We start from the raw sequence: 41,166 nt of genomic DNA, 5'->3' as shown, positions 1-41,166 counted from the left end.
GCTTTCAATATTCTGTTGAAAGCTTTGAGGGATACCTCCATGTCTGGTAAGCTGCAAGCTTTCCAGATTATGCCATACACAGTAGATTTGGGTGGATTCCTAGATTTACCGGGTTAAATGTATCTGTACTTATCTGTTAAATATTTTGCAATATAGCCTTTTTCAGTAACATGAGGTGCTCTTATGGGCATAGGGCATAGGGCATAGGGCATAGGGCATAGGGCATGGGGTTCCGCGGGCATAAGCCATTGGATTGGAACCTGCGTACCTCACCACGCTTGAGAACCGCTATAGTTTAGCCGTCAAATTTATGGAAGATTGGTCTAAAGATTTTTTTGAAGTCATGGAAAATGCTGTTTCTGAAGTAGAGCATTTTTTCACCGACATCGGCGAAGAGTTTGTCGAAATGCTGGACGTTTTGGTAAAAATTTCGGAAGAGTTTACTGAACAAGTACAAAATAACCTGATTGTTGAAGTTGATGGTTATTTAAATGAATTTGATGGTTATTTAAATGAATTTCTCGAACCAATAATTGAAATTTGCCGGGACTTTGAGCCGGATTTTGATGAGATAGATTCGTCGTTTGTGACTTATGTAGACCCTTCGCCGACGCAGCATCCGGTTTGTCGCGGTTGCATGAACTATCACGGTCAAGTTTACGGCGGAAATTTGTTGGTTTGTGCGATGCACCCTACTGGTGTGGAATCGGACAGTTGTCCTGATTGGGAAACTGACGGCGATGTGAATTTTTAAGAGTTTTTGAGGGTTGAATCGCTTATGCTAACGTCAATTCAGTCTCCGTCCAAGATTTCTCTGGAAGAGTTTTTGCTGATTCCAGAAACTAAGCCTGCTAGCGAGTATGTTGACGGTCAAATTTATCAAAAATCTATGCCGCAAGGAAAACACAGCACGTTGCAAACCCGTTTTGGGAATAGAATTAATCAGGTGGGAGAACCGCAAAAGTTAGCTTTTGCTTTTTCAGAATTGCGCTGCACTTTTGGAGGACGTTCTATTGTTCCAGATATCGCCGTGTTTGAGTGGTCGCGCATTCTTCTCAATGCTAATGGAGAAATAGAAAATAGGTTTAAAATTGTGCCGGATTGGACAATTGAGATTTTATTGCCGGATCAAAATCCAACTCGGGTTATTAATAATATTTTGTTTTGCTTAAATCACGGTGCTAAATTAGGTTGGTTGATTGACCCGGAAGAAAAATTAGTTCTGGTTTTTAAGCCGCAGCAGCAACCAGAGGGGAAGGAGGGTGAGGATATTTTACCTGTACTCGATGTGCTGTCTGATTTGCAACTGTCCGCGGATGACTTGTTTGGGTTGTTAAGTTTTAATTAGAAATGAGTTACAGTTGAATCAGGGAAGTTTGCATCTAACTACATTTTACAGTGAATCGATCGACCTTTAATCATTCGGAATTTGGGTTCCCGAGGATGCCGCCATCGCTGCAATTGCGACAGTATCAGCAACAGGCGGTTGATAATTGGTTTGCAAATCGGGGACGCGGTACGCTGAAGATGGCGACAGGTAGCGGCAAGACGATTACTGCGCTGGCGATCGCCACTGAATTATACAATAAAATTAACCTTCAAGTCCTGCTCGTAATTTGCCCGTACTGCCATCTGGTGAATCAGTGGGCGCGCGAATCGGAGAAATTTGGTTTAAAACCTATTTTAGCGTTTGATAACGCCCGCACTTGGCAAAAAAAGCTGGCTTCTGGTTTGTATGAAGTGCGATCTGGCGATTCCCTAGGGGATAGCTGCGCTTCACGGCTATTTCTGACAATCATCACAACTAACGCTACATTAATGTTGGATAGCTTGCGATCGCAAATCCGGTATTTCCCCGAAAAAACCCTAATTATTGGAGACGAAGTACACAACCTAGGCGCGCCCCGTTTAGGAGAAAGTTTACCCCGCAACATTGGACTCCGCCTCGCCCTTTCCGCCACTCCAGAAAGACACTTCGACGAACAGGGAACCGAAACTATCTTAGATTATTTCGGCCCAGTGTTGCAACCGGAACTCACCTTAGCCGACGCCATCCGTCAAAAAGCATTAGTACATTATTTATACTATCCGATTTTAGTTGAATTGACCGAATCGGAAACCCGCAAATATTCCTACTTAACTAAAAAAATTGGTTGGGCGCTGTCGGGCGAGGAAAAAATAGAACCAAATGATGCTTTAACAACCTTATTAATGCAGCGGGCTAGATTGATTGGGGCGGCGGCTAATAAATTAACAGCGTTGCGAGAACTAATGATGCACCGTCTCGACACATCCCATACATTATTTTACTGCGGCGACGGTGCGATCGAAGCAGGTGCGCGCCGCAGCAACCACCGCCAACTCACAGAAACCGCCAAATTATTAGGTTCAGAATTAGGTTATCGGATTAACACCTATACGGCGGCGACTCCCTTAGCAGAAAGAGAAAGATTGCGCCAACAATTTGAGAGTGGAGAATTGCAAGGTTTAGTCGCGATTCGCTGTTTGGATGAAGGCGTTGATATTCCAGCAATTCGCCATGCTGTAATTTTAGCAAGCAGCAGCAATCCGCGCCAGTTTGTTCAGCGCCGGGGACGAATCTTGCGGCCGCATCCAGGGAAAGAAAGGGCAACTTTATTTGATATGATAGTTTTGCCTCCAGATTTGGGTCGAGAAAGTTTAGAAGTCGAGCGTAACTTGCTGCGAAAAGAGTTAAAGCGCTTCCTGGAATTTGCCGATTTAGCTGACAATGCTGGGGAAGCTAGGGTCAAATTGGTGCAAATTCAAAAACGTTACGGATTGTTGGATATTTGACATTTATTCAGGTTCGGTTTATCTTAAAAAGATATAATTATTCGATCGCAGTTTGACCAGTTAGTTTAGTTTGGTGGCACGCACAGACCTCAGAAACCTGCTTTTTTCCTAAATTTCTCGTTTCTCGTCAAAATCGTAGAAACCGGGTTTCTTTGCAGATTTCTCGTGACACGACAGCAAAACTCGTAGAAACCCGGTTTCTCACCCCACGCGTCACTCTGAATGTTTTGATTTTGGCAACAAAACAACTAAGTTAACTTAATTAAATATCCAATAAACATGACTCAAAAGCAAGCTGCCATAAGCCTTATTCCTTCTTCCTTATTTTTACCCCCTAGCCTGGCCTTATAGCCTTCTTCCATCGGACTGAATCCGTTACATCCGTTACATCGGTTGAGCGAATCCGTTGCCCAACTTCCTTCTTCCATCGGACTGAATCCGTTACATCCGTTACATCCGTTACATCCGTTACAGAATCCGTTGCCGAACTTCCTTCTTCTACTTATGACTGAAAATCTGGTTAGGGCTTTTAGATATGGAGATAGTGCGATCGCACCCGTACCGATCGCTATTTTAGCAGAAAAGCGTTCCAGCTATCATACTGACAAAGACTTGAGCGACGTACAGCAACCAATTACCACCGCGCCGCCGGAAGTCAGACAAATTATCGAGCGCGTATTGGAACTGGAAAAAGATAAACTATATATGAGAGTTCCCCGCTATATTAGCGATGACATTTTGAAAATAATTAAGGAAGCGGTTCTATGAAATTAATGTCAATTGTTCTGTGCAATTTTCGGCAATTTTACGGCCAAACTCCCGAAATCAAGCTAGCTTGGGGCGAACAAAACATCACGGTAATTCATGGCAATAACGGCGCCGGAAAAACAGCTTTAATGAACGGCTTTACTTGGGTGCTGTATGAAAAATTCAGCGCAGCTTTTGCGGTGGGAGAACAATTAGTCAATAAACGCGCCCTTGCGGAAGCCAAATCTGGCAAAAAAGTAGATTGTTGGGTAGAGATTATTTTTGAACATGACACAAGTCACTATAAAGTAAGACGTGCTTGCCGCGTTTATAAAGGTGAAAATAATGTAGAACATGGCAAGAACGAATTATTCTTGCAAATATCAAAAGATGACGGGCGCTGGATGCCGTCGGCGCAGCATCCAGACGATATTATCGGGCGGATTTTGCCGGAAAGTCTGCATCAATATTTCTTTTTTGATGGAGAACGAATCGAGCAAATTGTCCGTCACGACAAGAAAGAAGAAATTGCTGAAGCTACAAAGGAATTGCTGGGAGTAGAGGTATTGAGTCGATCTATCCGACATTTGGGAGAAGCCAAAAAGTCTCTAGAAAATGATTTAAAAACGATTGGCGGTTCCGAAATCAAGAAACTTTTAAAAGAAAAGCAAAAGCTTCAAGAAGAAAAAGATAAACTTTTACAAAAGCAAGTAGAAGTTGAGAAAGAATTGACCAACCAAGGTGAATTAAAAAAAGTAGTAAATGCTAGTTTGCTGGAACTCAGTGGTTCTGCTGAGTTGCAAAAATTGCGGAATGAATTAGAAATGCAGCAAACTTTGCTTAAACAACAAAATGCTACCCATTTAGATGCTATAAAAAGAGAAATCTCTGTGCGCGGTTATACGATATTTATGTCGGATGTGGCGGCTGAATTTGAAACGCTGATCGCTGATTTGCGGGAAAAAGGCGAGTTGCTTTCGGGGATTCAACGGCCATTTTTGGAACAGTTATTAGTACAGCAGCGGTGTATCTGCGGTGCCCAATTGGTGGAGGGTTCAGAAGCTTGCAAAAATGTCACGGGTTGGATGAATAAAGCCGGTGCTGGGGATGTGGAAGAAACTACGATCCGAATTAGCGATCGCATAAATGAGATCGATCGCCAAATAGCTGATTTTTGGGACGAAATCGATCGCCAACAAAGCAATATCAGTCGCGGTAGATCCGAACTTTCTCGCGTGGAAAGCCAGTTAGACGACATTCACACCAAGCTAAAAAACTTCCCTAACGGCGATGTCAGCCGCTTGCAAAAGCGCTTGGATGAGATTGAGGCAAAAATTGGCGATTTGCAGCGAGAAACAGGCTCTAACCAGCAGCAGATTGAGAGTTTGACTGCCCAGATAGCGGTTTTGGACAAGCAAATCGACAAGCAGCAACTGAACGAGGAAAGGCAAGTCTTGGCCCAGCGCCGGATTGCTGCGTCTCAGGATGCGATCGATCGCCTGACAGAAGTGCGATCGCGTTTAGAAAAACAGTTTTGTTCTCATTTAGAAAAGCGAGTTCAAGATATTTTCAGTCAAATTTCTTTTACTCCTTACATCCCCAAATTGAGCGACAAATACGAACTAAGCCTAGTAGAAAACACCTCAGGCAAAGAATCTCTAGTCGCCGCTTCGACGGGAGAAAATCAAATCCTCAGTTTGTCATTTATCGGCGGGATTATTGAGGGAGTGCGCGAGTGGAGTCAAAAAAATACTTTGATGGGCCCGGATAGCAGTACGTTTCCCATTGTCATGGATTCTCCATTTGGCAGTTTGGACGAGATTTATCGCAAACAAATTGCAAACAAACTGCCAAAGTTAGCAAATCAACTCATAGTTTTGGTAACGAAAACTCAGTGGCGCGGAGAAGTAGCCCAAGAGATGGAAAGTGCGATCGGTAAAGAATACGTACTGGAGTACAATTCTCCTAAAGCTGATTGTCAAGAAGATTCGATCTACCTGGGAGGGACGCGCTATGCTTTAGTTAAGCGCAGTCCCGACGAATTTGAATATACAAAAATTGTAGAGGTGGATTATGGCTTCTAATTCGGCAATTAAGCAGATTTTGGAAACAGATACTTGGGTGAAAGCAACATGGGAAGAGTTTCTAGCCTTCGCTGATGATTCTACCTGGGAAAAAGGCAAGTTTTATTACGATCGAGAACAAATGAGGGTAGAAATGTCACCAGTAGGGCCATTGCACGCGCGTCATAATTCAATTATCCCGTATGTAGTTATTCTGTTTGCTGCATTGAGAAATATCCGAGTAGTTCAATTTGCTAATGCCAGTTTCCGCAAAACAGGTATTCGTGAGTTTCAACCCGATCTAGCTTACTACATCGGTTCGGATTTGAGGGTTCCTCCTAATGACAGCAATTCACCTGTTAATTTGAATGAATACGATCCGCCTAATTTGGTAATAGAAATTGGCGCATCTTCTTTTAGTGATGATTTGGGTAACAAGCGGTTGCTTTATGAAGACGCAGGAATTAGCGAATATTGGGTTGAACGTGCAAACACGCGGGAAGTTTTTGCCTTTGCAATTAATGGCGGAAGTAGTGGCAGAATTCAACATTCGCGGGTTTTACCTGGGCTAGAAATCGCGTTAGTTGAGGAAGCCTTAAATCGCAGTCAAACTCAAGATGATGGAGAAATCAATCGCTGGTTGATTCAAAATTTTAGTCAAAGTTAAAGGAAGCCTGAGATGGAAAAAGAGTACAATAAGTTGGTGCGCGATCGCATTCCTGAAATTATTCGACAAAGCGGCAACGAATGCGAAACTGCTGTTTTGTCAGATGAAGAATACCGTCAAGCTTTGCGGCAAAAATTAATTGAAGAAGCGACAGAAGTCGCCGAGGCTGACGGGGAGAATTTGATAGAGGAATTGGCTGATTTGTATGAAGTGATAGATGCGCTGATGGCGAGTTATGGTATTTCGGAAAATTGCATTTTAAACGCGCAAGCCAAGCGCCGGGAAAACAGAGGTGGTTTTGCACAAAAAATCATGCTATTGCGGACATTGTAAACAGTTGACAGTTGACAGTTGACAGTTGACAGTTGACAGTTGACAATTGACAGTTGACAGTTACCAATTCCAATTACCAAATGGCTGCCAACAGAATTAGAATTGCTAAAGACAAAGCCGATTTAGTTAAATCCTTAACTTTATCCGACAACAAAACCGGGCCTTTCCAGACATACGCCGATGTCATCGCCTTCGCCGCCTCCTTAGGAAATAAGCGGAAAAAACGATCGCCCTTAGGGGAAATTTCCAAACGCGAACCCGGTTCAATCGATGTTGATATTTTTGTATCGAGGGGCTACGATATGGCAATCAAGCTAATTGCGATCGGCGAAACCAAAAATCCGCAAATTCTCTCCCATCTCGACGAAAAATCAGAGGCAGAACGCTTGCAAATTTTTGAAGAATATGCTAATGGCGGCCTGGAAATTTTGCGAGAAGAATTTCGGGGTGCCGCCGATTATACCGATCGCCTTTTGTTGTTCTTAATTTCTGAAAGGGACAATAAACATCGGTCAAATGAAGAATTCGATTTAAGCAAGTTCTTATTCTGAATTAACTATAATTATGATTCATAGATACTTCAAACAAGCTGTAATTTTTTTCGCTTACAGCTACTCAGCCTTCATTATCGGCTACTTCATTCTCAGACTAATCTTTTGGGATCGGCTGTGGATTGTTGCTTTTATTGGCACTTTCAGTCCCTTAATTTTATTGCCAATTTTATTTTTACCCATACTAGCATTTTCAATTATCAAAAACCGCTGGTTCTCTATTATTTCATCAATTGCCTGCATTCTACTCCTAAGCTGGCTGCATCTCAAATACTTTTCCCCCGAATCAACCAGCCTCACAGATTCCCATCCCAGCCTGAAAATATTATCGCATAACGTCGGTTGGTATACAACTAAGTCGCCAACTCTAGTTAAACTTATCGAGCGAGAACAACCGGATATTGTATTTTTACAAGAAACTGTTCGCCCGCATAGGAAAAGAGTTTTTAATGTGTTAAAAACAAACTATCCCTATCAAGTAGACACTCCGCCTGTAGGAATTCTCAGTAAGTATCCGATTTCATCCAGCGAAATATTGCACTTAGCCGATCATCCAGAAACGCAGCAGCGGGCAATTGTTAATTTCAAGCAGCAAGAGATAGTCATTTACAATATGCAAGCAACCGGCCCGTGGGTTAAAATCTATAAAATATGGCCTTTTCTAAAAATTCCTGTTTACAAATACAAACAACGCTTTCCCGAAATTCAAGATTTAGTAGAGCGAATTCAGCAAGAAACTTTGCCAGTAATTGTCGCGGGCGATTTTAACATGACAGACGAATCTCAAGACTACTACAGCGTGCAGAAAGTTTTGCAAGATGCTTTCCTCAAATCTGGGTTTGGGTTTGGTTTTACCTGGCCTCGCGGTTTCTTTGCGAAAAGAATTAACTTGCACTTAACTTATCCGGTTTGCCGCATTGATTATATTTGGCATTCAAAGCATTGGGGTGCTAAATCGAGTTCTGTTTTAGAAGCAACGGAATCGGATCATTTGCCCGTAGCAGCGGAACTAATTTTGTTACAATGAATTAGTATGCAGAACTTTGGCGTGGTATTGACACCTGAACTACCGATTATCATAGTTTAGCTCAGCACGGGCGGCAATCCCACCTCTTTTGGATGCACAAACCTGCTATTAAAACTAACAGCTTTATCCTCAAAAGTCCTCGCTTGGGCCACCGCTTGCCGCAAATGAGCCCGATCCATATCGTCCTCAATTCCCGCAACCAAATATACAATTAACTTCGTGGCTAAATCCCTTCCAGAAACTAGCATTCGCTTTTTATTCGGATCGTACAAAATCCCGTACCACGCAGACTCAGGATTCTCCATGTAGCTAAATCCTTCATCCACATCATACCTGCGGAGTTTGTCGAAAACAGATGTCAGCGACAATTTCTTTCTAAATACTAGAATTCCCAAAGCATTAGCTAAAGCAATTTGACCGACTGGACGAAACAAAATATTGCCCTCGCCACCAGGCTTCTCAAAACTAAATCGGCGCAATTCTGCTGTTTCTTCGCTGCTTTCAATTCTTTGATAGCTGGGCAAAGTTGCTAAATGATCGAACAATTTATGAAACTCTTCTATTCCCTCTTTCAGTTCCTCATCTTCCGGACGCATGGGAATTAAACCTTTTCTTTCCGGCTTCCAATGGGGGAATTTATGTTCTAAATACCGCCCGGCCATATCTTGCAGCGCTTGCAATGTGGTTAACACTGTTGATTTGGCTGCGACTGTCGCACTATCCCAATTAACGCGGGGGTTTCTATCATCTTGTTCTTTTAATAAGGGATGGGTGACGGCAATTTTGCGGGCGCAGATGGCAAATCCATTATCTTCGTTCAATAATGCTAGCTGTCCCTGACTCAGAGTTACCGCCATCAGGTTAACGTGCACAAAGATCGATCGCACTCGCCGCTGTGCTTGTTGCCGCGTTTCCCCCGCCACAGCCGCCGGGATAAACTCAATTCCGATTTTTTCGTGAGCTAATTTATACACTGTTTCGGGGTCAATTTGATACTCTTGGGCTAAATCTTCGAGAGTAATTGCATCGCCGACAGGTTTTTTGTTTTTGTTGTATCTTTGCAGAATTCCGGTTTTAATTAAACTCATTAAACCTTGAACTCCCATCAGCCGGTGCTGACCGTCTAAGGCAAAAATCGAGACTTTTTGAGAGACATCCAACAGCCCTAAATTCCCATTTTTATCAAAGGATATGAATTCAGCAGCGGATGTAGTCGCGACGCCATTTTCATCCCATTCTTGGGCGTGAGGATTGTCTATCCACGGGGGACTGACGACGACTAAAACGGCGGGGAATTTGTGCGATTTTCGGGCTGCTAAATATTGAGTGAGGGCTGCTTGGCGCGACCAATCTAAGGGGCGCTGGATAATTTCGTCAATGGTTTCGTCGTCGCGGACGATGTTGTTAGTTTGGAGGTCGAACTTTTGCCGGAAAAGCGGCATTTGCGAGGCGAAGCGGACGCGGGAGTCCAACCATTCTAGGGTGACTGAACCGATGTAGGCTTCGCTGTTTCCCATCTGGGTTTTTTGGACGAAAATGCGATCGTCCTTTCCTAAATAATTATCTAATAACAGTGCGATTTGTTGTCTTTCGCGATTTTCTTTTTCCAAAAATTGGTTAGCGAGGTCATCCGCTGGCTTGGTAGTCATTGGTAGTTTTTATATTATTTGGGTATTTTTTCAAAAATATCATGAGTTAAATTTTATGTCAACAGTTGTTTTTTAAAAATATTTGTGAAATACTTAACTTATCTTGCGATAGCCCGGACACATACCACAAGCCAGACAAAAAGTCAATAAATGTTAATTCCCATTCCCGATGCCCAATTCCCAATTCTAAATTATGTCTACTCCTTCTTTTGAATACATTTTGCCGGTAATTCGGGGCATTCAAGCGGGCCGTGAATATTACGTGTCGATGTGTCCTGTGCGTTTTTTACCGAAATTGTTCCCCTTAGAATCAGAAGATTTGCCACCGGAAATGCGGGCAAAACGCACGCTGAATCAAACTCGGATTCCTGAAATTGCTGATTATTTTGTCAAAAATTCTGGGAATTATACTTGTGGGGCGATCGCTGCTTCAATCGATGCGGATATTACTTTTGAAGCGGTGGGAAACGAAGCCGAAGAACGAAAAATCGGTCGTTTGCGAGTGCCGATGGATGCTAAGTTTACTATTAATGACGGACAGCACCGGCGCGCGGCTTTTGAGATGGCTTTGAGGGAAAATCCGCAGTTGGGATACGAGACGGTGGCGCTGATTTTGTTTCTTGATATTGGGTTGGAAAAATCGCAGCAAAAGTTTGCCGATTTGAACAATTTTCAAGTTCCTTTGGAGTCGTCGCTAAGTGTACTTTACAACCACCGGGGCGATCGCGCAAGGTTGGTGAAGGCGGTTGTTAAGCAGGTTGAGGTTTTCCGGTGTTTGACGGAGATGGAGAGGGGGAGTTTGAATGGGCGATCGCCCAAATTGTTTGCGCTAAGTGCGATCGACCGTGCTATCATGGCTTTGCTGTCTGATATGGAGGTCAGCAAACACGCGAAACCCTCTCGTTACCGCGCCACAAAACAGGAAAAAGAGGAAGAACTCGCTCAAAAAATAGAACTGGCGGTTAGTTATTGGAATGCGGTTTGCAGTTTTATTCCAGATTGGCAATTAGTGCTGCACAAGCAAGTGGCGGCGGGGGAAATCCGCCGGAATTGCGTGCACTGTCACAGTGTTGTGCTGGAGAGTTTGGGCGAAGTTGGGGCGAGTTTGCGATCGGTTTTTCCCGATCGTTGGGAGGAACGTTTAACTGCTTTGCGCGAGGTTGATTGGTCGTTTTCTAATCCTGATTGGGAGGGTGGGATTTTGGCGAAAGGGGGGATTTCGCGATCGAGGGCGAGTGTTACTTGGATGACTGATTATTTGAGAAAGCGCCTGGGTTTGGAAACCGCAGATGGATCGCGGGCGGGGCGCGCGTGCCACAATCCAGGCGGATAATATGGCTTAAATCCATTCTAGATGGGCTTTTACTTTGTTGACTGCCATTTTTACAGCATTAACACTAGCTGTTATTCTATAGTTACGGACAAGATTATTTGGCTTATTGTCCGACAAAACCACATTTCCCTCCCAAAGATGGCTTTTTCTTGACCAATCAAGCTGAGCAAGTTCTGATACTCGTTCTGGATCGAAGCAATAGCTATCAGCATCATAAGTGCAGTAGAGTAACTTTCCTAATATTTCTATTCCCACACTTCTGCCCAGTAAACAATTTTCTTTAAAGTCATCAATTTCATCAACTGTCAAATCATCAGATTCTGTCTCATAAATGTATTGAGTTAGACTGCATTCAGTAAATAATTGATTGAGGCAACTAATTATAGCTGCCGAGCATTCTGATAGATCGTAATCTTTCAGCTCGTTATTGGGATCGTTAGCAAAAGCGCAACTGACAGCCTTGGCTACATAATTCATTGTATATATTCGCTTTTCTTTAGAGGATGGAGAACCTTTAACTTTCTCTGTTTTGCCCTTAAAAATTGGCACTTGTTCAATTAACTGTTTGGAAATACCTATTCTACCTTCCATTTCGCCAAAGGACAAGAGTAACGATTTATCCAGCGCTTTTGTTTGCGCCATATCTCTAAAGTCTCTTTGACACTGATTAAAGTTGCCTTCTAAAACAAGCGTAATTGGGAAATCATTATCTCCTATTAACTCGCCGTTAGCACTCTCAATCAATTCGTGAATCGCTCGCTTGCGGTGCTGTCCATCGGTAATATCTAACTTAACACCACGAGGGATAACTACTAAGCAAATTCCCCGACTTAGTTCGATAATTTCAATCTTTTCTGGATCGACATTTGCAGTGAGTGTACCCACAATCCAGGGTTGGTCTTTTTTAACGCGCTTGAGAATGTACTCCTTGACTTCCTCAGCATGGCCCTTAATCTCTGGACGATTTTTGCCAGACTCAGGCTCGTTATTTGTAGAAGGTTTTGCTTGAAGGAGAGTAGGCAAATCATCAGCAGGCACGTTGAATTGTACCATTTTTCGCTTTCCATGCTGAAAGATTAAGCCCGGATAGCACTTCTGACGGTGGTATCTGGCGAAGTACGGCTCAAGGAATTCATCTAGTCGCGGGTTGAGTTCTGGCTGATTCGAGCTGTCATTAGCCATAGCTTGTAAATTAATTTAAAGGTTAATATTTAATTGTAAATCATCACGGGTTATAGTAGTCAAGCAGACTATTATGCTCAAAGCTCAACGATCGAGGGCAAACAATTATGTTGCGTCACCGGGTGGAATTCACAGCACAACTGTTGCTCCTTGGCAAGGGGAGATTAGTAAAATGACACAAGCTCAACAGATTCAACTATTCCCACCGCGCAGCGTTAAGCAGTTAGTGGATGATGTAGAAAAGTTAACTCAAGAAATTCAGGATTTGTATTGTAGCGATGAAATTCCCTGGGTTTTAGGCGTATCTTTTGGAAAAGATTCGAGCGCAGTATTGCAGTTAATATGGAATGCGATCGCAGCACTGCCACTAGAAAAACGCACAAAAACAATTCATTTAATTTCAACAGATACGCTGGTAGAAAATCCGATTATTTCTACCTGGGTTCGCAATTGCATTAAACAGGTCAAGCTAGCAGCTAACCAGCAAAAAATGCCTGTAGAACCCCATCTGCTTCATCCTTCCGTTCAAGAAACATTCTGGGTATGCTTAATTGGCAAAGGCTATCCAGCACCTCGAAATGGATTTCGGTGGTGTACCGATCGCATGAAAATTCAACCTGTCAATGATTTTATCCGTGAAATGGTAAGATCCCACGGTGAAACTATTGTTGTCTTAGGTACTCGCAAGGCTGAAAGCAGCAAACGCGCTGCAACAATGAAAAAGCATGAAGTAGGTAGATTGCGCGATCGATTGAGTCCTAATTCTCGTTTGATTAACTCTCTAATCTACACTCCTGTTGAAGATTGGCGTGATGATGAAGTTTGGCTTTATCTAATGCAGTATCCTAACCCTTGGGGAGGTGACAATAAAGACTTGTTTACCATGTATCGTGGTGCAACAGCAGATAATGAATGCCCTCTAGTTGTTGATACTTCTACCCCAAGTTGTGGAGACTCTCGATTTGGCTGCTGGGTTTGTACAATGGTAGACCAAGATAAGTCTATGCAGGCAATGATCTTGAATGATGAAGAGAAAGAATGGATGCAGCCTCTACTCGATATTCGCAACGAATTAGACATTAAAGACGATCGCCCAAAAAGAGACTTCCGTCGCATCTACGGTAGAGTAGAACTGTTTGAACGCAACATGGGCGACGACACAACCTCCGTCGAACCCATCCCAGGGCCCTACACCAAATTCTGGCGAGAACACTGGCTGAGACGAGTCTTGGAAGCACAAACCCACATCCGCAAAACCGCCCCCTTAGAAATGCGCGACATCACCTTAATTACCCCGGAAGAACTTAGCGAAATCCGCCGCATTTGGCTGGAACAAAAGCACGAATTTGATGATAGTTTGCCCCGAATTTACGAAGAAGTCACCGGCGAACGTTTTGAAGACAGCCGCCCCGCCGCCGAAAGAAAACTTTTGGGTAGCGATGAATGGACTGTACTCGAAGAAATGTGCGAGGACAAAATGCACTTGGAATTGATGGCAAAACTTCTGGATACAGAACGCCAATATTATACCAAACCCCGCCGTACAGGGATTTACGGAGATTTGGACAAATGCTTTGAAACCAGTTCGCGATCGCAGGAAGAAGCCATTAGCAACGCCCACTATCAACGGAATCTCAAAAAAGCGGTGGAAGATGTCAAGGCAAATCCGGCCCTGAATATTCAGCAAGTCAAAAATGCGATCGCCCAAACTAACACTTCCGCAAAATCCGATACCGTCGATATTGCCAAACTCAAAGAAGAACTTGAAAGCAGCAGCAACGAAGACAAGCAGTTATCTTGGGCGGATATCAAATATTCAACTCCAGATATCGGAGGGGGAAAAGAGGAAAAATTAGGATAATGTCGATAATTGGCGATCGGGCTTATCCACAAACCCGCCGGGAATTGAAATCCCCGTCTCATAGCGAAAGTCGGTTAAAACCGACTGAATAGCTCAATTCGATAATTGGCGATCGGGCTTACTTACAAGTCCGCCGGGGATTGAAATCCCCGTCTCATAGCGAAAGTCGGTTAAAACCGACTGAAGGGCCAAATTCCACAATTACCGACTTCAGTCCTCTTTAAGAGGACTTTCGCTATGAGACAGGGATTTCAATCCCTGTCGGACTGTCGGACTGACAAAAAGCGCGATTGACCCCGATCGCCCCCGATCGAACTTTGAGTATTCGCTGATATCTACCTAAAAAAAGGAAAAATGCTTATGGCAATGTGGCGGCTGTACTATCATTTAGTTTGGGCAACAAAAGAGCGACAGCCTCTCATATCTCCCGCAAAAGAAACAGAACTTTACTCTTATATCATCGGCAAAGCAGACACTCTCAATTGCATCCTCCATGCGATCGGCGGCACAGAAAATCACATCCATTTAATAGTTTCTATTCCTCCGACACAATCGATCGCTGAATTCGTTAAAAATATTAAAGGTAGTAGCAGCCGTTATCTCAATCAAACTTTACAAAATTCCAATAAATTTGCGTGGCAAGAGGGATACGGAGTATTTTCTTTAGGACAAAGACAACTCGAACAAGCAGTCGCTTATGTTATTAATCAAAAGGAACATCACTTGCAAAAAACCACAAACTCACATCTCGAACAAATGACTCATCAAGACGATTCACCCACCCGGTGGCACCCAAATTCACCAGAGAATTAATTGAAAAATATTGGCAGACTCCCCGATTTTTGGCATCTCCTGCTATCCGGACTCTTACGGGCGATCGGTTTTACCCGCAGTCCGCCGGGGATTGAAATCCCCGTCTCATAGCGAAAGTCGGTTAAAACCGACTGAAGAACCAAATCAAACGATCGCCGACTTCAGTCCTCTTTAAGAGGACTTTCGCTATGAGACAGGGATTTCAATCCCTGTCGGATTATGAGACTCACCGATCGACCCCGATCGCACCCACCAACTCTCATCCCACCAACCAACAACATCTACATCTACATCTACAATGCAATTCCTCGAACTCGTCCTCAAAAACTTCGGCCCCTACGCAGGCATCCAAACCATCAATCTCCGCCCCGAAAAAGACGGAAATCCCTGCCCGATCGTCCTATTTGGCGGCATGAATGGCGGCGGCAAAACCACCCTCATAGACGGCATTCGCCTCGCCCTTTACGGCGGCAGAGCCCAATGTTCCACCAGAGGAAATTTAAGCTACAGCGACTTTCTGAATCAATCAGTCAACCGCCACACTCCACCATTAGACGATACCCGCGTCGAATTAATATTTGAACAAGTCCAAGACGACAAATTAACCCAATACAAAATAGTCAGATACTGGACAAAAAATGACACCAAAGATAACTTAAGCATTCTCATATATAGTGAAGTAGTCAATGATTGGTGGTCAGATAAAGCCATTACTAAAACCTGGGATGAATATATCGAAACCCTTTTACCAGTCGGCATATCCAACCTATTTCTGTTTGATGGCGAACAAGTCAAAGAATTAGCAGAACTTGAAACCCCCCCCGAGTTTGTCGTTGGGGCAATTAAATCTCTTTTAGGTTTAGAATTAGCAGAACGCCTCGCCGTTGATTTAGAAATATTAGCTAGTCGAAAACGCAAAGCAATTGCGGACAAAAAAGACTTGGCCGCTTTAGAAAAAATCGAACAAACTTTTCAGGATATTACTCAAAAAACCGCCGATGCAAAAGAAAAACAAGCCAGCTTTAAAACCAAATTAGAGAAAGCTCAAAAAAATCAGCAACAAGCATCCGAGAAATTTATTTATCAAGGTGGTAAAATAGCAGCCGATCGCAGTCAACTAGACAGACAACTAGATGACTACAAAAATCAGGCAGAAAAAACCCGTAAAACCATGATGGAATTAGCCTCAAATACGCTACCACTAGCGCTAATTCCTTCCCTACTAACCGCAGCCAAAACCCAAGCAGAAACAGAAGCCAGCCAGCAGCAAGCAAAAATCGCTCAAAATGTAATCAAACAAAGAAGCGATCGCCTGCTGAACTATATCGCCGAAATCTCATTAAATGCCCAACAACTAGATAAAATTCAAGACTTTATCCGCCAAGAAGACCAAGAACTCGAACAGCAAGCAGGAACAGACATTCCGCCCTGGATGAACGCCGATGAAAATAGCATCCAGCAACTAGAAAACCTGCTTAGCTACCAAATCCCAGCCCAGCAAACCGCCACCGCCGAACAAATAGCAGAAATCAAAAACATCGAAGCAGAAATCGACTTCACAGATAGACAAATCGCAGGTGCAGCTTCCCCCGAAGCCTACGAGAAACTAGAATTGGCAGTGAAAAATGCTCAACAAGTAGTTGCTGATGCAGCCGCCGACTTGGAATCAGCCAACCGCCGCATCGATGAATTAGAGAAAGAATTAGCCAAAACCCAAAAAGAACTGGAAACCTACAGCAGCGAATATATCACCATCAGAAACAGCCAACACGTCATCGCCTCCATCGCCAAAGCCCAAGCTACCCTGAAACAGTTCAAAGAAAAACTCACCCTCAAAAAACTCAACAAACTCGAAGTAGAAATTACCGACTGTTTCCGCTATTTGCTGCACAAAACCGATTTAGTGCACAGAGTTGCGATCGACACTGACACATTTAGCCTGTCAATTTACGATCCAGAAGGCAAACCAGTACCCAAACACAGACTTTCGGCTGGGGAAAAACAACTGCTGGCGATCGCCTTTTTGTGGGGATTGGCCAGAGTATCGGGTAGATTGTTACCAGTGGCGATCGACACTCCCCTGGGCCGCCTCGACTCATCTCACAGAAACCACCTAGTTGAAAAGTATTTCCCCTCAGCCAGCCACCAAGTTATCCTGCTTTCTACGGACACAGAGATTACCAAATTAGAATATGATAAGCTGCAAGAATTGGAGGCGATCGCCCACAGCTACATCCTGAAATACGACTCTGCCAAACGCCAAACCACTGTGGAAGAAGGTTATTTTTGGTAAAATCTATGGTAAATATCCTACAAGCACAAGCCGTAAACCTCCGCGATCTAATCGATCAATTTGGCATTCAGTTAGTCGAAGATGAGCAATTTTTTCGCGAATGGCAAGACAACCTCCCCGAACTGACTGACTTAGACAAGCAACTTCTAGACAAAGTAAAAGCAGGTTATATTAACTTGCTCAATTACCCGCCTTTGCTAGAAAATGTGATTCGGATGTCTGTACTAGATCCGATGCTTTTTATCGGAGATTTTTACTTGACCCCATTTTATGTAAAAGCGGAAACATCTGTAGAAATTGTTAGCGAAGATGAGGGAACTATCATCCGAGGAAAGATGGATACTTTAGTATTAAGAGACCAATTCTGGGTGATGGTGATCGAATCCAAAAAAGCAGGATTTTCTATTGAAGAAGGACTTGCACAAATCCTTGCTTATATGCTATGTAACCCTTACCCAGATAAACCCAGCTACGGTCTGATTAATGCTGGAGGAAGTTTCATATTTGTTAAATTGGTGAAGGCAGAAGTACCTCTATATGCTTTGTCTGACCCTTTTGATATTCGCAGACGGGGTAATGATTTGTACACTGTTCTCAGAATTATGAAGCGTTTGAGTCAATTAGTAGTCTTATCAACCTAGGGTTAAAAATATGGAACCACCAGTCGATCGCATCTGCCTCTCTCAAACAGCCAAAGACCAGCTATCTAAACTCAAACGATCGACTAAAATCGATCGGTGGAACGTCCTGTGCAGGTGGGGATTTTGCCGATCGCTCGCCGAACCCAGCATACCATCGCCAGTACCGATTAAGAGCGACAGCAACGTAGAGTTAAGCTGGGATGTTTTTGGCGGCGATATGGCTGATATTCTGATAATTGCTCTCAAGCAGCGGTGTCATCAAGATAATTTGGGTACGTCCAAGGAAACTCTCGCCCAACAGTTTCGCCTGCACTTGCATCGAGGTATTGGCTATTTAGCTGGCGATCCGAATATTAAGAAGATTGAAGATTTGGTGGCGATCGCTCTAGAGCCTGAGAAATTGAGAAATTAAACGAACCGCGAAGGCGCAAAGAACGCGAAGGAAGAAAGAGAAGGGAAGAGTTTACAATTTATTTGGGAGTGCTATCAGTGCCAATGTTTGGCTGTCGCGGTGGAGGATTTTATACCAAATTACAAATTTTACCTGATAGAATAAGGGTTGGAAGGAAGTAGATGTTTGAAAGTAGTAGTTGAGGAGTTCCATGGGGCTATTGTTAAATTCGATGATTTAACAATAGGGAATTCCTGGCGATCGCAGTTACAGCAAACTGTCACTTCCTGCGCTGACTCGCTCGCCTTCACTGCCCAAAACCCCCAAACCCTCACCAAATCAAACTTTCTTGCGATCGACATCCTGCATTCCCCAGCCTAAAAGCAGACAATTCAACAACTGTACCAGTAATAACAACGGTTCGTAGTGAGGACTTTAGTCCTTCTTCTTGCGGACTGAAGTCCTCACTACGAACCTATTTGATTGCGATCTTTCTTTTGGGTAATGAGATGACTAATGACTACTGACTATTGACTTCTTCCTTCCGCAAAAGCGGGAAAAAATGCCCCACAGGCCCTTGCCCTTCCCCAATATCCAAAGCATATTTGAGGGCAGTAGTAACATAATTCTTGGCTAATGTCACTGCTGTAAACAAATCTTTACCTAATGCTAGATTAGCAGCGATCGCAGCACTCAACGTGCAACCAGTCCCGTGAGTATTCCTAGTATCAACCGTTTCAGTTTTCAACACATCCAGCCGCGTACCGTCAAACCAAACATCAATTCCCCGCAAATCTCCCGCCATCCCGCCACCTTTGACTAAAACAGCTTTCGCGCCCGATCGATAAATCTCCTGCGCTGCCGATCGCATATCATCTAAAGAAACAATCTCTCTTGAGCTCAAAATCTCAGCCTCAAAGCGATTCGGAGTTACGACAGCCGCCAAAGGAATCAAATTATCGCGCAAAAATGCGATCGCACCCTCGTCAATCAACTTAACTCCCGCCCGCGAAACCATCACCGGATCGACAACCAAATTCCCTATATTTAAATTCTGTACCTGCGCAGCCACCGCCACCATAATCTCCCGGTTTAGCAGCATCCCAGTCTTCGCAGCCTGCACCCCAATATCCCCAACTACCGCCTGGATTTGAGCAGCTACAGCCTCAGGAGACAAAGCATCCACCCGCGTCACCCCTAAAGTATTTTGGGCTGTCACGCAAGTCAGAGCACTCGTACCGTGCACGCAGTGAAATGCAAACGTTCGCAAATCTGCCTGGATCCCCGCCCCGCCGCCGCTATCAGATCCGGCCACAGTCAAAGCCACAGGAATCCTCGATTTTATCATCTTTTTTCAACCGCAGATAAACGCCAAATTTCCCCAGACACATCCCATCTTATCTGCGTTCATCAGCGCTCATCCGCCCCCATCTGCGGTTAAAAAAAACCCAACCAAATTAGCTATCATTAAAATAAATGTAAATAATTATTGCAAACACTTATGAAACTCACCCGTATCGACCTCAACTCCTGGATCTTCCACATCGCAGGCCAAACCATCTTAGTCGATCCCTGGCTAGTCGATCCCCTGGTATTTTACGGTCAACCCTGGCTGTTCACCGCCTACCACAATACCCCTGTCGCCTTTACGCCCAGTACCTTACCGCCGATCGATCTTATCCTCATTTCCCAAGGCTTAGACGACCACTGTCACAGACCAACACTCGAAAAGCTCGATCGGACAATTCCCGCGATCGCCTCACCCACCGCCACCAAAGTCCTCAACAGTTTAGGCTACACCAATATCACATCTTTAGCAAATTGGCAAGAGTCTAAATTTAAAGAAATATTACAAATCACCGCCGTACCCGGAGCCGAAATCCAGCCCGGACAAGAAGAAAACGGCTATTTACTCAAAGATTTAAACAGCGGCGAAACACTTTATTACGAACCGCATCTGCCGCCCTTAGAAAAAGTTAAACAGAAAATAGACACCGTAGACGTAGCCATCGCCCCCGTCATCGGTCAAATCTTCCCCTTCCTCGGACAAATCATCATCGGCCCTGCTGAGGCCCTGAAACTTGCCCAAACCCTAAAACCTCGGTTTTTTGTACCTACAACCACAGGAGATATCCGAGCCACGGGTATTTTACCAATGTTAGTGAAGTCGATCGGCAGCATCCCCGAATTTCGCGATTTACTTGCCAATTCGGGACTATCCACCCAGCTACTCGAACCCGAACCCGGACAAACCCTAGAGATTTGAGATTTGAGATTTGAGATTTGAGATTTTTTAGATTGGAGATTGCTGATTGTAGATTTTAGATCTAATCAGCCATCCCCAATCCCTAATCTCTAATATATCTACATAGATTAGAGATTTTTTAGATGGGAGATTTTAGAGCGAATCCGCCTTCCTAATCCCCAATCCAAAATCCAAAATCATTTTGGGCGACGGTTTCGCAAAAACTCAGGAATATCCAATCCGAAATCCTGCGGTTTTGCTTTCGCATCCTGCGGCTGTTGAGCAGGAGTCACCGGCACAGTCGCAGCCCGCCAAGGAGCATTAACATTTTGCGTGCGCGAAGCCTGAGACGATGAGATCATTTCCCCCGAAAAACCAGTAGCGATCACAGTAATCTTAATTTCGCCCTGAAGCCGCTCATCAATCACCGCTCCAAAAATAATATTGGCATTCGGATCGACAACTTCGTAAATCGTCTCAGCCGCCGCATTAACTTCATGCAGCGTCATATCTGTACCGCCAGTGATGTTAAACACTACACCTCTAGCGCCCTCGATCGAGGAAGCTTCCAGCAAAGGCGAAGAAATCGCCTGCATTGCAGCTTCCCTAGCCCGCGACTTGCCCGATCCCACACCGATACCCATCAAAGCCGAACCCGCATCCGCCATTACAGCGCGCACGTCAGCAAAGTCAACATTCACCAAACCGGGAATGGTAATAATGTCAGAAATACCCTGAACCCCTTGGCGCAGGATATCGTCAGCCACTCGGAAAGCCTCTTGTACGGGCATTTGTTCCGAAATCACCGACAGCAGCTTGTCGTTGGGAATCACGATCAGCGTATCCACCCGGCTTTGCAAAGCGGCGATTCCTTCTTCAGCTTGGCTGGTGCGCCGCCGTCCCTCAAACGTGAAAGGCCGGGTTACGATGCCCACAGTCAAAGCGCCCATTTCTTTAGCCACTTCCGCGACAATCGGAGCCGCGCCCGTGCCCGTACCGCCACCCATGCCGGCCGTGATAAACACCAAATCGGCGTGATTCAAAGCATTAGCAACTTCGTCGCGAGACTCTTCAGCAGCCTTTTGTCCGATCGCCGGATTGCCGCCCGCGCCCAAACCGCGCGTCAACTTTTGTCCGACTTGCAAGCGTTTCGGAGCATTAGAGAGCACCAGAGCTTGGGAATCCGTATTCACGCACCAAAACTCGACACCAGAAACCTCGCTAGCAATCATCCGGTTAACGGCATTGCCGCCACCACCGCCAACGCCAATTACTTTGATTTTGGCGGCACTGCTGGGCATTATGTCTTTGGGATTGACCATAGGATCGATATCAATACTATCTACATTTACATAACCAGACTTGCGTCTAAACGGATTGGCGGAATCTAAGGCCACCGGAAAATTTTTTACTTCTTCCGAAGGGGGACTGTCTTGGTCAGACCCCTGACTATTATTAAGGTTCATGAGAGTCTGGGATAGTAGATTACAGCTTTTTAACTAAACTAAACGCCAATTCACCATCAACTATATGCTAATGTTGCGCGAAAAACTAACACTGGTCGAGGCTCAATGTTAGCAATCTCGGATTTGGCCGCTGTTGCTCGCCCATAGCTTGCATACCCCATCTAGGTGCTTGTGCACAAGGCACTTCTACGCAAGGCAAAATGAAAAAAATGGATACCAGCCCTTAACGCATCGGATCGAACCCAAAGTTATGAATTTTTTTTCCGATGCGGATCGGTATCAAAAAAGTGTCCCTATTTCCAGTCTTGCGTATTGATACCCAGAGCTAAAAATTCTGATTGTCGATCGACGACGATACCTTTTACCTTTGGCAGACACAGGCTCAATTCTGAGCCGGAGTTGGTGCGGGAGTTGAACTCTCCAAACTAGGAGGGGGTTCTGGCAAGTGGACGATCGGGGCAGCAGGATTTCTCAAGTCAATGTAGGCTATTTTGCTTGAATCTAGCTGTTTTGGCAATTGTCGCATTCGGTCTAAAACTTTAAGCTGCTCGATAGTCTTGGAACTGTACGGCCCTAAGTGTACCGTACCGATCTCTGTTTTCAAGATCAAGTTATTTGGGTTTTGCCAGTCTATCTCAGACACTTTCACAGTCAAGCCGCTGAGTCCTTGGTAAAACTTCGGCCACGAGGCTCGATACTGTTCCAAAGGCCCGATGACTTTTAAAGTTGGCAAAGAATGCTGGGGCCCGGTTCCCTGAGGGCTGACCGGTGCGATCGAACTATTGTCCGATCGCACAGCAGTATAACTCTCCGACGGCATCCAACCTCCGCGAGCATCCAGCCACCCCACCTTGTCCTTGTCGCTAGATTTCAACACCGCAGTCGGCTGCGCCACCGCCACCGGCAGCCTTTCTGAGACTTCTATTGTCAAAGAAGGTGGAAACAAGTTGCGAGTCACCTTCGCTTTGGCGATCGGCCCCGTTGATTCCAGCTTTTCGGCCAGGGCCTGCGGTTGAATTCCCCACAGCGACTGCGGGTAAGACAGCGGCACCAAAGAGCGCACCGCCTTGTCCGACAGCCACTGATTGCCCTCCACCTTCACTTGTTCCGATCGAGCAATCAACCAAGCCGGCTGTGCAATCCACCACAGCAAACCCCCGGCCATCGCGCTCGCTGCCAGCATTTGCCACAGCAGGGCTGCCGATCGAGCGCGACGCTGCCGCCGCAACTCTTCGCGCCTGCGCCCTAACTCTTTTTGAGAAACCACTCCAAAACTAGCCATCTACCTCTTGACAATTTAACTAGACAGACGGGAATTCCCCCACTATACCGTAGTCAGTTAATAGGGGATGAAAGGCGCGTGAGTTGTACCCAGCGAAACCTTCGGCGGAGTTTATCTGCTTGCCCTTCGACTAGGCGAGCGGATAAACGCAGTCGTTGGGTTCAGGGTATCGCAAATTTCTTGTATTTTCCTAGCATCTCTGATATATTAGCAGAGATGTGGATTGCCGATAATGTATCAAAACTATAAATTCCGAATCTACCCAACAGCCGAGCAGCAGACGTATTTTGCGGGTGCTTTCGGTTGTTGTCGTTGGTTCTGGAATTACAGCTTGAATCTATGCCAGCAAACCTATAAAGATACTGGCAAAGGACTGAGTAGAGGTGCAATACAAGGATTGCTTCCAAGCCTCAAAAAAGAATATACTTGGTTAAAGTCAGCTTATTCTCAATCACTTCAAGTAGTGGCGCTAAATCTATCTACTGCCTACAAAAACTTCTTTGATAAGCGAGCAGGTTTTCCGAGCTTCAAATCTAAGCATGGAAGACAGTCTGTTAGTTACCCTCAGAATGTTAAAGTAGGCGATAGTTTCATCAAGCTGCCGATCGTCGGTGAGGTACATTGTCGGATTCATCGACCGCTAGAGGGCACCATCAAAACCGTTACTATTTCTCAAAATACTGATGGTAAATACTATGCCTCAATCTCAGTAGATCGTGGACAAGAAACCCCTGAAAGTGATGCGTCGGGCAAGGCCATAGGTTTAGACGTTGGGCTGAACGATTTCTGTGTTACCAGTGATGGCAGCAAGTATGTCAACCCCAAACATCTCAAGAAGCATAGCCGGAATCTGAAGCGTAAACAACAGAAACTAAATCAAAAACAAAAGGGGAGTAACACCAGACAAAAGGCTAAAAAATTAGTAGCCAAAGTTCATTCAAAAATCAAAAGAGTGCGCGAAGATTTTCTGCACAAGCTGTCCCGCAAGATAGTAGACGAAAACCAAGTTATTGCAGTAGAAAATCTCAACATCAAAGGTATGGTATGCAATCACTGTCTAGCAAAAGCTATTAGCGATGCTGGATGGGGAATGTTTGGAACAATGTTAAAGTACAAGGCCCAGATACTAGGTAAGGTCTACATCGAGGTAGACCGCTTTTTTCCTAGCTCTAAGACTTGCAATAATTGTCTCCACAAGGTATCATCCATGCCTTTGAATGTTCGTCATTGGGATTGTCCTAAGTGTCATAGCCGTAACGATAGAGACGTGAACGCGGCGAAGAATATTAGAGATGAAGCCTTGCGGATTTTGGCATTGGGAACCAGTGCTACTGCCAATGGACGGAATGTAAGTCAACCTGGTAAGATTTCGGTCTTGCTGGATGCTGTTCCGCTTGAAGTTGGAAGCTCCCGTCATAGCGGTATCCCGCCTGACGATGAGTAGTTCACCCAGATCCCCGCGAAATTACCCATAAGCAGGGCAAATATCCGTAAATTCACTGGTTCAGTTAGATAATTAAAATTTCTTAATTAAAAATTCCAAATTCCCGCGCCGTCCGGTTCATTAGCAGATAGAGGTTGTTTAGGTATTTAGGGCATTACCCCACACGGCAAAGTGTGATAAATCAAACTAAACTCAACGAAAGAAAGTTTAGACTTTCGATTAACTCTTTTAACTTTTAGCCGGCTTCAATTGTGATCGCACTCGAATTAGACAGATTTTATAAAGCCTGCAACCCGAGCAAGACCCTTGTCGCGGGAGACCCAGGAGATTATCAATACTACATCGATTTTGGTTCTGTGCGGGGTGGCAAAATCATTGAATCTTTACAGCGAACCATCACCCGCATCTCCCCCGACGAGCCAACCTGTCAGCTATTTACAGGGCATATCGGCTGTGGCAAATCTACCGAATTGTTTCGACTCAAAGCTGAGCTAGAGCAAGATGGTTTTTGCGTCGTCTACTTCGAGTCTTCCCAAGACTTAGACATGGGCGATGTAGACATCAGCGATATTTTGCTGAGCATTGCCCGCCAAGTCAGCGAAACGATGGAATCCGCCAAAATTAAACTCAGACCGAGCTACTTTACCAATCTGTTTGCAGAAGTGGCAGAATTTTTGCAGACTCCCATAGATTTGTCAGCGGAAGCGGAGTTATCTATAGGCATTGCTCGAGTTACTGCTAAAACTAAAGATTCTCCCAAACTGCGATCGCAACTCAGGCAATATCTCGAACCCCGCACCAACAGTATCTTGCAGTCGATCAACGAAGAACTCCTCGACAGAGCTAATGCCGAACTCAAGCAACAAGGCAAAAAAGGCCTCGCAGTCATCGTTGACAATCTCGATCGCCTCGACGCCTCCCTCAAACCCAGCGGACGCACCCAGCCAGAATACCTGTTTTTAGACCGCGGCGAACAGTTGAAAAAACTCAATTGCCACGTCGTCTACACCATTCCCCTGACTTTGATTTTTTCTAACGACTTTGGCCGTCTCGCCAGTCGATTTGGAGTCAAACCCAAGGTGATGCCGATGGTACCCGTGCTGAGGCGATCGGGCGACGATCATATCGAAGGAATGGCACTGCTGCGCCAGCTCGTATTGGCTAGAGCTTTCCCCACAGTCGCTCCCGCCCAACGCATCGATTTGATTTCCAAAGTCTTTGACTCTCCCGAAACTTTAGACAGGCTTTGCCGGATTAGCGGTGGCCATGTTCGCAATCTACTGATGCTTTTGTATAGCTGTTTGCAACATGAAGATCCCCCCTTCTCTCGCGAATGCCTCGAAAGCGTCATTCAAGAATATCGCGATGACCTTTTGGGAGCCATCAATGACACGGAATGGGAATTGTTGTTTCAAGTCGTCAACCGACAAAGTGTAACCGGCGAAGAAGAATCTCAAATCTTGTTGCGAAGTATGTTTGTCTTTGAATACCGGGATCAAGAAGGTCGCTGGTTTGGCATCAATCCAGCCCTAGCAGAAACCAGAAAATATCAGGAGTGGCAGCAACGAAATCACCAAGAATAGTTGGGATTTTTGAGATCGCATTCTTCGACTCTAAGATCCGTTAGCGGCGAGTAAATTGGAAACTATTTAACTTAAAATTTACCGTTCAAAACTCCCAATTTCTACAATCCAATAAGCACGCAGTCAGCGGTTTTTCCCACTGGCTGATTTCTCTTAAATGCGGTCTTTACGCCGCGCATATAATTGCCCCATAAATATTTGTCACCACACAATACATTTCCCCAACCTCAACTGTCATATCTCCCATGCCAGACCATGTAGGTAGGTATGTATTGATCCGTTGCTCCTAGTCTGGAGCGAGCATCCATGACGAGTTTTTTTCTTTTTTCCAAATATATGCTACAGATATACCTATTGTTTACTAATAGCTAGTCGCTGGTATTATCGATACATTTAGCTGTCTGATATTTATGAATGGAGGATTTTATCTGTAGCTGACTAAAAAATATTTGATCTAGGTTTAATTTTTATTGTCAAGTTTCCCATTCTCTGAGATTGGGAGCTATGATGTTTTTAGATTAAACCTGATGACTATGTAAGTATTCATAGGAGAAGTACGAAAAACTACGTATTCCTACAGATATAAAGCGCCAGACAGATACGGGCATCTCTAGGTAGATACTGTTTCCGTCACGATCGGCAATCGTTAGGTAATTGATTTCTGCAAAAGGGGTGCACGCATGACCGATCTACTTAAACAACAAGAAACCGCCAGCTACAACGAGCGATCGCTCAAAACTCTGGTAAGATCCATCGCCATGTCTCAGCAGCAATTTTCGCTAATTTTGGTGCGCTGCAACTACGAGCAGTTGCGGCAGCACATAGCGCAGCGGCTGCGAGAAATGTCCGCAGTTCCAATTCAAGATCTCGTCCTGCCAGCATCCGTCAAAACCCTTTACACTACCCTCCAGGCAAACACGCTTCAGAACGGGGCTTCGGCTGTAGGTTCTGCCTCAGCTTTGATGGTATTTGGTTTAGAAACAGTAGTAGCGATCGACGAATTGATGGCCTCTACCAATCAAGTGCGAGATGAATTTCGCAAAAATTTTTCCTGTCCGGTGATTTTGTGGGTAACAGATGACATTGTGACCAAAATGATTCGTCTGGCCCCGGATTTCAAAAGTTGGGCCGCCGCCACCATTAAATTTGAAATGGCTGTTGACGAATTAATTAATTTCTTGGCACAGCAAGCCGATACTATATTTAAAGTAGGCGAAATAAATCAAGAACTCGGCAGCAGTACAGCAGGCACCCGACCAGGTTTTTGCACCTGCGAAACCGACTGGGAAAAACCAGCCCAGGAGCATCAAATTAGCTCCGGAGAACGCTTTCTCACCTTTAACTCTCAACTCCAAAACGGACGACAATTAGATGTCCACTCGTATTCGCCTTTGAGTCCGGGCAATACCCTCGATTTGGCGATCGGCTCTTTGTCGCGCCGAGAACTAGAATTAGCTTTAAGAGATTTACACAATCGCGGTCAAGAATTAGAACCCGCCCTGAAAGCCAGCCTGCAATTCGTTCTGGGTCGAGATTACTATGTCAGCGACCAAACCGAAACAGCATTAATTCATTACCAAGAAAGCTTAATATTTTGGCAGCAGCAAACCGGCAACTGGGAACTGGCAAACTGGGAATATGCCGAAAATCGATCGACCCTCTGCTCATCATTGTCGAATCCTGTCCCCAACATCCTATTTTTAGAGAGAGAAGGCATAGTGCTATTTCACATAGCCCTGTGTCACAGATTGCAAGCAGCCAGAAATCCGGTAGCCAACCGCCACCACTGGGAACAAGCTTGGATTAGCCTGGAACAATCTAGAAACGCTTTCTCCCTTGCCGATCGCCCAGAATTGGTAGCTGAGGTGACAGCACACCTCGGAGAGGTACTGCAACGCCTCAAAGCTTGGGGAGAGTTGCAAGCATTAGCTGAAAATTCTTTGCAGTTGCACTTCACCTACGGTACTCCCAGCCAATTAGCTCAAGATTACGGGTTTTTGGCTGAAGTTGCCCTGCAAGAGTCCAGGTGGACTCAAGCCCGCCAGCTAGCCGAGTTGGCTTTGGCGATTTTGGATCAAACACCTAACGATTTAAGATTGTTGATTGAAGATTTGAGATTGGGATTTGCGGGAAATTATCCAGAATTCGTGGGTACTAACGAGTTCAGTAACGATCCCAAATCTAAAATCCAACATCCCAAATCCGATCGCAGTTCGTATCTTTTACTGTTAGCTCGCAGTTTGCGGGAGCTAGGCCAGTGGGAAGCGGCGGTTCATTCTTTGGAGTTAGCTCAAAATCAAAGCGAACCCAAGTACGATCCCCGACTTTACATCGATATTTTGACAGAACTCCAAGCGGTTTATTTCGAGCAGGGAGAGTATCTCAAAGCTTTCCGGATTAAAAAAACCCAGCGATCGATCGAGTATCAATACGGATTTAGAGCTTTTATCGGAGCCAGCCAATTGCAACAGCAGCGTCAAGCTGTCAATCCTTCGAGCCCCTCAGCTCAAAATCAAGCTGCGATCGCAGCGGAAATGACAGCTTATTCCCGCCAAAAAGATATCAATAAATTGCTCGAAAGAATTAGCAGGGACGATCATAAATTAACTATTATTCACGGGCCCAGCGGAGTCGGAAAAAGTTCTCTAGTCAACGCCGGCTTAGTACCTGCTTTGAAAAATATTACTCCGGGCGCACGCGATGCCTTGCCAGTAGTTATCAAAGTTTACACCGACTGGCTGGTGGAATTAGAAAACGCTTTGAACGGAGCGCTGTACGACAAACAAGCCGAAGATGAAACGCAATTAATCGCTCAAGGACTAAAGGAAATCCACAAAAGCAGTTGCTCTATTTCTCCAGAACGCGGCTCGGAAACTTCTTCTTTTATTATAGAGCAGTTACGCGAAAATGCCACAAATAATTTGTTAACTGTGCTGATTTTCGACCAATTTGAAGAATTTTTCTTTGTTTCGACTTCGGTGGCACAAAGACAACTTTTTTATAACTTTTTGCGATTGTTTTTGAACCTACCTTATGTCAAGATAATTCTGTGCTTGCGCGAAGATTACTTGCACTATTTGCTCGACTGCGATCGCTTCCCCGATCTCGACGCCATTAACAATAATATTCTCGACAAAAGCATCCGCTACCAACTACGCAGTTTTTCAATGAAAGACGCGCGGGCTGTGATCGGACACTTAACGAAACGGGCAGAATATTATTTAGAACCGGCACTGATCGATGCCTTCGTGGAAGATTTAGCAGACGAACTGCAAGAAGTGAGACCGATCGAATTGCAGGTAGTGGGAGCGCAACTGCAAGAAGAAGGTATTACAACTCTAGCACAATACCAGCAATTGGGCGCCAATCCCAAAGCAGAATTAGTGAAGCGATCGCTCGAAGGAGTGATCTCTGACTGCGGCCTGGTTAACGAAGACGCAGCTTGGAAAATATTGTTTTCCCTGACGGATGAAAGAGGCGTTCGGCTGATTAAAACCAAACACGAACTGTCCTTAGTGACAGGCCAGCAGCCGGCAGATGGGGGCGAAAGTGAATTATTGGCGATCGGCAGCAGAGGAAGAATTTCCCTACAGCGACAGTTCGCAAAAGAACCAGAAAGCGGACAAAAGAAAACCGACAACCTCGACTTGATTTTAGACATTTTAGTCGGTCACGGTTTGCTATTTCTGCTGCGGGAATCGCCCGAAGACCGCTATCAATTGGTACACGACTATTTAGTGCGGCCGATCCGCCAAAGATTTGGCTTAGAAGCCAGACTCCACAAAGCAGAAGCCGACAAAAAGATGAGTCAAGCACAGCTCTACCGAGCCAATACTTTTCTCAAACAAATGCTAGGAGTAGCAGTGATCGGCGTCCTATTGCTAACGAGTTCCACGATCGCCGCCGTCAACTTTTGGTGGCGGGCAGTCGGTCAAAAACAGCTAGCTGTCGCTCAAACTCAGCGAGCCGAAATTAGTACCCTCACAGCAGCTTCTGAAGCTCTTTATTTCTCAAACAACAAATTTGACGCCATGCTAGAAAGTTTGAGAGCGGGTAAAAAGTGGAGACAGATAGAACGCTCCAAAGAAATGCACACTCTCAAAGACACGGAAATTCTGATTGCTGCTGCCCTCCAGCAAGCAGTTTATGGCGTCAAAGAACGCAACCGTTTGGAGGGACACGGTGACGTAGTTTGGGGTTTGGCTTTCAGTCCAGACGGTCAAACAATAGCTTCTGCTAGCGTAGATAAAACCGTGAAACTTTGGCGGCGCGACGGCAGTTTGCTGGCTACTTTCAAAGGACACACTAACAGCGTCTCCTGTGTCACTTTCAGTCCCGACAATAAAACGATCGCCTCGGCAAGTTTAGATAAAACTGTCAAAATTTGGCAAACAGACGGCACTTTGCTGACCACTTTAACGGGACATACTAATAGCGTTACCACCGTTGCTTTTAGCCCGGACGGCCAAACGATCGCCAGCGCATCCACAGACAAAACTATCAAAATTTGGAAAACCGACGGTACGTTGCTGCAAACGATCGCACAACCAGCTCCCATAAATTGGATCAGCTTCAGCCGCGATGGTAAAATCATCGCTGCGGCGAGCGATGACGGCACTGTAAAACTGTGGAATGCTGACGGCAGGTTAATCGCTAATTTGTGGCACAGCGAAAACAAAAAACCCTCCAAAGTTTACACGGTCAGTTTTTCCCCCGACGGTGAAACGCTCGCCAGTGCCGGTGAAGACAAAACGGTCAAAATCTGGAGCATCGCTGCCATAAAATACCCAGCCCGAAAAAAATCAGCCAAGGCAAATAAGGGCGAACTGCTAACAACTTTGCGGGGACACAGCAAGTGGGTATTTGGTGTCAGTTACTCCCCCGACGGTAAAACACTTGCTTCTGGAAGCGCAGACGGGACTGTCAAACTCTGGAGTCTGGCTGGTGTTGGCGACAAACGCCCAACGGATGCTAGCAATATTAAACCGGACAGTCGTTTGCTCAGAACTTTTGAGGGACACGCCGATCGAGTTACTCAGGTAAGTTTTAGCCCGGATGGCAAAACTTTGGCTTCAGCAAGTTTTGACAAAACAGTCCGACTTTGGCGGCTCGATGATGTGCCGCTCAAAACCCTCGACGGACACCAAAACCGGGTGCAAAGCGTTATTTTCAGCCCCGACGGTCAAAAGCTGGCTTCTGCTTCTACGGACAAAACTATCAAACTCTGGAGCCGCACGGGGATTTTGCTCGAAACCTTGGAAGGACACACTCAGAGAGTCGCCAGCGTCAATTTCAGCCCCGACGGACAGCTACTGGTTTCTGGGAGTTACGACAAAACGGTGAAAGTCTGGAGTCTGAACAAAGATGCGACGAGTAATAGTCTCCCTTGTCCTTCGGCGCCGCTATTCCCGTGTTCGCCTTCTGTGCTGTTTACCCTCGAAGGACACGGCGACAGCGTGATGAGCGTGAATTTTAGCCCTGACAGCGAGATTATTGCTTCGGCGAGCAAGGACAAGACTGTGAAACTCTGGACGAGACACGGCAGGTTGATTAAGACTTTGACGGGACACAAAGGCTGGGTGACTGGGGTGACATTCAGTCCTGACGGTACGATGTTGGCTTCTGCAAGCGATGACGGTACTGTCAAAGTGTGGAATCGGGACGGTGGTTTGCTGAGGACTTTTGAAGGGGCTCACAATAGTTTTGTGTTGGGGGTTGCTTTTAGCCCTGATAGCAAAATGCTGGCTTCGGCTGGTTACGACAATTCGGTGAAGCTGTGGAAGGTGGACGGAACTTTGGTAGCGACGCTGCTGAAGGGTTCTAGCGACAGCGTGACTAGCGTGGGTTTTAGCCCGGACGGTTTGTTGGTTGCTTCGGGCAGTTACGATCATAAGGTGAAGTTGTGGAGCCGCAGCGGGACGTTGCTGAAAACTTTGACCGGTCACAAGGATAGTGTGATGGGCTTGAGTTTTAGCCCGGATGGGAAAATTCTGGCTTCTGCTAGCAAGGATAACCGGGTAATTTTGTGGAATTTGGATCTTGATGATTTGCTGGTGAGGGGCTGCGATTGGGTGGGGGATTATCTCAGAACTAATCCTAATGTGAGCGATCGCGATCGGCGTCTGTGCGACGGAGTAGCGCCTAAATCTCAGTTTTAGTCAGTTGATTGTTGATGGTTGGCGGTTGACGGTTGACTGTTAAGCAACGGAGGAGACGGCAATGCCGTTTCTTGCGCCGCAAAATAATCTATCGCGATCGTACCAGATGTAACGATCGCCCGATTAATTGTAGGGAAACGGCACTGCCGTGTCCTGACTTTGGGTAATATTAATTTATTGGTGCGATCGTGGACGAAACTTCCTTTGATAGTTCAAATCTCACCCACGCTAATCTAATGAGGGTTCAACCAGAGCCTAGTCTGATGACAAACAGAGTTAGGCTCATGGGAAAAGGGTTTGAAGATGCGATTTTATGCAAAACTATCATGCCAGATGGAACTATCCGAAATGATAATTGTACAGCTTGATGAATGCTAAACATTGCTGAAAACAGATATACCCTCCGTTTGAATATCCATCATATTTCTGTTTCGTTCGGAGTCAGGTCAGAGGATGATTGTACTATAATTCAGAAGTTAAATTAATTAAATAGATAATTTATGAACGCTGAAGAATTGCTCGAACGGTATGCCAGTGGAGAAAGAGACTTTGCTGGGGTTGATTTGAGCGGTGTCGATTTGAACAAGGCAAATCTCCTTGAGATCAATCTCGCCAATGCCAATCTGATTAATGCTAACTTGAGTTATGCTGACTTGAGTAATGCTGACTTGAGCAATGCTAACTCGATCAATGCTAACTTGCGTTGTATTGACTTGATTAATGCTAACTTGAGTAATGCTAACTTGAGCGATGCTCACTTGGGTGACGCTCAGTTGATTAATGCTAATTTTAGTGGTGCTAACTTGAAAGAAGCTTGGTTGGAAGGGGCTGACTTGAGTGGAGCCAATCTAAGTAATGCCTGCTTAGAAAATGCAACTTTGCACTATGTTGACGCGACTGATGCCAACCGAGCGTGGAGCTAATTTGAAAAATGGTTTTTTATCTCGCCTCAACTGTGAAAACACAAATCTCACTGGAGCCGACCTCAGCGATGCAGATATCACTGAAGCTAGTTTTCATAAAGCAACTCTAATTGGCGCGAATCTAAGTAACACCCAGTTGCATCAAACAGGGTTTACTAATTCAGATCTTACTGGAGCAAACCTCACTGGTGCGATTCTAGAGGAAACTTGGTTTGACGGCTCAAATCTTAGCAATGCTAATCTGATGGGAGCTAGAGGAGAGCCTGAATATGGCCCAAATACAACAATCAATCTTTGCGGAGAATGGGAAGACGCTACCTTGTGCAATACTGTCATGCCAGATGGAACGATCCGAAACGATAATTGCCCAGAGCGATAAATGCTAAACATTGCTGAAAACATATCTACCCTCCGTTTGAATATTCATCATATTTCTGTGTCGATAGGCGTCAGATAAATTAATACAAATCCGCGTTAAATATCCCCTTGATAATTAACCGCACCAGCGCGACTAGGAGGTGGAGTGCGATCGGATAGGACTAGCAAAACAAAGGATAATTGTACTATAATTCAGAAGTTAAACTAATTAAATAGATAATTTATGAACGCTGAAGAATTGCTCGAACGGTATGCCAATGGCGAGAGAGACTTTGCTGAGGTTGACTTGAGCAATGCCAATTTGAAGAAAAGCAAGCTTATTGATATCAATCTCACCAAGACCAATTTAACAGATGCTGACTTGAGTGGTGCTGAGTTGATGAATGCTAACTTGAGTGGTGCTAACTTGATTTCTGCTGAGTTGATGAATGCTAACTTGAGTGGTGCTAACTTGAGCGATGCTAACATGGATTGTATTGACTTGAGCGACGCTAACTTGAGCAATGCTAACTTGAGCGAGGCTCACTTGGATGGTGCTCAGTTGATTAATGCTAACTTCAGTGATGCTAACTTGAAAGGAGCTTGGTTGGAAGGGGCTGACTTGAGTGGAGCCAATCTAAGTAATGCCTGCTTAGAAAAAGCCAACTTAGGTCATACTGACTTAACTGATGCCAACCTCAGTGGAGTCAATTTAAAAAGTGGTTTTTTATCAGGAATAAACTGTGAAAATACTAACCTCAATGGAGCAGACCTCAGCGATACAGATATCACTGAAGCCTACTTTGAAAAAGCGACTCTAATTGGCACGAATCTAAGTAATACCAAGTTGCATCAAACTGGGTTTTGGAATTCTGACCTAACTGGAGCCAATTTCAGCGGTGCAGTTCTCGATGAAACTTCGTTTGAAGGAGCCAATCTCAGCAATGCTAATCTAAAGGGGGCTCAACCAGAACCTACTCTCCTCACACAGAGGATTAGGTTGATGGGGAAAGGGTTTGAAGAAGCTATCTTATGTAAGACTATCATGCCCGATGGCAGTATCCGCAATGATAATTGTATGCCTGAACAATCCAATGAGCTAATATAAAAATTTTCAGATCCAGACAATACAAAGTGGGGATAAAAAATCAGGCTTCTTGGAGAAGCCTGGTTTTTTGCTACATTACACTCATCGGAAAACCTCTATCAATTATTCACTCTCAAGTTCCTCAGATTCCTCTTCTGGATCTGTAGGGTCTTCTGGAGGTGGCGGTGGATTTGATTTCCAAGGAAGGCTATCCCAAGTATCTCCAATAGATTTTTGCTTTGGAAAAATGTACTTGATATCTTTGATATTTTTTTTTATTTCTTGAGGAAGAAGAGGGAATAGATCGTAGCCGATCTCGTTTTCTATTTCTTCCAAAGACCAGACAGGACGTTGAGTGCGATCGTCAATCTTACTCCAATCCTTGTTTCTCCAGCCTGTGGCAATGTTACCGGGTTTTTCATTTGGCTCTTGAAGATGGGACTGCGATCGAGTTTTGCGACCATGATTGGTGAAGGGGGTAGGGGTGTTTTTAGAGCATTTGCTATAATTAAAATCCTCGGATAATTATCCTTTTTAAATCCTTGAAAAATATGGATGCAGAAGAATTAATGAAACGATATGCTGCGGGAGAAAGAGACTTTGTAGGTCTTGACCTAAGTGGCATTCTCTTGGGTAGACGTTACGCTGACGAGTTAATCAAACGATATCAGATTGAAGAAACCACTCAAATTGGTAGAGTCAACCTGCGCGGTATAAATCTCAGTGGCGCTAATCTTGAAAAGGCTAACCTGGAAGCTGTTGATTTTATGGGAGCCAATTTGAGTGGAGCTAACTTAAATGGAGCTACATTGCAGGTGGCGAGGCTCAATGAAGCTAACCTGAGCGGAGCTAACATGAAAGAAGTTATCCTTTGCGGTGCCCAATTGCATCAAACTAACTTGAATAAAGCCATTTTAGAGTGGGCGAACTTGGGCGATGCTAGTCTAAAGGGAACCGTTCTGCAACAGGCAAAGCTTAGAGGCGCTGATGTATCCACTGGTGAGTGTATTGACGTTGACTTCAGAGGGGCTGATATGAGGGAAGCTATCTCCAGCTTTTGTTCTCCCAAAGAGAGGTGCAATTTTAGCAATGTTAACTGGAATCGAGGGTGTATTCAACAATGTATGTTTATCGATTGCAATTTTACCAAGGCTAGCTTTAGCAAAGCTGGGGCGATAGAATCGAGTTTTATTCGATGTAATTTTACGGATGCTAAGTTGGAGAAAATGAAGATTTTTGATGCCTCTACGACAGGTTCTATTTTTTAGATAGCTAGAGCGTTAGAGGGTCAATAAATGTTGGAGCTGACCCTCTGACCGACTTGGGGAATAAATCTCTAAATCATTCGTTTACGGCAAGCGTTCAAAGATTATATTCTTAATCCGTTCTTTGCCTGGAGACTCTGGCAGATTAGATAAGAATTGGTATTGAGGAGATACACCTGGCAAATCTCCATTGAGCAAATCTTCCAAGTTTTGGATCGTTCGTTTTTGATACCCACTTCTTGCGTCGTTACCTAAATAGATACCATAGTGAGCATACTGAGGGAGTTCGGTATTTTTGTCTTTTGTCATAACTACTTTCCACAGACCGACTGGGAATTGAATGAGGGGATCTAAGTTTGAATTCTGCGAGATCCCCGTATAGGGACGTTGGCTGGGATTGTCGTAGTATCCATATCCCCCAGCAAACATATAGGTTTCTAGGCCGCTTGAGTTAGGCGAACTAATTACACCTCTGATTTTGCCTTCAGTATCCTCCCAAATTCCCTGGTTGTTACTGCTCTCTTGAGGAATTAAGTTTGTCGTTAAGAAAGTGGCATACAGATCCTTAGCTGTCCTGCTTCTATCAGCAACCGGAGCCAGGTGACCCCGATCTATTTCGAGGATAGGAACGTAGTTACCGTTTTCCTTAAGTTCAAAATCTATGTACCCATCTGCATACCGAACGCCTTTTCTGTTGTCCACTACTTGCCCATCTCTATCTTTGAGATAAAGCGCATCATAGTCACTATCTTTTACCGAATACCAGCCGGTTTTTACTAATTCCGGGTCTTGGGCAAAGCCGAAAAATCGCGGTCTTTTAACAGTCCCCAACCAAGTTTTATCCAACTTCCAACCTACCCAATTAACGGTGTTTTTGCTGAGGTTATAAGAAAGGGTGTATTGAGGCTTTTCAATCAAGAAGTTATTTTCAAATTGCGGATCGTTTCTCGCCTCAGTAGGATTACCCCATTTGAGTACCTCACTCTTGAAAAAGACGTTATCCATATAAACTGAATTGTCGCCAGTGCCTTCCAACTTCAATTCGAGTTTAGCCACTTTCCCTCTCAAACTCGCGGGCACATCAAAGTGAAAGGTTTCCAACCCCGACGAGCCATAACCAATGGTATCTTTATCATAGCCATAGTCGGCGGGTATACTAACGTCATAGGGTTTGCGAGTCTCATCAGCAGCATTCCGCACAGTCAAGCTAGTCCGGGTAGCTTCCTCCTTTTTGGGGTTAGCAGATTTTAAAGAAATTTCTCCGATTTTGACATTTTCTGGCGAACCTACTTCCTTCAGATAGAGATTGAGTCTTCCACCTTTGTTCAAAGATGACTCTGGAACGTGAAGATCCAGGCGCAATACTCCCCAATCCGGCACGACAAAGGGATTATGTACGATTTCAGTTAGCCCACCAGCACCTCCTAGTTGTAGCGCATAGTTGGGCTGACTTCGATCGGTACCCAATTTTTGTAGATGTTCGTACAAGCTTGGATTGTCTATCTGAGAAATCTGATTGAGATTTATCAAATATTGTTGCGGTACGTCTCGATCGACGCCAATTTCACCACTGTACAAAGACCAACCAGGAATAGCATGATCCGTCTTCCTGAAAGCGATCGCATCAAAATTCCCATTAAACAAAGTCGGAACCGCATAATCACCCCGCATTCTAGCCGAGTAAGTATTATCCTCGGAAACAGCAGCCCGATTATTGTTCAGATAATTCTCAAAATTACCTAAGTCATTTTTACCTTTCTTGCCCCCAAAATCGTAGGGACGCAGTTGAGAACCTCCCCCTAAAACCGAATGAAACCAACCCGTACCGATTCCTTCCCAAGGTGCATTAGTATCACCATTACCCTCAGTAAAATTAGCATTGGTATGGTCGGAAGTATACCAAGTCTTAGCCGCATCGGTGATATTATTTGCTGACAAATCTCCCAAGCGGCGGTAAATCAGATCGCCATTTTCTGATGGCAGTCGGCTTTCACTGAGATTAGCCGTTCCCGCATACCAAGCCCCTGCCGCCCGATGGGAAGCACCGGCCCCGTTATCCGTAAAACCAGCCAGATTGTTAAGCGAAACATTCCTATCTGACTTCCAATTCGTTCCAGAAAGTACCCGCCCGTTAAGAGTATTCCCGATTCCATTAGTTTGGTAGTAATTGTCAGCATAGGTGACATTATTCCACACTCTGATTTCCGGGTCGCGAATGTTAAGGTAAGTCCCAGACAAAGAATTAGCACCGTAATTGTAAGGGTCAACACTCGTCACCTGCAAGTCGCGATTTGCAGGACTCGTACCGCCAGCATTAGGGAAAAACGTACCCAAACGTTGAACGATTTCGCTGTTAACTACAGCCCCCTGACCGAAACCAACAAAATGTAACGGCGAGTTAAAAACACTGCCTTGAGTGCGGATTAATTTACCCGTACTGTCATAGAGGCGATTTTGGCTGCCGACAGAACCGCCTTTCTCCAAATCGAGTTGTACCATTGAAGCAAATAAACTATCTGCTGCTGCTTCAGCAAATCCTGAATTATAAAGTTTTTGCTGTTCGATTCCCCCCATCCAATCAGCCAGCAGGACTAATGGCTTGCCAGTTTCCGGAGAGCGAGAATTGCTATTAAATATCCAGTCGTTTCCTTGGGGACTGACTGATTGCCACTTGCCAATAGCCGGGTTGTATTTTTTAACGGCACCGCCCGCATCGTAAATGTGTTTTGCTACTCCATTCAGTTGGCTGTCAATTAGTTGGCTGTGTTCGGGATTTGCTTTATTTTCTGGTTCGATACCCCGCGTTAATACCGTAACGCTGCTGAAGGTATTCGTGCCAGCTATCGGAGCGGGAAGTAAGGTTTTAAACTCGCCAAAAGCACTTGTTTTTTCCTTTTTCTTCGTCTCGGCTTCCACAGCCCAGTGATATTTCTGACCGGCAGTCAATATGCGGTTATTAGGAAGAGTAAACTCTTCAGGAGAACCCGCTTGATTGACACCATTCCAAGTCCAATTACCGTTGCTCCATCGAGCTGTCAGAACTCGATTTGGATTGTAATCCTGCCCGGTAGTCTGATTCTCTAAACCCGACCACCGATCGCCCGGCAGCAAGCCTTCCCTTTCGGGAAAAACACTCACATAAAGATTGACCTCATCGACATCAGTACCGGGATTAAAACCGGGAAGACCGCAAAATTCATTCTCACCCTTCAAATCCCACTTAAAAGTAGGAGTCAAAGGATTGCTATCATTTTTGCTATCCCCGATCGGCTCTTTTAATTCCAGCCAATTTCGCGCGCTCGCTATTGCCAAACCCCTCGGATTGCCGCCAATACCAATGGGAGCCCGGTTCGTACCTGACGGCACGCTAAAGGTAAAGTTATTAATCCAATTTCCCCCGGTAATTTCGTAGTCAGCCGCAATACTTACCAGAGGGTTGATATCATCAATCGGTACGCGGGCGAGGTCAGCAACAGTCGCATTTCGCTCAGTGTTAGTCACGAAACCAACGCTACCCACACCCCTGTCGCGGGCGTCAAGCTTGTAATTCCCCGGATTCTCTGTTGCCTTAATCATTTCCTCCACATCGAAAATGTAGGCACTGCCTCCCAAATTTAAAGTGGGATAGGAAGCAATCAAATGTTTACCATCGCTAGAGAGCGCTACGTTGTTAGGTAAACTGCCCGGAATTGGTCGAGTTGCAGCCACCAATCGAGGATTCGTCAGCGGGTTTTTGATAATGCCAATATTGCCACCCTCGCGCGCATCGCTAGGGTTGGTGTTTCCCCTATTGTTGCGCCCTGCAACAAACGCATACTGCCCGTCTTTCGTTATCGTTACAGCCGCTCCCTCATTGACATCGAAGTAATCGGAATCGCTACCCAGCGACAAGTTCGCGTAGCGTGCCTCCGCCGCAAAACTCAGGGGGTCGCTGTTGGTAATTTCCAAGACACCAAAACCGCTGCCGTCTGTAGCAGTATTGCCACTGGTAAAAGTTATCTTCTCGAAGTCAGAAGTTGCAGTTATTCCCATTGCTCCGTTTGGAGTTAATATTTTGCCAATCTGTTCGCGCCACTTGCGGGGATTAGAACTCGAATTAGTCGGTCGATCGCTCGGGTCGATGTTAACAACGTGAATGTTTCTGTCGGAACCAGTTACAAAAAGTTTGCGTTCGTCGCTGTTAATTGTTAACTGTTGCAATCCCGAGGGCGAATCGATCGCAATTGTCTCGACGACGGTATGATAAGTTGCCGAATTCGGATTGATGTCGAGGACGTAGATGTTAGGGCGACTCTGGTCAGCAATGTAAGCGTAATTATCCCTCTTGTCGATCGCAATAGCTTGTGGTCTGGCTCCAGAGGGCAAGCTAATCGCATCGACAGTCTCCGTTTCCTTAGTAGTGTCTATTTCTCGCAGCGCTATCAAATCCACTACCGAAACGCGACCGGTGTCGCGCAGAGTCACGTAGGCGCGGGTAGCACTGTTAGTAGCCGCGATCGACTCAGGTCGGTCTGATGTATTGGGATTGCCTACAGGAATGTTAATCGCAACCGCCAATTTATCGCTGTTCTGGGTTTCAACAGTTGATAAAGGGTCTTTGAGGTTAATAACGTTGATTTTGTCGCCCGTGCGTTCTGTTACCAGCGCCAATTCAACGCAGGTAGGAGCGAGACGGATATTTTCTTTACTTTCTAGTTCGACAGTCTCGTAATCTCCAATACCCTGCCCGAAGCGCTTTTTCTGCTTTCTCGACACTACAATGCTGGATTCGCCGACGGGTACGGTAATCGGAATTTTGACCGCAATTCTGTAGCTATTTTCTCCCAAATCGGTGTTTTTATCCGGTATCAATGTGCCTGGATAAGGGGAGCATCCCGGTTATGTAAATATCGGAATAACAATAGTCCGGACAGTTTTCAATGACCAACGGTAGAATGGGGGTTCTGGGTTCCAGCCTCTGTGAAATATTAACGGTAGAATGAGGCTTTGGG

Annotated in this window: 32 protein-coding genes; 25 read left to right on the top strand and 7 right to left on the bottom strand. The window is 45.1% G+C overall.

Going from position 1 to position 41,166, the window contains the following annotated elements:
• Positions 1-310: 310 nt before the first annotated feature.
• The 9 genes from QZ938_RS26825 to QZ938_RS26785 all read left to right on the top strand — a co-directional run bounded on the left by QZ938_RS26825 (position 311) and on the right by QZ938_RS26785 (position 8,202).
• Complete coding sequence (locus tag QZ938_RS26825; RefSeq protein ID WP_293150196.1) at positions 311-754, top strand: hypothetical protein; 444 nt, start codon at positions 311-313, stop codon at positions 752-754.
• Between the two features lie 24 nt (positions 755-778).
• Positions 779-1,348, top strand: coding sequence for a Uma2 family endonuclease (locus QZ938_RS26820; RefSeq protein ID WP_293150136.1), 570 nt, complete (start codon positions 779-781; stop codon positions 1,346-1,348).
• Positions 1,349-1,443: 95 nt separating this feature from the next.
• Entirely contained in the window at positions 1,444-2,814 is a 1,371-nt protein-coding gene (locus QZ938_RS26815) for a DNA phosphorothioation system restriction enzyme (RefSeq protein ID WP_293354538.1), read from the top strand.
• Positions 2,815-3,318: 504 nt separating this feature from the next.
• The gene (locus tag QZ938_RS26810) at positions 3,319-3,582 is read left to right on the top strand and encodes a hypothetical protein (protein WP_293150132.1); all 264 of its coding nucleotides are present in this window, start codon (positions 3,319-3,321) and stop codon (positions 3,580-3,582) included.
• A complete protein-coding gene (locus QZ938_RS26805; protein ID WP_293354536.1) occupies positions 3,579-5,645 on the top strand; it encodes an AAA family ATPase in 2,067 nt (688 codons plus the stop codon). The genes QZ938_RS26810 and QZ938_RS26805 overlap by 4 nt, the downstream gene beginning before the upstream one ends.
• Positions 5,635-6,291 carry a Uma2 family endonuclease gene (locus QZ938_RS26800; protein ID WP_293354534.1) on the top strand — a complete coding sequence of 219 codons (657 nt, stop codon included), beginning with the start codon at positions 5,635-5,637 and terminating at the stop codon, positions 6,289-6,291. Before QZ938_RS26805 ends, QZ938_RS26800 begins: the two co-directional genes overlap by 11 nt.
• A gap of 12 nt (positions 6,292-6,303) precedes the next feature.
• Positions 6,304-6,624: a nucleoside triphosphate pyrophosphohydrolase gene (locus QZ938_RS26795; RefSeq protein WP_293337946.1), complete on the top strand. Its 321-nt coding sequence runs from the start codon at positions 6,304-6,306 to the stop codon at positions 6,622-6,624.
• Between the two features lie 80 nt (positions 6,625-6,704).
• Complete coding sequence (locus tag QZ938_RS26790) at positions 6,705-7,175, top strand: DNA phosphorothioation-associated protein 4 (RefSeq protein WP_293150124.1); 471 nt, start codon at positions 6,705-6,707, stop codon at positions 7,173-7,175.
• Between the two features lie 13 nt (positions 7,176-7,188).
• Positions 7,189-8,202, top strand: coding sequence for an endonuclease/exonuclease/phosphatase family protein (locus QZ938_RS26785; protein WP_293354532.1), 1,014 nt, complete (start codon positions 7,189-7,191; stop codon positions 8,200-8,202).
• Positions 8,203-8,258: 56 nt separating this feature from the next.
• Here QZ938_RS26785 and QZ938_RS26780 read toward each other — a convergent pair whose 3' ends face one another.
• Positions 8,259-9,851 carry a DGQHR domain-containing protein gene (locus tag QZ938_RS26780; protein WP_293354530.1) on the bottom strand — a complete coding sequence of 531 codons (1,593 nt, stop codon included), beginning with the start codon at positions 9,849-9,851 and terminating at the stop codon, positions 8,259-8,261.
• A 193-nt stretch (positions 9,852-10,044) separates the two neighbouring features.
• Here QZ938_RS26780 and dndB point away from each other — a divergent pair, with 193 nt between their 5' ends.
• Entirely contained in the window at positions 10,045-11,184 is a 1,140-nt protein-coding gene (gene dndB / locus QZ938_RS26775) for a DNA sulfur modification protein DndB (protein WP_293354528.1), read from the top strand.
• A gap of 6 nt (positions 11,185-11,190) precedes the next feature.
• Here the strand turns inward: dndB and QZ938_RS26770 are convergent, their stop codons facing one another.
• Positions 11,191-12,366: a DNA sulfur modification protein DndB gene (locus QZ938_RS26770; protein WP_293150116.1), complete on the bottom strand. Its 1,176-nt coding sequence runs from the start codon at positions 12,364-12,366 to the stop codon at positions 11,191-11,193.
• A 172-nt stretch (positions 12,367-12,538) separates the two neighbouring features.
• Here QZ938_RS26770 and dndC point away from each other — a divergent pair, with 172 nt between their 5' ends.
• The 7 genes from dndC (at position 12,539) to QZ938_RS26735 (ending at position 18,746) form a co-directional block, all read left to right on the top strand.
• Positions 12,539-14,227: a DNA phosphorothioation system sulfurtransferase DndC gene (dndC, locus tag QZ938_RS26765; RefSeq protein WP_293354540.1), complete on the top strand. Its 1,689-nt coding sequence runs from the start codon at positions 12,539-12,541 to the stop codon at positions 14,225-14,227.
• 360 nt (positions 14,228-14,587) lie between these two features.
• Positions 14,588-15,040 (top strand): IS200/IS605 family transposase, encoded by a 453-nt coding sequence (gene tnpA, locus QZ938_RS26760; RefSeq protein ID WP_293150114.1) that lies wholly within the window; start codon positions 14,588-14,590, stop codon positions 15,038-15,040.
• A gap of 10 nt (positions 15,041-15,050) precedes the next feature.
• The gene (locus tag QZ938_RS26755) at positions 15,051-15,215 is read left to right on the top strand and encodes a hypothetical protein (RefSeq protein ID WP_293150112.1); all 165 of its coding nucleotides are present in this window, start codon (positions 15,051-15,053) and stop codon (positions 15,213-15,215) included.
• A gap of 123 nt (positions 15,216-15,338) precedes the next feature.
• Positions 15,339-17,333, top strand: a complete 1,995-nt coding sequence (gene dndD / locus QZ938_RS26750; protein WP_293150110.1) for a DNA sulfur modification protein DndD — start codon at positions 15,339-15,341, stop codon at positions 17,331-17,333.
• Positions 17,334-17,338: 5 nt separating this feature from the next.
• On the top strand, positions 17,339-17,974 hold the full coding sequence (locus QZ938_RS26745; protein WP_293150108.1) for a restriction endonuclease subunit R: 636 nt from the start codon (positions 17,339-17,341) through the stop codon (positions 17,972-17,974).
• A 10-nt stretch (positions 17,975-17,984) separates the two neighbouring features.
• Positions 17,985-18,386 carry a DNA sulfur modification protein DndE gene (gene dndE / locus QZ938_RS26740; protein WP_293354526.1) on the top strand — a complete coding sequence of 134 codons (402 nt, stop codon included), beginning with the start codon at positions 17,985-17,987 and terminating at the stop codon, positions 18,384-18,386.
• 165 nt (positions 18,387-18,551) lie between these two features.
• The gene (locus QZ938_RS26735) at positions 18,552-18,746 is read left to right on the top strand and encodes a hypothetical protein (protein ID WP_293150104.1); all 195 of its coding nucleotides are present in this window, start codon (positions 18,552-18,554) and stop codon (positions 18,744-18,746) included.
• A 139-nt stretch (positions 18,747-18,885) separates the two neighbouring features.
• Here the strand turns inward: QZ938_RS26735 and thiD are convergent, their stop codons facing one another.
• A complete protein-coding gene (gene thiD, locus QZ938_RS26730) occupies positions 18,886-19,713 on the bottom strand; it encodes a bifunctional hydroxymethylpyrimidine kinase/phosphomethylpyrimidine kinase (protein ID WP_293354524.1) in 828 nt (275 codons plus the stop codon).
• 153 nt (positions 19,714-19,866) lie between these two features.
• Between thiD and QZ938_RS26725 the strand changes: the two genes are divergently transcribed.
• Complete coding sequence (locus QZ938_RS26725) at positions 19,867-20,631, top strand: MBL fold metallo-hydrolase (RefSeq protein WP_293354522.1); 765 nt, start codon at positions 19,867-19,869, stop codon at positions 20,629-20,631.
• 176 nt (positions 20,632-20,807) lie between these two features.
• Here the strand turns inward: QZ938_RS26725 and ftsZ are convergent, their stop codons facing one another.
• Both ftsZ and QZ938_RS26715 read right to left on the bottom strand, forming a co-directional pair.
• Positions 20,808-22,076 carry a cell division protein FtsZ gene (ftsZ, locus tag QZ938_RS26720; RefSeq protein WP_293150096.1) on the bottom strand — a complete coding sequence of 423 codons (1,269 nt, stop codon included), beginning with the start codon at positions 22,074-22,076 and terminating at the stop codon, positions 20,808-20,810.
• A gap of 382 nt (positions 22,077-22,458) precedes the next feature.
• On the bottom strand, positions 22,459-23,358 hold the full coding sequence (locus tag QZ938_RS26715) for an FtsQ-type POTRA domain-containing protein (protein ID WP_293354520.1): 900 nt from the start codon (positions 23,356-23,358) through the stop codon (positions 22,459-22,461).
• Positions 23,359-23,590: 232 nt separating this feature from the next.
• Here QZ938_RS26715 and QZ938_RS26710 point away from each other — a divergent pair, with 232 nt between their 5' ends.
• The 6 genes from QZ938_RS26710 to QZ938_RS26685 all read left to right on the top strand — a co-directional run bounded on the left by QZ938_RS26710 (position 23,591) and on the right by QZ938_RS26685 (position 34,931).
• Positions 23,591-24,802, top strand: a complete 1,212-nt coding sequence (locus QZ938_RS26710) for an RNA-guided endonuclease TnpB family protein (protein WP_293150092.1) — start codon at positions 23,591-23,593, stop codon at positions 24,800-24,802.
• Positions 24,803-25,053: 251 nt separating this feature from the next.
• Positions 25,054-26,385: an ATP-binding protein gene (locus QZ938_RS26705; protein ID WP_293150090.1), complete on the top strand. Its 1,332-nt coding sequence runs from the start codon at positions 25,054-25,056 to the stop codon at positions 26,383-26,385.
• Positions 26,386-27,065: 680 nt separating this feature from the next.
• Positions 27,066-32,543 (top strand): AAA family ATPase, encoded by a 5,478-nt coding sequence (locus tag QZ938_RS26700; protein ID WP_293150088.1) that lies wholly within the window; start codon positions 27,066-27,068, stop codon positions 32,541-32,543.
• Between the two features lie 500 nt (positions 32,544-33,043).
• The gene (locus QZ938_RS26695) at positions 33,044-33,466 is read left to right on the top strand and encodes a pentapeptide repeat-containing protein (protein WP_293354518.1); all 423 of its coding nucleotides are present in this window, start codon (positions 33,044-33,046) and stop codon (positions 33,464-33,466) included.
• Positions 33,444-33,845 (top strand): pentapeptide repeat-containing protein, encoded by a 402-nt coding sequence (locus tag QZ938_RS26690; protein WP_293150084.1) that lies wholly within the window; start codon positions 33,444-33,446, stop codon positions 33,843-33,845. The genes QZ938_RS26695 and QZ938_RS26690 overlap by 23 nt, the downstream gene beginning before the upstream one ends.
• A gap of 222 nt (positions 33,846-34,067) precedes the next feature.
• Positions 34,068-34,931, top strand: coding sequence for a pentapeptide repeat-containing protein (locus QZ938_RS26685; RefSeq protein WP_293150082.1), 864 nt, complete (start codon positions 34,068-34,070; stop codon positions 34,929-34,931).
• 102 nt (positions 34,932-35,033) lie between these two features.
• Here QZ938_RS26685 and QZ938_RS26680 read toward each other — a convergent pair whose 3' ends face one another.
• On the bottom strand, positions 35,034-35,246 hold the full coding sequence (locus tag QZ938_RS26680; RefSeq protein WP_293150080.1) for a hypothetical protein: 213 nt from the start codon (positions 35,244-35,246) through the stop codon (positions 35,034-35,036).
• A 215-nt stretch (positions 35,247-35,461) separates the two neighbouring features.
• Between QZ938_RS26680 and QZ938_RS26675 the strand changes: the two genes are divergently transcribed.
• Positions 35,462-36,178 (top strand): pentapeptide repeat-containing protein, encoded by a 717-nt coding sequence (locus QZ938_RS26675; RefSeq protein ID WP_293354516.1) that lies wholly within the window; start codon positions 35,462-35,464, stop codon positions 36,176-36,178.
• Between the two features lie 81 nt (positions 36,179-36,259).
• Here the strand turns inward: QZ938_RS26675 and QZ938_RS26670 are convergent, their stop codons facing one another.
• On the bottom strand, positions 36,260-41,026 hold the full coding sequence (locus QZ938_RS26670) for a DNA/RNA non-specific endonuclease (protein ID WP_293354514.1): 4,767 nt from the start codon (positions 41,024-41,026) through the stop codon (positions 36,260-36,262).
• Positions 41,027-41,166: the final 140 nt, after the last annotated feature.

The sequence above is a fragment of the Microcoleus sp. CAWBG27 genome (assembly GCF_020883145.1).
GTDB lineage: Bacteria > Cyanobacteriota > Cyanobacteriia > Cyanobacteriales > Microcoleaceae > Microcoleus.
Note: the sequence above shows the minus strand (reverse complement) of the source record. Positions and strands in the feature narration are given on the sequence as shown.

Bases quoted from the DNA above. Each gene is read 5' to 3' on its own strand.
- QZ938_RS26700 (WP_293150088.1), top strand. From the start codon at position 27,066: ATGACCGATCTACTTAAACAACAAGAAACCGCCAGCTACAACGAGCGA.
- thiD (WP_293354524.1), bottom strand. From the start codon at position 19,713: ATGATAAAATCGAGGATTCCTGTGGCTTTGACTGTGGCCGGATCTGAT.
- dndE (WP_293354526.1), top strand. From the start codon at position 17,985: ATGGAACCACCAGTCGATCGCATCTGCCTCTCTCAAACAGCCAAAGAC.
- dndD (WP_293150110.1), top strand. From the start codon at position 15,339: ATGCAATTCCTCGAACTCGTCCTCAAAAACTTCGGCCCCTACGCAGGC.
- QZ938_RS26770 (WP_293150116.1), bottom strand. From the start codon at position 12,366: ATGGCTAATGACAGCTCGAATCAGCCAGAACTCAACCCGCGACTAGAT.
- QZ938_RS26805 (WP_293354536.1), top strand. From the start codon at position 3,579: ATGAAATTAATGTCAATTGTTCTGTGCAATTTTCGGCAATTTTACGGC.
- QZ938_RS26820 (WP_293150136.1), top strand. From the start codon at position 779: ATGCTAACGTCAATTCAGTCTCCGTCCAAGATTTCTCTGGAAGAGTTT.
- QZ938_RS26675 (WP_293354516.1), top strand. From the start codon at position 35,462: ATGGATGCAGAAGAATTAATGAAACGATATGCTGCGGGAGAAAGAGAC.
- QZ938_RS26725 (WP_293354522.1), top strand. From the start codon at position 19,867: ATGAAACTCACCCGTATCGACCTCAACTCCTGGATCTTCCACATCGCA.
- dndB (WP_293354528.1), top strand. From the start codon at position 10,045: ATGTCTACTCCTTCTTTTGAATACATTTTGCCGGTAATTCGGGGCATT.
- QZ938_RS26815 (WP_293354538.1), top strand. From the start codon at position 1,444: ATGCCGCCATCGCTGCAATTGCGACAGTATCAGCAACAGGCGGTTGAT.
- QZ938_RS26825 (WP_293150196.1), top strand. From the start codon at position 311: ATGGAAGATTGGTCTAAAGATTTTTTTGAAGTCATGGAAAATGCTGTT.
- QZ938_RS26785 (WP_293354532.1), top strand. From the start codon at position 7,189: ATGATTCATAGATACTTCAAACAAGCTGTAATTTTTTTCGCTTACAGC.
- tnpA (WP_293150114.1), top strand. From the start codon at position 14,588: ATGGCAATGTGGCGGCTGTACTATCATTTAGTTTGGGCAACAAAAGAG.
- dndC (WP_293354540.1), top strand. From the start codon at position 12,539: ATGACACAAGCTCAACAGATTCAACTATTCCCACCGCGCAGCGTTAAG.
- QZ938_RS26780 (WP_293354530.1), bottom strand. From the start codon at position 9,851: ATGACTACCAAGCCAGCGGATGACCTCGCTAACCAATTTTTGGAAAAA.
- QZ938_RS26715 (WP_293354520.1), bottom strand. From the start codon at position 23,358: ATGGCTAGTTTTGGAGTGGTTTCTCAAAAAGAGTTAGGGCGCAGGCGC.
- QZ938_RS26790 (WP_293150124.1), top strand. From the start codon at position 6,705: ATGGCTGCCAACAGAATTAGAATTGCTAAAGACAAAGCCGATTTAGTT.
- QZ938_RS26690 (WP_293150084.1), top strand. From the start codon at position 33,444: ATGCCAACCGAGCGTGGAGCTAATTTGAAAAATGGTTTTTTATCTCGC.
- QZ938_RS26795 (WP_293337946.1), top strand. From the start codon at position 6,304: ATGGAAAAAGAGTACAATAAGTTGGTGCGCGATCGCATTCCTGAAATT.
- QZ938_RS26810 (WP_293150132.1), top strand. From the start codon at position 3,319: ATGACTGAAAATCTGGTTAGGGCTTTTAGATATGGAGATAGTGCGATC.
- QZ938_RS26745 (WP_293150108.1), top strand. From the start codon at position 17,339: ATGGTAAATATCCTACAAGCACAAGCCGTAAACCTCCGCGATCTAATC.
- QZ938_RS26695 (WP_293354518.1), top strand. From the start codon at position 33,044: ATGAACGCTGAAGAATTGCTCGAACGGTATGCCAGTGGAGAAAGAGAC.
- QZ938_RS26685 (WP_293150082.1), top strand. From the start codon at position 34,068: ATGAACGCTGAAGAATTGCTCGAACGGTATGCCAATGGCGAGAGAGAC.
- QZ938_RS26710 (WP_293150092.1), top strand. From the start codon at position 23,591: ATGTATCAAAACTATAAATTCCGAATCTACCCAACAGCCGAGCAGCAG.
- QZ938_RS26800 (WP_293354534.1), top strand. From the start codon at position 5,635: ATGGCTTCTAATTCGGCAATTAAGCAGATTTTGGAAACAGATACTTGG.
- ftsZ (WP_293150096.1), bottom strand. From the start codon at position 22,076: ATGAACCTTAATAATAGTCAGGGGTCTGACCAAGACAGTCCCCCTTCG.